This window comes from Catenovulum agarivorans YM01 (assembly GCF_000281085.1).
GTDB classification, from domain to species: Bacteria; Pseudomonadota; Gammaproteobacteria; order Enterobacterales; family Alteromonadaceae; genus Catenovulum; species Catenovulum agarivorans.
This window is the reverse complement of the sequence record NZ_JH767534.1, coordinates 1-57,671: the sequence shown is the minus strand read 5'-3', so window position 1 is coordinate 57,671 and position 57,671 is coordinate 1. Positions and strand designations below refer to the sequence as shown.

Annotated in this window: 51 protein-coding genes (1 of these 51 running past the window's edge); 16 read left to right on the top strand and 35 right to left on the bottom strand. The window is 38.3% G+C overall.

Features of this window, described 5'->3' with window-relative positions:
• The 4 genes in view from WSC_RS0116615 to tatA are tightly spaced (at most 2 nt apart) and all read right to left on the bottom strand, a layout consistent with a single transcriptional unit that may run on beyond the window.
• Nucleotides 1–801, bottom strand: the 5' portion of a protein-coding gene (locus WSC_RS0116615; RefSeq protein ID WP_016957078.1) for a TatD family hydrolase. It extends 15 nt beyond the left edge of the window; the window shows 801 of its 816 coding nt (coding positions 1–801); the start codon lies at nt 799–801; its stop codon lies beyond the left edge, outside the window.
• Nucleotides 802–803: 2 nt separating this feature from the next.
• A complete protein-coding gene (gene tatC, locus WSC_RS0116610; protein WP_016957077.1) occupies nt 804–1,559 on the bottom strand; it encodes a twin-arginine translocase subunit TatC in 756 nt (251 codons plus the stop codon).
• A 2-nt stretch (nt 1,560–1,561) separates the two neighbouring features.
• Nucleotides 1,562–1,927: a Sec-independent protein translocase protein TatB gene (tatB, locus tag WSC_RS0116605; RefSeq protein WP_016957076.1), complete on the bottom strand. Its 366-nt coding sequence runs from the start codon at nt 1,925–1,927 to the stop codon at nt 1,562–1,564.
• A 1-nt stretch (nt 1,928) separates the two neighbouring features.
• Nucleotides 1,929–2,192, bottom strand: a complete 264-nt coding sequence (gene tatA, locus WSC_RS0116600) for a Sec-independent protein translocase subunit TatA (RefSeq protein ID WP_016957075.1) — start codon at nt 2,190–2,192, stop codon at nt 1,929–1,931.
• Nucleotides 2,193–2,337: 145 nt separating this feature from the next.
• Between tatA and WSC_RS0116595 the strand changes: the two genes are divergently transcribed.
• Genes WSC_RS0116595 through WSC_RS0116585 form a run of 3 tightly spaced genes read left to right on the top strand, consistent with a single transcriptional unit; the run spans nt 2,338 to nt 4,139 of the window.
• Nucleotides 2,338–3,237, top strand: coding sequence for a hypothetical protein (locus tag WSC_RS0116595; RefSeq protein WP_157447324.1), 900 nt, complete (start codon nt 2,338–2,340; stop codon nt 3,235–3,237).
• A gap of 45 nt (nt 3,238–3,282) precedes the next feature.
• Nucleotides 3,283–3,480 (top strand): YqaE/Pmp3 family membrane protein, encoded by a 198-nt coding sequence (locus tag WSC_RS0116590; protein ID WP_026016907.1) that lies wholly within the window; start codon nt 3,283–3,285, stop codon nt 3,478–3,480.
• A gap of 11 nt (nt 3,481–3,491) precedes the next feature.
• The gene (locus WSC_RS0116585; RefSeq protein ID WP_016957072.1) at nt 3,492–4,139 is read left to right on the top strand and encodes a DUF2959 domain-containing protein; all 648 of its coding nucleotides are present in this window, start codon (nt 3,492–3,494) and stop codon (nt 4,137–4,139) included.
• Between the two features lie 57 nt (nt 4,140–4,196).
• On the opposite strand, the gene WSC_RS0116580 is transcribed toward WSC_RS0116585, so the two are convergent.
• From WSC_RS0116580 to WSC_RS0116565, 4 genes are read right to left on the bottom strand one after another with little or no spacing between them, the layout of a single operon-like run.
• A complete protein-coding gene (locus tag WSC_RS0116580; protein WP_016957071.1) occupies nt 4,197–5,858 on the bottom strand; it encodes a porin family protein in 1,662 nt (553 codons plus the stop codon).
• Nucleotides 5,836–6,768 carry an XrtA-associated tyrosine autokinase gene (locus WSC_RS0116575; RefSeq protein ID WP_016957070.1) on the bottom strand — a complete coding sequence of 311 codons (933 nt, stop codon included), beginning with the start codon at nt 6,766–6,768 and terminating at the stop codon, nt 5,836–5,838. The genes WSC_RS0116580 and WSC_RS0116575 overlap by 23 nt, the downstream gene beginning before the upstream one ends.
• The gene (locus tag WSC_RS0116570) at nt 6,768–8,390 is read right to left on the bottom strand and encodes an XrtA system polysaccharide chain length determinant (RefSeq protein WP_016957069.1); all 1,623 of its coding nucleotides are present in this window, start codon (nt 8,388–8,390) and stop codon (nt 6,768–6,770) included. The genes WSC_RS0116575 and WSC_RS0116570 overlap by 1 nt, the downstream gene beginning before the upstream one ends.
• A 60-nt stretch (nt 8,391–8,450) precedes the next feature.
• Nucleotides 8,451–9,086: an XrtA/PEP-CTERM system exopolysaccharide export protein gene (locus WSC_RS0116565; protein ID WP_016957068.1), complete on the bottom strand. Its 636-nt coding sequence runs from the start codon at nt 9,084–9,086 to the stop codon at nt 8,451–8,453.
• Between the two features lie 284 nt (nt 9,087–9,370).
• Here WSC_RS0116565 and WSC_RS0116560 point away from each other — a divergent pair, with 284 nt between their 5' ends.
• The 4 genes from WSC_RS0116560 to WSC_RS0116545 are packed head-to-tail and all read left to right on the top strand — an operon-like array spanning nt 9,371 to nt 13,994.
• Nucleotides 9,371–10,786 carry a TIGR03013 family XrtA/PEP-CTERM system glycosyltransferase gene (locus tag WSC_RS0116560; RefSeq protein WP_016957067.1) on the top strand — a complete coding sequence of 472 codons (1,416 nt, stop codon included), beginning with the start codon at nt 9,371–9,373 and terminating at the stop codon, nt 10,784–10,786.
• A gap of 56 nt (nt 10,787–10,842) precedes the next feature.
• Nucleotides 10,843–11,652, top strand: coding sequence for an XrtA system polysaccharide deacetylase (locus tag WSC_RS0116555; protein ID WP_040394939.1), 810 nt, complete (start codon nt 10,843–10,845; stop codon nt 11,650–11,652).
• Nucleotides 11,653–11,665: 13 nt separating this feature from the next.
• The gene (xrtA, locus tag WSC_RS23165) at nt 11,666–13,159 is read left to right on the top strand and encodes an exosortase A (RefSeq protein WP_016957065.1); all 1,494 of its coding nucleotides are present in this window, start codon (nt 11,666–11,668) and stop codon (nt 13,157–13,159) included.
• Nucleotides 13,152–13,994, top strand: a complete 843-nt coding sequence (locus WSC_RS0116545; protein ID WP_016957064.1) for an FkbM family methyltransferase — start codon at nt 13,152–13,154, stop codon at nt 13,992–13,994. Before xrtA ends, WSC_RS0116545 begins: the two co-directional genes overlap by 8 nt.
• Here WSC_RS0116545 and WSC_RS23160 read toward each other — a convergent pair.
• The 3 genes from WSC_RS23160 to WSC_RS0116530 form a co-directional block, all read right to left on the bottom strand.
• Nucleotides 13,991–14,911, bottom strand: coding sequence for a right-handed parallel beta-helix repeat-containing protein (locus WSC_RS23160; protein WP_169315484.1), 921 nt, complete (start codon nt 14,909–14,911; stop codon nt 13,991–13,993). The two genes, WSC_RS0116545 and WSC_RS23160, sit on opposite strands and share 4 nt — an antisense overlap.
• Nucleotides 14,912–15,078: 167 nt before the next feature.
• Nucleotides 15,079–15,663, bottom strand: coding sequence for an acyltransferase (locus tag WSC_RS0116535; RefSeq protein WP_016957062.1), 585 nt, complete (start codon nt 15,661–15,663; stop codon nt 15,079–15,081).
• Nucleotides 15,660–16,874 carry a TIGR03087 family PEP-CTERM/XrtA system glycosyltransferase gene (locus WSC_RS0116530; RefSeq protein ID WP_016957061.1) on the bottom strand — a complete coding sequence of 405 codons (1,215 nt, stop codon included), beginning with the start codon at nt 16,872–16,874 and terminating at the stop codon, nt 15,660–15,662. Before WSC_RS0116530 ends, WSC_RS0116535 begins: the two co-directional genes overlap by 4 nt.
• A 253-nt stretch (nt 16,875–17,127) precedes the next feature.
• On the opposite strand from WSC_RS0116530, the gene WSC_RS0116520 reads away from it, so the two are divergent.
• From WSC_RS0116520 to WSC_RS0116510, 3 genes are read left to right on the top strand one after another with little or no spacing between them, the layout of a single operon-like run.
• Nucleotides 17,128–18,426, top strand: a complete 1,299-nt coding sequence (locus tag WSC_RS0116520) for a DUF5935 domain-containing protein (protein WP_016957059.1) — start codon at nt 17,128–17,130, stop codon at nt 18,424–18,426.
• Nucleotides 18,398–19,585: a glycosyltransferase family 4 protein gene (locus tag WSC_RS0116515; RefSeq protein ID WP_082196203.1), complete on the top strand. Its 1,188-nt coding sequence runs from the start codon at nt 18,398–18,400 to the stop codon at nt 19,583–19,585. Before WSC_RS0116520 ends, WSC_RS0116515 begins: the two co-directional genes overlap by 29 nt.
• A gap of 2 nt (nt 19,586–19,587) precedes the next feature.
• The gene (locus WSC_RS0116510; RefSeq protein ID WP_016957057.1) at nt 19,588–20,631 is read left to right on the top strand and encodes a polysaccharide pyruvyl transferase family protein; all 1,044 of its coding nucleotides are present in this window, start codon (nt 19,588–19,590) and stop codon (nt 20,629–20,631) included.
• Nucleotides 20,632–20,712: 81 nt separating this feature from the next.
• Here the strand turns inward: WSC_RS0116510 and WSC_RS0116505 are convergent, their stop codons facing one another.
• From WSC_RS0116505 to WSC_RS0116440, 14 genes are all read right to left on the bottom strand, one after another.
• Nucleotides 20,713–22,164, bottom strand: coding sequence for an oligosaccharide flippase family protein (locus WSC_RS0116505; protein ID WP_026016904.1), 1,452 nt, complete (start codon nt 22,162–22,164; stop codon nt 20,713–20,715).
• 90 nt (nt 22,165–22,254) lie between these two features.
• On the bottom strand, nt 22,255–23,358 hold the full coding sequence (locus WSC_RS0116500; RefSeq protein ID WP_016957055.1) for a polysaccharide pyruvyl transferase family protein: 1,104 nt from the start codon (nt 23,356–23,358) through the stop codon (nt 22,255–22,257).
• A gap of 98 nt (nt 23,359–23,456) precedes the next feature.
• The gene (locus WSC_RS0116495; RefSeq protein WP_082196202.1) at nt 23,457–24,383 is read right to left on the bottom strand and encodes a polysaccharide pyruvyl transferase family protein; all 927 of its coding nucleotides are present in this window, start codon (nt 24,381–24,383) and stop codon (nt 23,457–23,459) included.
• Nucleotides 24,384–24,389: 6 nt separating this feature from the next.
• Nucleotides 24,390–25,712, bottom strand: a complete 1,323-nt coding sequence (locus tag WSC_RS0116490) for a glycosyltransferase (RefSeq protein ID WP_016957053.1) — start codon at nt 25,710–25,712, stop codon at nt 24,390–24,392.
• A 43-nt stretch (nt 25,713–25,755) separates the two neighbouring features.
• Nucleotides 25,756–26,631, bottom strand: coding sequence for a glycosyltransferase family 2 protein (locus WSC_RS0116485; protein WP_016957052.1), 876 nt, complete (start codon nt 26,629–26,631; stop codon nt 25,756–25,758).
• Between the two features lie 9 nt (nt 26,632–26,640).
• On the bottom strand, nt 26,641–28,014 hold the full coding sequence (locus WSC_RS0116480; protein WP_016957051.1) for a hypothetical protein: 1,374 nt from the start codon (nt 28,012–28,014) through the stop codon (nt 26,641–26,643).
• Entirely contained in the window at nt 28,004–29,116 is a 1,113-nt protein-coding gene (locus WSC_RS0116475; RefSeq protein ID WP_016957050.1) for a glycosyltransferase, read from the bottom strand. Before WSC_RS0116475 ends, WSC_RS0116480 begins: the two co-directional genes overlap by 11 nt.
• Nucleotides 29,100–31,016, bottom strand: a complete 1,917-nt coding sequence (gene asnB / locus WSC_RS0116470) for an asparagine synthase (glutamine-hydrolyzing) (RefSeq protein ID WP_016957049.1) — start codon at nt 31,014–31,016, stop codon at nt 29,100–29,102. The genes WSC_RS0116475 and asnB overlap by 17 nt, the downstream gene beginning before the upstream one ends.
• Before the next feature lie 20 nt (nt 31,017–31,036).
• Complete coding sequence (locus WSC_RS0116465; protein WP_016957048.1) at nt 31,037–32,125, bottom strand: FemAB family XrtA/PEP-CTERM system-associated protein; 1,089 nt, start codon at nt 32,123–32,125, stop codon at nt 31,037–31,039.
• Nucleotides 32,122–33,117: a polysaccharide deacetylase family protein gene (locus WSC_RS0116460; RefSeq protein ID WP_016957047.1), complete on the bottom strand. Its 996-nt coding sequence runs from the start codon at nt 33,115–33,117 to the stop codon at nt 32,122–32,124. Before WSC_RS0116460 ends, WSC_RS0116465 begins: the two co-directional genes overlap by 4 nt.
• Nucleotides 33,117–34,250 (bottom strand): glycosyltransferase family 4 protein, encoded by a 1,134-nt coding sequence (locus WSC_RS0116455; RefSeq protein ID WP_016957046.1) that lies wholly within the window; start codon nt 34,248–34,250, stop codon nt 33,117–33,119. Before WSC_RS0116455 ends, WSC_RS0116460 begins: the two co-directional genes overlap by 1 nt.
• The gene (locus WSC_RS0116450; RefSeq protein ID WP_016957045.1) at nt 34,247–35,203 is read right to left on the bottom strand and encodes a glycosyltransferase family 2 protein; all 957 of its coding nucleotides are present in this window, start codon (nt 35,201–35,203) and stop codon (nt 34,247–34,249) included. Before WSC_RS0116450 ends, WSC_RS0116455 begins: the two co-directional genes overlap by 4 nt.
• Nucleotides 35,204–37,711: an RIFT barrel domain-containing protein gene (locus tag WSC_RS23155; protein ID WP_016957044.1), complete on the bottom strand. Its 2,508-nt coding sequence runs from the start codon at nt 37,709–37,711 to the stop codon at nt 35,204–35,206.
• Nucleotides 37,712–37,727: 16 nt separating this feature from the next.
• On the bottom strand, nt 37,728–38,795 hold the full coding sequence (locus WSC_RS0116440) for a GNAT family N-acetyltransferase (RefSeq protein ID WP_016957043.1): 1,068 nt from the start codon (nt 38,793–38,795) through the stop codon (nt 37,728–37,730).
• Nucleotides 38,796–38,903: 108 nt separating this feature from the next.
• On the opposite strand from WSC_RS0116440, the gene prsT reads away from it, so the two are divergent.
• The 3 genes from prsT to WSC_RS0116420 all read left to right on the top strand — a co-directional run bounded on the left by prsT (nt 38,904) and on the right by WSC_RS0116420 (nt 43,362).
• On the top strand, nt 38,904–41,681 hold the full coding sequence (gene prsT / locus WSC_RS0116435) for an XrtA/PEP-CTERM system TPR-repeat protein PrsT (protein ID WP_016957042.1): 2,778 nt from the start codon (nt 38,904–38,906) through the stop codon (nt 41,679–41,681).
• A gap of 298 nt (nt 41,682–41,979) precedes the next feature.
• Nucleotides 41,980–42,705 carry a PEP-CTERM sorting domain-containing protein gene (locus WSC_RS0116425; protein ID WP_016957040.1) on the top strand — a complete coding sequence of 242 codons (726 nt, stop codon included), beginning with the start codon at nt 41,980–41,982 and terminating at the stop codon, nt 42,703–42,705.
• A gap of 75 nt (nt 42,706–42,780) precedes the next feature.
• Nucleotides 42,781–43,362: a hypothetical protein gene (locus WSC_RS0116420; protein ID WP_016957039.1), complete on the top strand. Its 582-nt coding sequence runs from the start codon at nt 42,781–42,783 to the stop codon at nt 43,360–43,362.
• A 34-nt stretch (nt 43,363–43,396) separates the two neighbouring features.
• Here WSC_RS0116420 and WSC_RS0116415 read toward each other — a convergent pair whose 3' ends face one another.
• From WSC_RS0116415 to WSC_RS0116390, 6 genes are all read right to left on the bottom strand, one after another.
• Complete coding sequence (locus WSC_RS0116415; RefSeq protein WP_016957038.1) at nt 43,397–44,485, bottom strand: hypothetical protein; 1,089 nt, start codon at nt 44,483–44,485, stop codon at nt 43,397–43,399.
• A gap of 23 nt (nt 44,486–44,508) precedes the next feature.
• Nucleotides 44,509–45,366, bottom strand: coding sequence for a ThiF family adenylyltransferase (locus tag WSC_RS0116410; protein WP_016957037.1), 858 nt, complete (start codon nt 45,364–45,366; stop codon nt 44,509–44,511).
• A 109-nt stretch (nt 45,367–45,475) separates the two neighbouring features.
• A complete protein-coding gene (locus tag WSC_RS0116405; protein ID WP_016957036.1) occupies nt 45,476–46,384 on the bottom strand; it encodes a PEP-CTERM/exosortase system-associated acyltransferase in 909 nt (302 codons plus the stop codon).
• A 76-nt stretch (nt 46,385–46,460) separates the two neighbouring features.
• A complete protein-coding gene (locus WSC_RS0116400) occupies nt 46,461–47,174 on the bottom strand; it encodes a PEP-CTERM sorting domain-containing protein (protein ID WP_016957035.1) in 714 nt (237 codons plus the stop codon).
• 186 nt (nt 47,175–47,360) lie between these two features.
• On the bottom strand, nt 47,361–48,203 hold the full coding sequence (locus WSC_RS0116395) for a patatin-like phospholipase family protein (protein WP_016957034.1): 843 nt from the start codon (nt 48,201–48,203) through the stop codon (nt 47,361–47,363).
• Nucleotides 48,204–48,214: 11 nt separating this feature from the next.
• Nucleotides 48,215–49,003 carry a YdcF family protein gene (locus tag WSC_RS0116390; RefSeq protein WP_016957033.1) on the bottom strand — a complete coding sequence of 263 codons (789 nt, stop codon included), beginning with the start codon at nt 49,001–49,003 and terminating at the stop codon, nt 48,215–48,217.
• Nucleotides 49,004–49,041: 38 nt separating this feature from the next.
• On the opposite strand from WSC_RS0116390, the gene WSC_RS0116385 reads away from it, so the two are divergent.
• Nucleotides 49,042–49,806, top strand: coding sequence for a S1 family peptidase (locus tag WSC_RS0116385; RefSeq protein WP_016957032.1), 765 nt, complete (start codon nt 49,042–49,044; stop codon nt 49,804–49,806).
• On the opposite strand, the gene WSC_RS23150 is transcribed toward WSC_RS0116385, so the two are convergent.
• The 3 genes from WSC_RS23150 to WSC_RS0116365 form a co-directional block, all read right to left on the bottom strand.
• Nucleotides 49,803–50,900 (bottom strand): nucleotidyltransferase family protein, encoded by a 1,098-nt coding sequence (locus WSC_RS23150; protein ID WP_157447322.1) that lies wholly within the window; start codon nt 50,898–50,900, stop codon nt 49,803–49,805. The two genes, WSC_RS0116385 and WSC_RS23150, sit on opposite strands and share 4 nt — an antisense overlap.
• An 8-nt stretch (nt 50,901–50,908) precedes the next feature.
• Nucleotides 50,909–51,754, bottom strand: a complete 846-nt coding sequence (locus WSC_RS0116375) for an HprK-related kinase A (RefSeq protein ID WP_016957030.1) — start codon at nt 51,752–51,754, stop codon at nt 50,909–50,911.
• 237 nt (nt 51,755–51,991) lie between these two features.
• The gene (locus WSC_RS0116365; RefSeq protein WP_016957028.1) at nt 51,992–52,615 is read right to left on the bottom strand and encodes a hypothetical protein; all 624 of its coding nucleotides are present in this window, start codon (nt 52,613–52,615) and stop codon (nt 51,992–51,994) included.
• A 248-nt stretch (nt 52,616–52,863) separates the two neighbouring features.
• Between WSC_RS0116365 and prsK the strand changes: the two genes are divergently transcribed.
• Nucleotides 52,864–54,891, top strand: a complete 2,028-nt coding sequence (gene prsK, locus WSC_RS0116360; RefSeq protein ID WP_016957027.1) for an XrtA/PEP-CTERM system histidine kinase PrsK — start codon at nt 52,864–52,866, stop codon at nt 54,889–54,891.
• Nucleotides 54,892–54,911: 20 nt separating this feature from the next.
• On the top strand, nt 54,912–56,276 hold the full coding sequence (prsR, locus tag WSC_RS0116355) for a PEP-CTERM-box response regulator transcription factor (RefSeq protein WP_016957026.1): 1,365 nt from the start codon (nt 54,912–54,914) through the stop codon (nt 56,274–56,276).
• 75 nt (nt 56,277–56,351) lie between these two features.
• Here prsR and WSC_RS0116350 read toward each other — a convergent pair whose 3' ends face one another.
• A complete protein-coding gene (locus WSC_RS0116350) occupies nt 56,352–57,539 on the bottom strand; it encodes an XrtA/PEP-CTERM system-associated ATPase (protein ID WP_016957025.1) in 1,188 nt (395 codons plus the stop codon).
• Between the last annotated feature and the right edge of the window lie 132 nt (nt 57,540–57,671).

Sequence of the window (57,671 nt, the reverse complement as noted above, 5' to 3'; positions counted from 1 at the left end):
ATTAATTTGGAAGAAGCGTAAGCTATTTTGACGCGTTTGAGAAGCGAGTTGGGCAAAACTTATCCCAAGCTGCTGCGCGATAAACTCACAGATATCGACTAAATAACTTGGCTGATTGCGTCGGCTTTTGTTTTTTTTCTGAATATGCCGTGGGATCAAGTACGGTGCATCCGTTTCTATTAATAGGCGATCAGCTGGTATGTTGGCTAACAAAGGTAACAAATGTTGCCCTCTACGTTCATCACACACCCAACCTGTTATGCCTATATAACAGCCCATTTCGATATAGGTCTGCAGTTCTTGCGCTTCACCTGTAAAACAATGCACAACAGTTTTAGAAAAGTCGCTAATATGCTGCTGTAGTAATTGGACAAAATCTGCATGGGCATCACGCTGATGCAGAAAAAGCGGCGCGTGCAACTGCTCAGCAAGCTGCAACTGCTGCACAAACACTAGACGTTGAATGTCTCTAGGTGAAAAGTCGCGATTGTAATCTAACCCACATTCACCAATTGCAACCACTCGACTGTTTTGCTGGTAAACTCTCTGTAGAAAGTCGATATGCTCAGGCAAAAATTCTTTTGCATCATGTGGGTGGCAACCAGCAGTGGCGTACAAGTTAGGAAACTCTGCTAACAACTCAATGGCGTTTTGCGTTTCTTTGACATTGGTAGATGTAATAACAATATTTTCCACGCCGACACGAGCTGCACTTTCAACTAATGCGGCTCTATCTTTGTCGAACTGACTACTGGTTAAATTGACACCAATATCAAATAATTTGACTGCAGATGAATGCAAAGTTAGCTACCTTCCTCTTTGGCATCATCTGTATCCTTGGTTGCTTCAGGTTTGTAATAAAGCTTGGAACATATCAAGCCAAACTCAAATAAGAACCACATTGGAATAGCTAACAAAGTTTGTGAGACAACATCAGGGGGTGTTAATAACATACCAACAACAAACACGCCGACTACAACAAAGCGACGTTTTTCAGCAATTGCTGCAGGAGTTGAAATCCCCGCCCAAACCATCAGGATTATGGCAATAGGAATTTCAAACGCGACACCAAATGCAAAAAACAGTTTGAGTACAAAATCTAGATAACTATTTATGTCGGTCGATACAGTGACACCGTCTGGCGCTGAGCCGACAAAAAACGGAAATGCCAGTGGAAAAACAACAAAATACGCGAATGCCATGCCACCATAAAACAACAAAGATGAGCTAAATAATAACGGCGCTATAAGTTTTTTTTCATGCTGATATAGTGCTGGCGCAATAAATGCCCAAATGTGGTAGAGCGCAAACGGCATGGCCGCAAAAATTGACAAAACCATAGTCAATTTAAACGGCGTTAAAAATGGAGTCGCAACGCCCGTTGCAATCATGTTGGTATTTTCTGGCAAAGCATTTAACAAAGGCTGGGCAATCCAAGAATAGATATCATTTGCAAAACCAACCATAGCAACAAATACAATCAACACTGCTAGAACAATTTTTAGCAGCCGATTTCTCAATTCGATTAAATGGGCAATTAGAGGTTGTGATTCACTCATGATTAGTCGTTTTTCTTGTTGTTTTCAACTGAAGGTTCAGCAGTTGGCGAAGTTGAGTTGTTTGGCTGAGTTGCCTCTTTATGAATTGAGTTCACTTCGCGCGCAGCGGCTTCAAGTTCAGCAATTGCGTTACGCTCCCCTTCATTCAAATTACTCATGCCCTTTTGTTCAGCTTGTTTGAGCTGTTGATGTAATTCGCTAACCCTCAACTCATGGTTAAGCTCAGCTTTTAAATTATTGGCTGTTTGGCGAACGTTTCGCATGACAGAAGCCACACTGCGCACAGCGCCTGGCAATTTGTCTGGGCCAAGCACGACCAAAGCAACTATGCCAATGAGGATTAATTCCCAAAAACCAATATCCAACATATTAATCTACTTTTTGTTTGTCTGTAGTTGTATTGGCTGAAGGTGTTGCAGTCGATTGTTTTTCTTCTATTTTTGTTTGCTCTTTTTTCTCTGTAATATCAGTTTCTTCTTTCGTGTTTTGCTCTTCCCCTTTATATTCGTCTTTAAAACCTTTGATAGCTGCACCTAAATCGCTGCCTAAGTTTTTTAATTTTTTTGTACCAAACAATAAAACGACTATGATTAATACTATGAGTAATTGCCAAATACTGATACCACCTAACATTATAGACTCCTGGGGTTTGTTTTTTGTAAGCGAGGAAAAACACTAGATGTTATCCGTAGGTCGCTTGACGGTTAAAATTTTTGCTTATCTTAATGTAACTCGGCTGTCTTTACCACTAAGAATCATTTTGATATCTGTGCTTTTTTTGACGCGACAGCAAGCTTGGGCAAATCCCGCAGCCATTGAACAACAACCTAGTTGGTACGATGAAGTACAAGAAGATGTATCCGACACAATTACCACAACCGCTAATTGGTTTGACGGTTTTTTTGGTCAAGACAAATTAGACAAAGATAGAGCAAGTGCCTCTGCAAAACTTAGATTAGGTTATGTGCCAATTGAACGCGACTTTGCGCGCTTTGAACACCAGTTTCGTCTGCGCGCCCGCCTGCCCAATTTAGAAGATAAATGGGACGTTATTGTTTCAGACTACAACGACTCGAATGAATCGCAAGAATCCGAGCGAGTGATAAATGAAACTCAAGGCCAGCAGAAAAAAGAAGATTTAAGTGTTGCGGTTCGTTATATTCACTCACAAGACAATAGAAATTTTATTTCGACACGTGTTGGTTTTGCCAAAGGCGCAGATATATATATACGAACCCGCTATCGCCGGCAATTTTCGCTGGCAGATAAACTCAGCCTAGAAACCGAACCGGCTATTTACTACTACATTTCGCATGGCTATGGCGCACGTTTCGACTTTAAGATTGATTACCAATCTTCCGAAGTTAGCTTATGGCGACAAGATAATAGTTGGGAATATATTCAAGATGAAGAGCATCCTGAATGGCGACACAATTTACTTTTTTATCACCAACTCAACAATCAATCCGCTTTGATCAGTGGCATTTTTGCCCACGGTCAAATCATAGATGGTTATAAATTAGAAAATAAAGGTATCTTTGCCCGCTATCGTGCACAAGCGCTCCGCGACTGGTTTTACTTTGAAATAGAACCATTTATTCATTACCCAGATTTTCGCGATCATGCCCACACACCTGGCATTGCGTTACGTGTGGAAATTAATTTTCAACAGCAATAACAATCAGCTAAACTAACAGCAAATATATTTTGAGGTCCAAAAACTATGATGTATTTACTCGCAATTTTATTGCCGCCCGTCGCAGTGTTACTCCTTGGACGACCTATGCTCGCTGTATTGAATTTGGTTTTATGTTGCTTCTTTTATGTACCTGGCATAGTTCACGCTTTGTTTATGGTACACAGCTCTAAAAATGACAAGCGCCACAAAGAGTTAATGAACGCAGTTAGTAACAAAGATTAGGAGCACTATACATGGCTGTAAAACAAAAATTCGTTGTAGCATTGCTAATCATTGGGTTGTGTGCATGCCAAAGCGCTTATTATTCAGCGATGGAAAAAGTTGGCTACCATAAGCGTGATATTCTGGTTGATCGTGTTGAAGGTGTACAACAGGCACAACAAGACGCTCAAGAAGAATTTAAGTCGGCACTTGAGCAGTTTCAAAGTGTTGTGCAATTTGATGGCGGTGAACTGCAAGCCCGCTACGAACAACTAAATGATGAATATCAAGCCAGTAAAGAAGCAGCGGAAGCGGTATCAGAGCATATAGATAAAGTTGAACAAGTTGCAGAAGACTTATTTGATGAATGGCAAAATGAACTAGAGCAATATTCAAGTGCTCGGCTCCGCTCACAAAGTGCCACTAAGTTAGCCAAAACTAAAGCTAGATATAAAACCTTGTTAAGGACAATGCGCCAATCTGAAAAAAAGATGCAGCCATTTTTATCGGCCTTACAAGACAATGTTTTGTTCTTAAAACATAACTTAAATGCTCAAGCGATAGGTTCACTTAAAGGTGAGTTGGCTGGCATTGAAAAAGATGTTGCAGCTATTATTCGCGAAATCGATAGATCAATTAAAGAGTCAGAGAAATTTATCAATAGCTTAAATGCAGGTTAAATGTACAAGAGGCAAGAAAAGAAATAGATAATACCTCTATTTCTTTTCGTGTTGTTTTTAATTAAAAGTATAAATTAAACCAAGCTGTACACGTTTATCTGTGTAAGCCTGTCGAGATCTATTGCTATCGCGCTCACTGATACTGGCAGTTAGATTTAGCGAAGATGATCGTGCCGAAGTCAATTTGACCTCCCACATTTTATTGTCTTCAACTCTATCTGTTTCTGCACCGTTTGAGTCTAAATAAGTATTGCGACTTAACGAGTTGTTTAGAATTAAACTGGTTTTCGGCGATATGGCGTAAGCAGCCGAAGCACTATACCCCGTGGTTTTCCTATTTAAATTGCCACCAATGCCTTGAGAATCTTCCAATGATACCCGCTCAGAGAAATTAACACCAAAAGACAGCTTGAGTTTACGCTGATTGTCATAAGCTATACTTAGTTGGCCAGTTTCAAAACGGCTAACTACATCAACTAGCTCAATATCACGACCAAATACACTAACTTGCTGCTCACCCGGTGCTGGTTGATAATTTAAGTCTTCAGAAAGATAACAGTCTTCAATATTCAATGCATCACTTGGACAGATAAACGAACCAACTTGATTACTGACAAAATTGTTGCGTGATTGAATGTCTACACCTTCATTATAGGATACTTGGGTACGGACAAATCGGCTAGCTTGAGTTAAGTTAAAACCATATTGCTCACCAAACTGATTTCTATCAGCACTAAACAACATTTGTGTACGAGAAGATAATATCCAATTAAACTCACCACCAATGAAATTGCGACTTTCTTGCTCTCCAGCTTGCGATCTATAAGCTAAAACGCTCAAGTAGCTCTGTTTCGCAAAACTCCAGCGTAAACCAGCACCATACTGCTCATAGGTTAAACCATCAGACAAAGCTTGATCATCTGCTATCTTATTTTTGTTAATAGATGCATTGGTAGTGATAGCTATATCCGAAAAAATAGGTACAGTTAATACGCCACTGAAAGTTGAGTTACGGTAATTACTTGTTTGCGCACGATCAGATTCAGCAGCCTGCATATATATATTCCAATTCACTTGGCTATTTGCAGGGCTACTCGCAGCGAACCCAGCTGAAGCACTTTTGGTATCGTAACGAGCAACACCTTGTGAACCAAACTCTGCTAAGTCGATATCATCATCAGCTTTACTGCGTTGCAGTTGTACATTACCACGTACTTGCAACATGTTACTGTTGCCGGTTGATAAGTTTAAACCTAAATTTGAGTTAGTAACCCCAACGAGTTGTTCGCTACCAAAAACGCTATCATTAAAAACACCAGATTGAGAACTGGCAGAGCGGAAACTTTTATTAACAGAGCTATTTAGGGTTAAAAAATTATCAATCAAAAATGCCTGCGCTTGCAATCCATAAGTAACAAATGAACTATCATGCGTTTCTTGCTTACTATGCGTGGTTTTTTCCGCTACAAAATTAGTCGCGAGCTGTAATTTTTTACTATCGTATGCACCTGAAAAACTTGGTGATACTTTGTAAACCGACTCAGATACATCCGGCTGAATTGTCTCATCAACAAAATCAACTGATAAGTTGTAATAATCTGCAGTTACAGTGGGTGTAAAGGTTAAATCACCCGCCACGACAAGGCTAGGGCTCAATAGAGCAGGTAAAACCAAATGCAAACTTTGGTGTAATTTTTTACTCATGGTTTGCATAAGCATAGGCGTATCCATATCCTGTAATGCCAGTATTTTTCTTAGTTTTATTTACGACAAAACCAATAGCTTTATCTTTATCAAGTTGCTCTATTGCTTGTTTTAACCCTTGAATTTTCGTCGACTCCTCTTCAACAACAACCAATACTTGTCCGGCCAAATTAGCCAGTACAACGGTTTCGTTAATGCCTAATAAAGGCGGAGCATCCATTACCACAACTCGGTCAGGGTAACGACTGACAAACTCGTGCGCAAGCTGAGCCATACGCTCACTCGCTAACAACTCGGTTGATAAATGACTTGATTTCCCCGCTGGGATAAAGCGCAAATTTTCTATGTTAGTTCGATAAATAATGTCACGAACATCATCGACCTCTCCCAACAAATAATCCATCAAACCTTGTTCAACTTTGTCTTGCACTCCAAGCTTTTTACTAACCGAAGGTTTTAAAACATCTGCGTCAACTAAAAGTACGGTTTTATCTTGTTCAAGCGCTATGCTCAAGGCTAAATTTATAGAGGTAAAAGACTTGCCTTCTTGTGGCGAAGTACTGGTAATCGCAACTAAATTTGCAGCATCTAAAGTATTAGATAAAGGGCCAAAAGCGTTGGCAAGTACTTTGCGTTTAATTGCTCTAAGCTCTTCATTTATTAATTTCCTTTTACTGCTTAAAGATACATAACCATCTTGGTCTAGAGACTCTAAAGGTAAAACTAACTCCTCGCCAAAATGTTTACCATCCATATCATCTTTAGTTGTTTCAGATGCTTGAATTTGCGGTGGTGGCTCAACGGCAGTTGCAGACATAGCAACAGAAGTATTGTCTTGCACTCGCTCAGTTGGACTCTTTCCTTGTAAATTTTGGGCTTGTTGCTTTTCTTTTTGTTTAGCTAACGCTTTTTCAATAGTACTCATTAAATTAGCCCTCCTAACTTCTCGCTGACAAATGAGAACAGCTTGCTAACAAACTCAATATTTAACTGATGGCCTGTAATAGCGAGCAGCATAAAACCAGCAAAGCCCACTAGAATAAACGCATTTGAAACCCAAAAAACCATCAGTTTTTTATTCTCGATACGTCGCAATTGTTGATAATTAACATGCGAGATTGTACCGAACACTGGCAAACCGGTAATTTTTGTAAGTTGTTGGGCTCGAATAATCACAGGATTTATCTGACTGGTTAAAAACGCAAGTGCAATGCCAGCTCCAAAACCAACTAACAACACAAGAACATTAAAAATAACTCTTGGTGGGCCACTTGGCGATAAAGGTACACGAGGTGGCTCAATTACTCGAAACTGCACATCGTCAGACTGTAAATCCGCTTGTTTCGACATCAGTACAGATTCTCGACGTACCAACAACTCATCGTATTTTTTCTTAGTTATGCCATAATCACGGTTTAACCCCGCCATTTCTGCTTCAATTTGTGGAATTAAATCCATCTTATCTTGTAGCGCTAGAATTTTCTCTTCGGTGTTTTGCTTTCTAACATTAAGTGATGCTAGTTCATTTTTTAATGTCTGCATGGTAATAACCATTTCTTGGCCAACTCGCCCTTGTACATTAGCGACATCACCATCCGAACCTAATAGTGCTTTTTGATATTCTTCAATTTCTTTATCTCTTTGAGCTTGCAAACGTTGCAACATAGAGCGCGCTTCAATTACATCAGGGTGGCGAGCAGTATAACGAATTAATAAATCATCTAATTTAGTTTGCAAACTTTCAATTCGAGCATCATATTGAGTTTCTAACACACTAGTAGAAGAAGATGCTGCCGATGCAGCACTTTTTTGCGATGCTGATAATGCAGCTTGCACTTGGTCTAAACGAGACTGCGCTTCTTGAATTTGTAAATTAGTTGCTTCTAGTTGAGATTTTAATGATGATAATTGTCCATAAACCCCACCGGTAGACTGCACAACCACATCAGCATGGCGCCTTTTGAAATCAGACAAACGCGTTTCAGCTGCAGCAAGGCGTTTTTCGTATTCAGATATTTGTGAATCTAAAAATTTAGTTGCTGTATCTGAGTCTTGTCGATTTGACCCTAGAGTCGATTCAACAAACAAAGTTAATGTCTCTTCAACTACCCGTTTAGCAACCTGTGGGTTAGAGTGTTCAAAATCTATGGTATAGATATTTTCTCGGCCTGCTGCCCTAAACTTTATCCCTCGCTTAAGCATGCCAATTAAACTTTCATATTGCGCTTCAGTTTTAGCATTGATATCTAAGTCAGTATTACGTGCGATTTTTTCCAAGTTGGGGCGGGATAACAAGGTTTTAGTCATCAATTGCAATTCTTGGTCGATATTTGTTTGTAAAGCCAAACCACGTAACAAAGGCTGTAGAATTGAACGGGTGTCCGCAAAAACCTTAGCGTTAGATTGATATACATCCTGTAAGTTTGCTACATATAACCACGCAATCGGGCAAATTAACCAAGTGGTTAAAATAATAAAACGTTTTTTTATCCAAATCCCTTTTAGATAGCCTAATATTTCATCAATAGTCTGTTGAAGATTGTCCATTAGTTACAATAACTCTTATCTAATTATCTGTTGTTATTTTTACGCTCGTATAAACTTGGGTTAGAACCAAGCTTCAGGAATAATCACGATATCACCAGGCAACAAATCGACGTTGGCACTAATATCACCATCGTTGATCAAACTTTCAATTTGAATGTTGTAGGTCTGTTGCTGACCAGATACAACCCGAATCAACTTTGCCCCATCGCCATCAGCAAACTGAGTTAAACCGCCCACTTGCACCATCAAATCGAGCAAAGTCATGTTTTCTCTATAGTTAATTGCTTGTGGCGCAGAAGCCTCGCCAATAACACGAACCTGTTCACTGTATGGGCCGACAAAACCGCCAACACTCACAGTTACGATAGGGTCTTTAATATAAGTCCCCAATATTTGCTCTATGTTTCGTGCCAATTCAGTTGGAGTTTTACCCGATACATCAATATCTTCAACTAAAGACGTAGTAATTTTACCGTCAGGTCTAACAACAAAAGAGCCTGAAATTTCAGGGTTACGCCAAACAAAAATATTTAGCGAGTCGCCAGGGCCGATTAAATATTTATAGTCTGTGATATCTGTCGTTTTTGAAGCGTGAATTGTTGCCTGCGGTAGCTGATTGGTAGCACATCCAGCTAAGCTGAATACTGTCGCCAACACGGCAATTTTTAACATCTGATTAGTTTTGATAAGCTGCATTGTTGTTTATTCCTTTGGCTTTTTTTGTTGCTCAACCTATCGAGGTCAATTGATTACTCCGACATCATAGAGCAAAGACAAATTAAATCAATCAAGCTTAGATTAAATTTCACTCAAGCAACTTGGAGATAATCCAACGCTTTCATATTGTTGTTACTTTATCATCATAGTATACTCGCCCAGAGTTAATTAAAGCATCTAATAATAATTACGCCTGAATGTGCCAAACGTTTTGTTGTCGACCGGCCGGGCAGTAGAATACTTAACGGAATACTATTATCACTATGGCTTATACTTACGCAGGGCACACTCACCAGAAAATCAAGCCGCTGATTGTGATCGAAACCACTATTTTGTGTATCGCTGGTTATCTTGGTTTATACGTAGCGTCATTTGCTGACTCGTTTGATGACTTTGCAACTTTGCAAGTTCACCTATCTAATGTATTAATTTTTGTCGCTTTTTCACAACTTTCGTTGCTCTCGGTCGGCCTATACGAACTACGTTTACGCGAATCTATCCGTGGTGTTATTCGCCGAATATTAGTTAGTGTAGGTATCGCCTACTTTTTGCACGACGGTGTTTTACTCAATTTAGCCCCTTCCTTAGAAGTAAACAGTTATTTTATTCCTGCAGCGGCTCTTATTGGCATTGTGTCTTTATCCATATTTCGCTATGTAATAATGGAAAACGAATGGTTTGGCTTTTCACGTAAAGATGTATTAATTATTGGCGCAGGTGAAAGAGCCTCTATTATTGAAAAAAGAATGCGTCGCCGAGCTGATAGACGAGGCATTAATTTAGTTGGTTTTGTGCCACTTGTTGGTGACAAATTTCATGGAATACAAAACGAAACTACAATTGAATTAGAACTGCAAGAAGAGTTGGAAAAGTTTGTTTTGGAAAACGACATCCAAGAAATCGTTATAGCATGTGATGAAAGACGCGATGCATTGCCGTTACAAGCTTTGTTTAATTTTAAAATTCGTGGTGTAGAAATCACCGATATATTGGACTTTATCGAACGTGAAACCGGCCAAGTTGCAGTTAACCTAATTTATCCGAGCTGGGTAATATATTCAAATGGCTTTAGAACGACCAATCACTTACGCGAATCACTAGACTATCTATTTAACGCCTTTATTGCTGTTATTGTATTTTTCTTTGCATGGCCGTTTATGCTCATTACAGCATTGCTTATATATCTAGAAGATGGACGCAAAACTGGCGCTTCAGTATTTTATAAACAAGAGCGTGTCGGTTTAGATGGCCGTGTTTTCAAAATCATAAAATTCCGCAGTATGCGCCCTGATGCAGAAAAAGGCGGTGCTCAATTTGCTCAGAAGAATGACGATAGAACAACTAAAATTGGTGGTTTTTTAAGAAAATACCGTGTGGATGAGTTACCCCAGTTGTTTAATGTATTTAAAGGCGAAATGGGTTTTGTTGGCCCAAGACCTGAGCGACCACAATTTGTCACCGACTTTATTAAACAAATTCCGTATTACAATCAACGCCACAACGTTAAACCTGGTTTAACAGGTTGGGCGCAACTAAAATACCCATATGGGTCGTCTAGTGAAGATACGATAGAAAAACTCAAGTTTGATTTGTACTACATCAAACACAGATCTATCTTATTCGACTTACTCATATTATTGCGTACAGTTGAAGTTATCTTATTTGGTAAAGGCCGTTAAACGTGTACAGTGTTGATAAAAAACAGCTTGAAAAGAAGTCGCCTATCATAAATGCGATGACTGTAGATGTAGAAGATTATTATCATGTTTCTGCATTTGAGAAACAGTTTACCCGTAACGATTGGGACAAGCTGCCACAACGTGTCGAGCACAACACCTACAGGCTATTAGATTTATTTGATTCACATAATTGTAAAGGCACCTTCTTTATTTTGGGTGCAGTTGGTGAACGCTACCCACAACTATTGCAAGACATTCATAACCGTGGTCATGAAGTAGCAAGTCACGGCTATGCACACAAGCGCGCAACAACACAAACACGAGAAGAATTTAAAGCTGATGTTGAACGCTCGAAAAAACATTTGGAAGATACCATAGGTCAGCAAGTGATTGGTTATCGTGCGCCAAGCTTTTCAATTGACGAAAGTAACGAGTGGGCATTTGAGGTATTAACTGAGTTAGGCTTTGAATATAGTTCAAGCACTTACCCTGTAAAACACGATTTATACGGAACGCCACACTGGCCAAGGTTCAAATATACAAGGCCTGAGGGCATTATTGAAATTCCAGTACCCACTTTAAAACTTGCAGGCAAACAAATACCTATAGGTGGTGGTGGCTATTTTCGTTTATACCCGACTATGGTTGCACACAAGTTAGTTGATAAGTATTTGGCTAAAGAACAACAGCCTTATTCATTTTATTTCCATCCTTGGGAAATAGACACTGAGCAACCGCGTGTAACCGACGCTCCCTTCAAGTCAAAATTTAGACATTATTTAAACATAAGTAAAATGGAAGGTCGATTGGCCACTTTGTTGGATAGATACCACTGGTCGACGATGCAACAAGTATACTTAAAATAGAACTGGATTTCGTATGCAGCTGACGCTAATAAATCGCAGGATAGATATAATTCTTTTGTTATCTGTCGTTACTTGGCTAATAGCGTTTAATCATGGATTCATCACTGCGTATAAAGTCTGGATTGTTTCTGATATTTTTAACCACTGTTTGTTTGTTCTGCCTATTAGTTTTTATTTAATTTGGCAAAAACGTACAGAACTGCAACAACAAAGTGTAACGCCGCAGTTCTATTGGTTAATTCTGCTCGTTCCTTGCATGTTAGTTTACATCTTTGGTTATGCTGGCGATATAGCACTACTGATGCACATGGCAACTTTCTCAGCCCTCCCGATAATACTTGTTTCTACCTTAGGCTTTAAAGCTAGCAAAGTTATCTTATTTCCGCTTGCGTTTATGCTGTTTGCTATACCAATTGGTGAGGAACTCATTCCGACTTTGCAACAAATCGCCGCAACTATAGCAATCTTTCTATTGAAGATAGTCGATATCCCCACCTACATAAATGGATTATACATAGAAATTCCACGTGGACGCTTTTTGGTTGCTGAAGCCTGCTCTGGCATTAGCTTTTTTATCGTCTCAATTGTGTTTGGCTGTTTGTTTGCGTATACCAGCTTCTATAGCTTTAAAAGAAAATTAGCTTTCGTAGTGATCTCTTTTATTGTGCCAATATTCGCTAACGGCATACGTGTATTCGGCATTATCTATGTTGCACATTTATCTGATATGCAATATGCAGCCGGCGCAGACCATTTGATCTACGGCTGGTTCTTCTATTGTTTAGTATTATTGCTGCTCATATTATTGGGCAATGCTATGCGCGATTCATTACCAACAGAAAACAAGCAAGTGGAAGCTCATACAACGGGTGCTGTATCTGAGCTGTCAGTTAAATCACAGAAAACAAACTATCACTTTGCTTTTGTTTGTGCACTACTATTAACACAATGGTTATGGCTAAGCTTAATTGATTCACCCAAACCAACTGCATTAAAAGTGCTAGATCTGTCTACTACGAAGGATCCTGAAACATTTTCAGCTAAACCCAAAATTGCTAATGCAGATAAAATCCAATTAACACACACAGATAACCATGGTGCAGCCGTTGAAGTATTTGTTGCTTATTACGCAGCCAATAGCCATGGCGAATTAGTCTCAGGTGTGCATAGACGCTATGACCCAACAGGCTGGAGTTTAAAGGCGTCTCAGTTAGTCCTACTCGACAAAGAGCAGCCATATACAGCTCGCTTGAGCGATATTACCAGCCCATATGGTAAGAATCGTTTATTGCTTGATATCTATGTAACACATCAGTACATAGGTAACTCAGCAGTTAAAAGCAAACTACTACAAACCTTGGATAAATTTATCGGTGCAGACGAACAAAGTCATCAATTGTTAGTTTCCGCTGAGTATGCTGACTTACAAGAAAAGCAGCGAGTTCAACAAGCTATTATCGCTAGTGCAGTTGACTTCGTCGTTCAACTACAAGACGTTTATGAATAGCCTTATTCAGTGGTTACAACTCAATGAAGTCAGAGGTAAATATGCAATTTACCGTTTAGGCTTAAAGCTAGGTATTGGCAGAAAGCTCATCCGACACAAAATCAAAGACAAGGATTTCTATGTGCCTTGGGATCAATGGTGTTTTTGGCTAGAATATGGGCCTGCAAATTATTATCCCGAAGATATCAAGCCATTGGCCGATGTCATCCTGCAGTTTAAAGGTTCAAGCTGTTTGTTAGATTTAGGCGCAGATATTGGAACCGTAAGTGCACAACTCGATAGCCAGAGCCCACTGGATAAAATAATTGCATTAGAGCCTAACCCTAATTCATTTAAGATTTTACAAAAAAATGCCGAATCTATTGGTTTTCTGCCGCTAAATTTAGCAATTTCCGATTTTAATGGTTTGGTTAACTTAAACTTTAACACCGGTTTGGGTTCAGATCACGAAGGCTATATCGACAAAAATGTCCCAGGCTCAACTCAAGTTGTGACAATTGATCATTTGTATTCAGCTTATGCTCTATACGAGTACAAAAACATTGTGATTAAAATTGATGTTGAAGGACAAGAAGTTGCAGCCTTAGCTGGAGCTAAAAGCCTATTAAAACAATGTGAAAATGTGGTGATTATGGTTGAAATACACCCAGATGTACTTAAACGCGAAAACATCACTGCTGAAGATATTTTCATAGAAGCCGAAAAACATCGTGAATTTACTTGGTTTGTTCCAAGTCAATCGAACCAAGTAATTGACCGTAACACGCCATTTTTTAAGCAGTTTACGACACATCAATATGATGTTATTGGAATTGCAGCCCCTATTACCACCTAATGCAACCTAGACGCTAACCTAGCTTTTAGTGGATGTTGTTGAACAAATTGCCAAAGCTGTTGTTGGAAATAATCTTCATCATCTAACTGCTTATTATCAATTAATTGAGCCGAACCAAAATCTCTTTGTTTAATTCTTTTATTCGTTACATTATTGCTGATTAAATTTTTATCTAAGCTCCTGTATCTATATTCGATTGCATTTGCATAACCAGAGTTGAGGTAAACAAAATTCTCTATAACTTTTGTATTCGTTGAACTCTCAAGGACAATACCAACATCAGCAAAGGGTCTTTGAGTCCTTGAGTAATGACCATGGTAAATAAAATTATTACGAATTTCTCCACCATAATGTTTGCTTTTAGCCATACCAAATCCAATTCCACGATCTGAATCGACAATCAAATTGCCAATGACTCGTGTACCAATGGAATTACTCCAAAAATGGATTGCATGCTCAGCAATGTGCTTGGCTGGACTGGCAATATCAAAAAAAGCATTGTCTTTTATCAGCCAGTTTTTCGCTGTATGAACATCAATACCACCAATATACCAATTTGGACCTATACCTTGAGTATACTCAAAGATAGTACGCTCAATGATGCCGAAATCACTGGTAATTTTGCCACTGCGATCTTTGGATACTTTAAATAACTGCTCATAAGCATCTTGCAGGATACAATCTGCCATATAGAAATAGTCAGCATTTTGTTCACCTGCAACTTGAACCAGATGATTGCCAGTGCCTCGTAATGTTATTCCAACAATACTTACGAAACTAGCAGATACCCAAACTAAGTTATCTACAATCTTAGTTTCCTTCATACCTTTTCCACGCAGTATCACCTTAGTGGGATCATTGGATAGAGAGCTAATCCGAGTGTTATCACTAGAAATGACAAGCGTTTTGTCCAACAAATACTCACCATCCTCCAAACAAATATGATTAGTTTTATTTGACGCTAAATTCGTAAGCTCACTATAGAGTTGTTGGCTAGTACTAACAACTTTACACTCAGCACTTATTACCTCTGAGCAAAAAAACATAGTTAACCAGGTAAAGCTAAATATGTGGGGAAAAAAATTCATTGTCGTTGCCGAATCACTTTAGCCGGATTACCGACAGCAATTGAGTAATCTGGAATATCTTTTGTCACCACAGAGCCTGCGCCGATAATACACTTTTTACCTATATTTGCTGTGATGATTGAACCATTGCCTATCCAACTATCCTCACCAATTGTTACTTGTGAAAAAGTACCTCCTTGCTCACGAATTGGCGTGTCTAAATCATCAAAATTGTGCTGACCTTTACCGCTTAGTACATGCACGCCACTACCTAACAAACAATCTTTTTCAATAATACAAGCACCTATATTGCACTGTGGTCCAATATATACACCTGAACCTATACTGGTTTTTTGCTGAGAAAATAATGTCGCAAAGGATACTACAACTCTAGGGTGGCAATTTTGCATCACAAAACGATAAAAATTCGCCCGCGCATAATTGCCAAGTTGGCCGGGCAGCATGCTATAAAACTGCGCAAAGGCACTAAATACACCATTACTTTTGCCAAACACCAAGCAGATTACAAAATATAAAATTAGTAATGGTGCATTAATAAGTATGAATATTAGGTCAACACAGTTTTTTATTAGTGATTTCATGCCACAGACTCCTTATTCAGCACAATATTTAACGCTGATAGCTTACTCTCCCACGCATACTCAGCTTGCATCAAATCCACTGCGTTAGTGCCTAAACCTTGCGCGAGGGCCCCCTCATTTATCAAACGAAGAACTGCATTCGCAAAATCATCGGCTTCATCCGCGACTAATAAATGTTGCCCATCTTGACAGTTTATCCCTTCTGCCCCCATAGAGGTTGCAACCGTAGGCAAACCGCAAGCAAAAGCTTGTAAAACTTTATTTTGCACACCTCTAGCAATACGAAAAGGTGCAACAAAAACATGCGCTTGGTTGTAATACGGCATAATATCATCAACAAAACCAGTGACTTCAATGCCTTGGAATTTTGTTAGTTCTTTAACCTTAGCTGTCGGGCGCATACCCGCAATGATAAATTTTGCATTAGAGCACTCTGCAATAATTTTTGGCCATACCTGCTCAACAAACCAGACAACAGCATCTACATTCGGTGCATAGTCCATCACCCCGGTAAATAACAAATTACAGCCTTGCGGTTTATCTGCCAGCAGTACAGGTTTAAACTCTGAGAAATCAATGCCATTGCCAATCGCAATACTGGTATTTTGACTATTTAACTGTTTGCCAAACAAGGTCACTTCTTGATTTGAGACAAAAAAACACTGGTCAAAATATTCATGGATACGATTCTCGTATTTGGAAAGTAGCTTTGCTTCACGCTGATATACCCAGCTCATAGGAAATTTAGATTTAGCCGCATACTGGCGCCACTTATCTGAATCTAAATCCATAAAATCCATCAACAGCATAAACTTGTCGCGCTTTTTTTGCACCATAGGACTTTTGAAGACATATTCAGCGACACTTGATGCTGTACATAATATGCAATCGAATTGCGCTGTTGCTAACAAACTGTCCACTTGTACCTGCAAAGCTTTGCCATAAAAATTTGCAACACTTAAACACTGATTAGCTAACAGACCAGTTAGCAGTTTTAGTTTTCGGTTGCCAATATCCACCAGCTCAACCTTAACATTCAGTTTCTGCTGCAATTTTTGTCCATCTTGCAGATCACTAGTACTTTCGGTAGGGGCAACCACAGTCACACTATGACCTTGGTTCACCAAATATTCTATTTGATAGTAGCTACGAAGTTTTTCACCTTTGTTGGGTGGGTAAGGCAAACGTTGGGCTATTATTATAATTTTCAAAGTCTTTTCTTTATTTTTAAAACCGATTGAGGTACTTTACATCAAAAGAAATTAAATAAAAAATATTGCCCCCTTATTAAACAAATCTTTTAACGTTGGAAAACTCCAAAAAATAAACGTAAATTGTTATATGGGACAACTATTTAAGAGCTAGCATAATGGATATTGGTGTCGATTCAGGGGCTTTATTAATTCATGTGTTTGTAATCGTTTATGTCATTCGCAGTTTCCTCTTAGACGAGGATCAAGATAAATGATTACAGACTTGTTTTACACTGTTATAATATGCCTTATGATTTGGTTTGGCTGGTCCAGGCCTTGCGTTGCGCTAGCTGCGGTATTGTGGGTCGATACAGTAAAGCCACAGAACACTTCTTTTTCATTCCTCAGTGGAAAACCGTTGTCTCTAATCTTAACGGCGTTTTTTTTCTTTACACTAATTGTAAACGCTAAAAAACTCAAGAGAGTTGACAACAAGCTATTTTATATTTTATTTCTGGCATTCATGGTTTGGGTGACCCTATCCCACCTAAACGCACAACATCCCACTATGTCAGCTATCAAGTACGATGTTGTAATCAAGACTTTGTTCTTAATGTTTTTCATACCCTTTACTATTTCAAGTAGAAAGGATTTTGAATATGTATTATCAATCTTATTCATGGCTTCCACTCTATTTATAACAATAGCAGGGGTTAAATCCGCTATGGGTGGGGGCGGCTATGGTGTTTCTTTAATTGGGCTTCAGGGATCCGGTTTCATGTACTCCGAGGGCAGTATGCTTGCTACGTTAGCTGTTTGCGTAATCCCGCTCGCATTATACCTAGCAAATTATAGCTACCTGTCGGACAAGAAAATATTCAAATATTATTGTTATTTTGTGATTTTTTGCTCCTTGACGACCCAAATTGGCACACAAGCGAGAACAGGGCTAGTGGTTTTGGGAATCTACCTGCTCCTTCACTTGTACTACACACATCAAAAACTAAAAGGAATAGCTTTTTTGTTAATACTGGGCTTGGTTGGCTCACAATTTGTGACCCAAGACTGGTTAGACAGAATGCAAACTATCGATGAAGGAACCACAACAGAAAAATCTGCCGTGGGCCGAATTGTTGTTTGGCGATGGACATTTGACTATGTAGCAAATAAGCCAATTCTAGGAGGCGGGTTTTATGCGTATTTAGACAATGCGGGAAAGCTCGATCAATACGGCACGGAAGGTGAGGTTATAATTTCACAAAGAGGAGCTAAAGCCTACCATAATATTTATATAGAGGTTTTAGCTGAAACAGGCTACGGTGGCCTATTAATATTTCTTTTGATAATAGCCCACACTTTAATTTTAAATACTAAGAAATACCCACATCAAGAAGCTTGGGAAACTCATTCTTCAAGTGCTTTGAAAACGTTCACTTTACTCTATTGTGCTGGTGGGATGTTCATAAATGTTGCCTTTTATCCATGGCTTTACATTCTTTATACTATTTCAATCGCTAAAGACAATTTGATAAAATTAAAAAATGATGAAAACCAAAAGAATAGCCATTGATGCAAGGTTTGTCCTACGTAAACAAAGGGGCATGCCTCTTTATACCTTTATGCTTTGTAAGTTATTACCAAAAATCTTATCTGAACATCAATTTATTATTCTGATAAATAAAGGGTTTGAACACAATGATAGCCCACAAAACTATCAGATTAGGCTTGACGAAATATGTCAATCAAATAATGTCACTTTAATCAATGCTGATGCTGAAGATGAAATAAGTTGGGAACAAACCATATTACCTAAATTGTTGACTCAACATGCCATTGATTTAATACATATGCCAGGCAACCGTGTTTGTTTAAACACAGATGTCAAACAACTAGTTACATTCCATGATGCGATGGAGTGGACAAGTTTAAATATGTTCTCGCCTGCTATTTTTAAAAAAGGCCTTCGAGATGCCATCTACAGCATCAGGATGAAGTTATATAAGCACGCTATTTATGCTAAGGGTTCTAAAAAAGCAGACCATATACTGACTATCTCACAATACGCGGCCAATTCTTTAACCAAGTGTTTTAATCACATTAAAGACAAAATTGATTTTGTTTACCACGGTATTCCCGAGGGCTTTGAAAATAATGAGCAAGCAGTAACGCCACAAGATAAGCGCAAAGGCATACTAATGCTAGGTGGCGATAGTTATCAGAAAAACCCAGAGAATATGATCCGGGCCTGGGCAATGTTATCTGCGCCATTACGTGAGCAATACCCATTAACTATATCTGGGTTCACCGGTGGTGATGATTCGATCTTAATGAAAACCCTAGTTGCCTGTGGGGTAAAAGATGAAGTAAAAATTCACGGCTGGGTAACTCATGAGCAATTGATCGATTTTTTTGCAAACAGCACCCTGTTACTTTTTGCATCACGTGAAGAAGGTTTCGGTTTTCCTCTATTGCAAGCAATGAGCTTAGGCACTCCTGTTATTTGCTCCAACGCTGGTGTATTAAAAGAGATAGGTCAAAATGCAGTTTTATCAGCTGATGCAGAAGACTATAAAGCGCTTAGTAACAATATTGAACTAGCCCTCACGGCCCCTGCAATATGGCAAAACTTGCAGGATAATGCTGTTAGGCGAGCCAAAGATTTTAGCTGGCAGATTACCGGTGATAAGATCGCAAAGGTTTATAACAAATTATTAATGGAAGATGTGTAAAAATGAAGTTACCTTCTTTTCTCCAGTGGCGATATGACTTATACCTGTCAGAGCATATTGATTTGTATGGCTCGTTACCATTTTACATCAGACAAAAGCTCAATAATGCCAAGCAAATTGAGAATGCCAAGGTTGCTTACATTTATGCAAATAAACGAAATGTTGGCGATTATATTTCGTTTTTAGGGATAAAAAGTTTAGTTAAACAACCTGGTGCTGAATTATTTTGCTCACCCGTATGGAAAAAACACTTTGATAAAAGCATTGCCGAGATTAAACAAAATAACCCTAGTTGCATACTCGTTATAGGCGGTGGTGGTTTATTACAGCCAGTATTTAAGCCTTTTTGGGATACAGTGTTAGCTTCCGGTTTAAGATATGTCCTGTTTGGCATAGGTATCAATAAAATGGCTGGTCGACCTGAATTCGATGATGACTACCTTGCTCAAATAATCAATCAAGCTCAGTTAATTGGTGTTAGAGACACTTATACCGAACAACAAATTCAAAAGGTTGCGCCAAGGGATATTCATATGGGTATCTGCCCTTCAGTGGGCTATGTAAATGAGCTTTATAAAGGAAATTCAGGTCAAACCAACACCCTACTCCATATGTATCATCCATCAGACCTTCGCCTAAAAGGTGTGGAACTCGATGACTTAAGGGTGTCTATGAAACAACTAGCGGATAAAATGGGCCTAGAATATCAAGAACACTCAAATATGACTTCCGATCATCAAGGTATGCTATTGAAGCTATCTAAAGCTAAGGTTGTGGTCAGTTCTCGTTTACATGGATGTATCATGTCCTATTCGACAGGTGTGCCTTTTGTGCCACTTTATTGCGATGAAAAGATTAAGTCTTTTGTCCAAACTCATACCCAGGTATCAGGTGTTGAACCACAACAAATGAAAGATATCGAGTTAGCAGTTTCTGTCACTGAAAAAGCCATTTCAACTCACAGTGAACAACAACCAAAGATTGAGCAACAAGTGGCACACAACCAATCATTTGCTGCTCAAATAAATAATCTAATCAAAAATTAACATTGACACTGTTCTGGATAAAAAACGCTAAATTTCATTTAGCGTTTTTTAGCTTTCTAGCTAGATCAACTTTGATTTTGGTCAACTTTTTTTTAATTTAGCGTTTATTACTCGGCCAGCTAAGGCTATCACTTCTTTTAAGATCCTGTGCTTTTGGAAGATAAAGAGTAAAAATAAACATATAGCTAGATAACTAGCAAAGTAAATAATACTGCCGATAATTAAATGGCTAATGCCTTCCCCTTGTTTTAATTCAGATAAGTAAACCGAGATATAACATGCAAAAGCTAACTGACTACAGATAAATAGCAAACTAAAAATAGGCAAGTTAAATCGGTAGAAACAAAAGATGATTAAAATACCAAGTGTAAGAAATGCAAAGGCAATCCGATAAGCAACAAACTCGTCGATACTACCCGTGAAAAAGAACGCGAATAAACTCAGTAAAGCACTTAGCGTAACCATTTCATAGATAGATAATAACTTAACATCCCCATTAGCAATAAGCCCTTGCTGGACAAAAGTAGAAATGGCAAACGTTATAGTAAAAACAGATAGCAAAGGTAAAAGGTGTGAGAAAGCCAACCATTGCTCACCTAAAAATATTGAGACTAAGTCCTGATTAAACACATGTAGATAACCAATTACAGGTGTAATAGTGAATAACAAAATGGTTAAAACCATAACGATGTGCTCACCAATTTGATCACCTCTTCGTTTTATTTCAGAAAAGCTTGCTAAAAAAACATTGGAAACAGGGGAGATAATTTCTCGGCTCGGTAAATAAGATAGATTCCTCATTAAGCTAAATCCACCAAGCTGATCTGCACCATACAGCTTACTGACAAAAATGATATCAAACTCTGCTCTGATGTAACCCAAAATAGAACGAAGCAACATCCACAGCGAAAAGCTCATTTGATCTTTTAAACGGCTTAACGAAAACTTTATTGGATAAGGCGCGTAATAATGCGACAGCAAAGTCTTACAGGTATACGCGGCCAGAACGCCATAAATCATCGCCCAATACGTCAGCAAATGGAATGCCAAGGCAATGGTAACAGTAAAGCTAACAACTCGCTCAATCAATAAAATTTTAGAAATAATGCCATATTCAAGGTCCCGTCTATGCAAGAATAATTTAGGACTTCCAAAAGCGGATATCGGCAGAACCAATGCCATCACTCTGATCGCGGCTTCTGCTTCAGGAGCATTTAAAAAATCGGCCAGAACAGGTGCGGAGAAAAGTAAAGCAACAAATAAAACGAGTTTAGATAAGATTGATATAGTCCAAGCAGTTATAACATCTAATTCATCTAAAGATTTTTTTTGAATGATGTACTGCTGAGTTCCCCCTTCAGAGAGCGTGTCAAATAGGAATACCAGCATAGTTGCTATTGCCACAACACCAAAATCTTGTGGTGTGAGTAAGCGCGCTAAAATCAGCAGACTGATAATACCAATACCACGTTGAAATAAACGAACGACAAGAATCAATGTGGTACTACTGGCCACTCTTTTGGCTAAGCTCAACTGAAAATTCCCCTTTTAAATCTAGCTAAATTTCTAATTAACACAGGGTAAGTTATATTAATTATGTCTGTGAATTATTATAAATTGCGTTTAATCAAAAACAGCTTCAGTGAAATTCTTTTCAGCTTTTAAGATACACCTTTCAACATCCTGGGTAAAATCATGAGGTTGTAGCATCAATTCAATTCGATCAACTAACTCGTCTGTAGATACTTCAAAATCACCTACTCTAAGTTGATCCGACCAATTAATATCATCAAGAAAGTTAGTCGCTTTTTCATGGACTTCAGCCAGTAAAAAAGGCACTTGTGCCATAAATGAATAAATAGCACCGTGTAACCTAAAGCTCAGTACCGCATCACAAGATCCAATTTGGTGCCACATATCCATAGGATCTCTGTGATAATGACAGATTTCATACTTAACAGATGGGTCTAATAAATTCGCCAACATCTTATTTGTCGCTAAATCCCCTTGCGCCTCGTGCCCGTGAAATACAAACAATTTAGTTTTTAATTGATTATTTCTAAGAATATTTAAGCGATTAATGGCAGAAGCGAGTAATTCAAGACGGCTTTGATTGTCATGATGGGCTTGAGCAGACTTGGCGTTAAAAGAACAGAGTGCCAAACCGATAGTCACCTCAGATGAGTTACCATCAGAAGTCGTGCAAGGTTCAACTCTAGGTAATAAAGCGGCTAAATCAAAACTATTAATACACGGTAAGTCGAGGTTGTAACTCTTGACGATGTCATATGATTTTTGATCACGAACACTGATAAATGACATATTTTTCATAAATTCGATCACTTTCTTTTCATGATTGACCGAATCAAATGGACCAACAGACACCCCTATAGCGCCAACTTTGAGTTTAAATCTATCTAAATTTTGCTTGGCATAATCCATTTCCCACCATTCTTTACCATGGAAAATAGAGCCACCAGCAAATACTAGGTGGTTATTCTTTTTAAAATGATTATCGGCAAGAAACTTATTGATAAAACCCAGTCGATGGTGAGGTAGTTGCTTTAAAATAGGCTTACTACTCGGTGATAATTGTGGGATCTTTTTAGAAAAAAAGTAACTAGTATCAGCGTTCCAGTAATGCTTTGCCCCCCACTCGGCGATTTTACAGAAACAATCATCTCCTGTATTGCTCATACCGTAGAAACCACTAAATGTAACCTTCATACCTTTCCTATTTCCTTTTGCTAAGTGTCAGTTAATCAGTATTAACACACTCAAATAATGCTTTGCTCTCACACCTACTGTAGTGGTACTACTGTATTCTACTCTGTACACCATTCGACATTATCGAATTTTCCTAGAATTGAATATTCATAAATGGCGCGTATTTTAAAGTAATTATTAGCATATAGCTTTACTTTTTTGCCTAAACAAGCAGCTCCAATTGCAATGTGTAACCGATTGGTGTGTACCTCTTCATAAGCGTTAATTTCGTTTAAAAAGTGATAACAAGATAAGGCTGCTAAATCTTTTTGACATGAGCTTAATTCAAGAACAGCGGATAAATCAACATTGCCTTCAGGAACAACATCAGATGTTCTCTCAACATCAACACGAAATGCCTTGAGTACCTTGTCATTTTTCTTTCTTCTTTCAGGTATCGTCTTTAAAAACGCTTTGTAGCTTAAATAACCTTTCAGACTCAGACCAAAGTCATAATCAGATTGCCCTAATAGACGTGTAGTAAACTCTTTAAATAGGTATGGTAAAAAATTTACTTTTGGCTCTTTAGCAATAAATTTGCTGTGATCAGATTGAAAAACAATATCATCGTGAAGATATACATGTGCGTTAGGACTTGTCTTATTAACATGATCGTAAGACACTCTTTCACGACAAATAATATGGGCATTTGACTTTAAAGAGGCTAATAACTGCTCCGCTCCAAAAATGGTATGAGGTAAAAACACTAGGTTTTTCGCTGTATCTTTGTACTTTTTGACAAACTGACCGGCACGGCTTTCTTCACCGCCAAAATTACCACCACCGCCATACATGACGGTTTTACCAGTAGCATCAAAAGATGCATCCTTAACTAATTCATAATTCAAACCAATTTTGTCAAAAAATTGAAAAGTGGCGCATGCAATAAGAGAGTCACCTGCATTGCCAGGGTTTGGATAAAAATATACACGCTCTTCAAAAGACTTTAATAACTGCTCTAGTGAGTCTAAATTTAATTCCATCATTTATCCCTAAGATTTTAAATTGCTTAATAATGTTTCGTAATCGCGCTTAAACTGCACTCGATCACTTATATCCAAATAGTCCATTTGGTGTAATTCATTCACTTTTACAACCATATCTTTTGACCAATTTCTGCCAATGGCACGTTCATTATTGGAGATCTCTTTATTCATGATCGCGGTAGCTTCAATACAACTACGGTTGTTAATGACATAATCACGTGGAGAGAAAGATTCTTGGCGAGTCAGCAAGTCTTTTACTTTAGTGGCTAGTGTATCTTCACCAGCAAAATCGCCTGTCTGCGGATTGATAAAGTCATAATGTTCACCATAATTGTGATTTTCTCTCATCACAACAATAGTGTTACAGAACATACCTTCGATAATGGCGCGGTTGTTCCCCTCGAACTTAGACCAAAGTACGTTAACTTTACTGCGGTTTAATAAGGCAGAAACCTCTTGATGAGTGATTGATTCATAGATAGTTAACCAGTCTTTTACCCCATAAAACTCAGCCAGCTCGACAATCTCATCTTGTGTCATATCAACAGGATAACCAACGAGAGTGATCTTAGGTGTCACCCCTAAGCCCTTTAATTTTGAGATAGCTTTGAAAAAAGCCCCATGACGTTTAAATTTCGCCCAAGCGGCTACCATGATAATGTCAATATCACGCTCAACATTATGAGGTTGGAAGTTCGTATGGTTGACAAACCAACTCGGACCGATTTTTAACGGTTTAATTTTACAATCCAGCGCTTGTATAAAATCTAGATCACGCTTCTCATAACACATTAGATAAACACTATCAGAGGTGTTTGCGTATGAGAGAATACTCACTTCACAAAAACCAGCCCAGCTTGGCTCTAGGATAATGATGTAATCCTGACTGATTTTCTCAATATCGTAAAACTTTCTGAAAAGTAAAAAGTAGTAGCTGTAGTTAAGTACAATCACCCCTTTTTCATTATTACTTGGACTTTTAAGTACAGTCACAATGCCATCTAACATGCGGTCAGGATGTTCAATAAATTGCGCTGTATTGGATAGAGGCTGAATATCATCAATGGCTAATTGCACTAATTGTTTTGCATTTTCGTTGTCCTTGAATGCCTTTTTAGCCCAATAAACACCAAAACTAAAACTGCCCTTCCAACCAGTGCGATAAACACTTGAGACAATATTAAAAGCTTTAAGGCGTTTCCCCATAAGTAAGTGTGCAAATACGGCTAAATGGGCAACTAAAACAAACAGAAATTTCCATTGATTATGATCATATTTGATCAATTCAATTAACTTCTCTTTCAGAATTTTTATTTTTAATTTATTCATTTCAAGTGTCTAATAACTGGATTTTTAAAAGGTTATATTAGGTTTATTTTTTTACTGAATTAAGTAGTGTTCTTACAAGGCGCTTAACTAAAGGCAATTTAAATCGACCAATATTCATAGCATGCCATGCACAATTTAATGCAAAACTACTATCGCCAGCATCTTCAGCTAAGTAAGAACAAATAGTGTATGATTTTTCTTGGGCTAGTTTTTTTAACGATTGATTGTTCGACACATTCTTAGTAAATGCATGTTCAATTACTGCTAAATGAAGTGGCAACATTTTTCTTGCTTTGCGAGAAGTTGACCCCTGGTAAACACGATATTTAGCAACTGGCTGATCTACATATGAAATCGGGTGTTTAAAAGCAATATCGAGCCAGAGTTTCCAATCTTCAAGCGCGGCTAACTTCTCGTCAAAGCCTCCTGCATCAATAAAGGTTTGTTTATCAATTAGGATTGTTGAAGTGGTGATAAAATTTTCGAGCACTAATTTATCAAAAACAGAACCAGCAGGTTGCTCAGAAAGTTCAGCCCGAGTCACTTTACCCGATTGCTCTTCACCAATGTAATACGAATTACAATGAGACCATAAATTTCCGTTCAACTGTGCGTACTGCTTGGATAGTTTATCAGTGTCCCAAAGATCATCAGCATCAATGAATGCTAACCAATCACCTTTAGCATGTTCGACTGCAAAGTTTCGAGCATAAGAAACACCCGAGTTAGCAATATCGAAAATCGTAATTTTATTTTGGTATTTGTTTAAGATTTCTAACGTATTATCTGTCGAACCGTCATTAACGACCAGTATCTCTAGGTTGCTATAATCTTGTTTAAAAACACTTTGCAGTGTTTCTTCTATATATGCTTCCGCGTTGTATGCTGGAATAATTACGGAAATAAGTGGCAGGCTCATTATATTACTCTATATGTTCAGCTTGTAAGTGAGTATAAGCGGAGGTCTAGCAAATCGCCCCAACGTATCCCCGCTTCGAAAAGATAAAAATAATCTATTATTTTCAGTATCATAAGCTCCACTTGACGCTAATAGGTCATTACCAACTGGTACTTCGAAGTATCCATAATCGTAAGGCCTAACTTCAAAAGGTTCCATTAGCCCCAACCTCACTTTAAACAAGTCATAAGCATCCCACATCCAATAATAGGAGCCATTGTCGTTAAAGTCTCTTGCGCAAGACCCACCACAAGTGTTTTTAGAACCTGAATTGAGTTGCTGAATTTTGTAGCCGACTCCCGATTTATGCCCCCCTGACTTCCCAATAGTTACATAAGTCCTTGTATTTGGGACAATAAACCCAATTGCTGCACCGCTCAAAACAGTCCATAAGTCATTATTTAACATTTCATTATTTAAAATAGCGCGCGTGCTAACATCATCACCATAAAGTTGGTCTAACTTTAAAAAATTCTTTAGTGGGAAATCTAAAAGACGAACAGATGGAACGTGCCTAGCTTCACTGTAAACCATATCTGGTCTTGGATAAAATGCAAACGCACTTGGGCCTACGGATAACCGCGAAATTATAGAAGCATAAGGTTGATTACCCAATATGTGGCTGCCTCCAAGCAAGTCCTGCCAAAATTCAGGTATTGGCGTAATCCAACCGGAAGCCCTAGCTGCCCCTTCAATTTGATATGGGCCTTTAATTTCACTTGCAGCCATGTTGTGAGCATCCGTGATCACAATAGACGTATCTGCTTCATTAGCATTAGCGTCATACCAATTTATATAATTTACTATTAGCGATCGACCTAATTTACCAATGCCTGTAATCCTGAAAAAACCGTCTATACCAGTTATTTTTTTTGATGCTACATCGTTAGGATTATAAAACCGAAAATAAGGTTGTCTTGAGGTTTCTACAATTACGAAGTCTTGAATATTTTTTGACTTTACAATCTCAGGCATTGCAAACTCGATAATGGATCCATATTTAGGATTTCCACTAATAAATATGGAGTTGCGTATTGAATCATAGGTCATAACGCCATAAGAAAAGTCAACGTTACTAAAATTATCACTTTGAATGAGATTTTTCGGAGAAAGTCTAAATCCCCCTTCATATTCAAACATTTTAATATCAATTAAAGGCAGCTTCTTAGCTGTTGCAACTTTTTTAAATGTGTCACAAACATCACGCCCATAGATAGTCTTGATTTTTTCATAAACTTCAAGTTCAATTGCATTGTTTTCAATAATACACGCGAATGCTTGAGTTGATAGTATACCCAGAAATAAGAACACGGTGAATACAAAATTATTTAGGCTAATCATCATATTTTTGCTTGTAATTAGAACACATCTTTGCTGAAAAAAATCTATTATCGAAGTCTACATATGCGTTTCGTGAAAATATTAAGTATCTTTCAAATGAAAGCAAGTATTGAATTCTATTCCGAAATTCCGTATGCACATTGCTTGGAGATACCTCTCCATTAAAACCCTGCTTGATAACTTCAGGGTTGCCGCCTACATCAGTAACAACACATGGCTTCCCTAAACTCATAGCTTCTAACAAAGTCATTGAAGTTCCTTCAGACAAAGAAGACAGTAAAAATATATCCATCAATGCAAGATATTTCGCTGGTTTAGGATCATAGCCTGGCATTATTACTTTATCTTGAATACCCAATTGGGCGATTTGATTTTCAATATTTTGTCGCTCTTCGCCATCACCGACAATAATCAAAACTGTGTCGGGATGTTCTTTTAACACCATTGCAAATGCATCCAACATCATTTTATGGTTTTTTATCGGGTCTAGCCTAGCTATTGTCCCTAATACTTTAGTATCTGGTGAAATAGCCAACTTTTTACGTAAAACTGTAACTTCTTCTTCGTTTACTTCTACTGGCTTAATACCATTGTAAATAACTTCAATTCTGTCCCTTGGTATATTTTCATGCTCTATCAAAGCTTCTTTAGTAGCTTTAGAAATGGCGGTTATATGTTTGGTAAATTTACATAAAATAGGGTTTACAAGCTTACGCTTCCATGTACCAAAATCTGGGTAAAAGCGCCCATGTTCAGTAAATATCACTTTGGTTTTAGTAAACATGGCGGCAATACAGCCGTAAACCCATGGTGTGTATTGATGGCAATGCAATACATCTATTTCATGTTGTTTAATATGTTTTCTTATTGCACCAATCAAATTGGTATCAAAACCAGGCTGACGATTACAACTAGTAATTTGAACGCCATTCTGTTGTAGCTCTTGCCCCCAAGGACCTAAAGGCTCTTCAATGCAATAAATGCTGTGGATTAAGGATTCGCTAGCACTACCTTCAATTATATTTTTAATCACCATTTCAGTACCACCTATGCGCATATCATAGGTTAGGTGCATTGCTCGTGTCGGTTTATTCTGCTGTGACATACTCATCCCACCACATTTGGAACATCAGTAAACTCCATAACACAGCACCATGATCATGTTTAGCTGCTTGATGTTCATCCCATAACTTTTTAATCGCGTCGGCTTTAAAATATTTAACTAAACCTGCGTTGTTAGTTAATAATTTATCTTCTGCTATATGTTTAATTTCACCACGGAACCAATCAGCCAAGGGCACACTAAAGCCCATTTTTTTCCGATATAAAATTTCATCAGGCAGTAATGGCTTAAAAATATTCTTTAAAATATGTTTTTTATCGCCTTGATTAAACTTGTATTCGGACGGTATCTTGGCAGCTTGTTCAACCACAGTATAATCAAGCAAAGGCGCGCGCACTTCTAACGAATTCGCCATGCTCATGCGATCTGCTTTAACTAAAATGCCACCTGGTAAAAAGGTTTTTAAATCTGTGTACAACACTTTAGCTAAATGATCTGGGCCATCCGCTTGGCTATATTTGTCTAAAGTAATTTTGCTCGGGTGATAACCAGCTAGCTCTGCTGAAGTTTGTTCATTAACCAGACTTAACCAAGTTTTATCGGTAATAAAAGCGTTCGAATAATAAAAGCCCATAGCTGGGTCGACTGCTAGAGTATTTAACAATGAACAAGCTTTTCGACCTACTGTGCTTGTATTAAGCAGTGGGGTAACACTGATAACTTTAGCTAAACTTGGCGCTATTTTTTTGTTAAACCAGCTAGGAAAGGCATCACGAATTTTATTCTCTTGGGCGTCTACAGCGTATTTTTCATAACCGGCAAAAATTTCATCGCCACCATCTCCAGCTACGGCAACTGTCACTTGTTGGCGTGCCAACTCAGATACAAAATAAGTAGGTACTAGAGAAGGATCAGCAAATGGTTCATCAAAATAGCGCACAATTTTAGCTAAATTGTCTTTAACGTTTTGATGAACAATAAATTCATGGTGGTCAGTTTGATATTTATCAGCAACAACTTGCGCGAATTCAGTTTCATTAAATGCTTTAACATCAAAACCAATTGAACAAGTGGTCACAGGCTTCGCCTTGTCACCATCTTGTTCTTTGGCAACACTAGACATCAATGCAACAATACCACTTGAGTCGACACCACCACTCAAAAATGCGCCTAAAGGCACATCTGCCACCATACGTGTTTTAGTGCAATCTGTTACGGTTTTAATTAGTGCCTGTTCATGTTGTTTGATATCGGCATTATCTGTATTAGCAAAACTAACATCCCAATATTGGCGTTTATCTAATTTGCCTTGTTGAAAACTAATGCAATGACCTGGCTCTAATTTGTAGATATTTTTATATATGGTTTTAGGATCTGGGATATACTGGTAAGCAAAAAAGTCATAAACCGCATCGGTTCTTATTTCTGTTGGTATTTGTGAGATTTGTTTCAGCGCTTTAAGCTCTGAAGCAAAAAAGATATCTGTACCATCAAAATAATAATATAAAGGTTTTTTGCCAAGCCTATCACGTGCAATAAACAGCTTTTGTTGAGCTTCGTCCCATATTGCAAAAGCGAACATACCATTTAAATGGGCTAAACAGTCTTCACCATATTCTTTGTAAGCAGCTATGATAACCGCAGTATCGGTTTGATTAGCAAACTCGTGGCCTTTGTTGATAAGCTCAGCTCGCACAGCTTGGTAGTTATAAATTTCGCCATTAAAAACGATAGATATTTGCCCATCGGCCGAATGCATTGGTTGTTTACCAGCTTCAGATAAGTCGATGATAGATAAACGTCTATGACACAAACCGACTGTGTCGGTGACGTATTCACCATGTGCATCAGGGCCGCGGTGTGCGATTGTATTGCCCATTTGCACTAATAGCTCTGTATCACCAGAGAAATTAAATCGACTAAATCCTGCTATTCCACACATGCTAATTCCTACAAAAAAGGCTACAAACTAATATATTTTCTAACTTTTGGGCCGACAGTTTCTGTAACTGCAAGCGGTAACTTGCGCCAAATTTCTTCCACCCTCGCACGCATTTTTCCTTTGCCCGTTGCGTGTGTTTCAGTATTAATGCGTTGACCTTGCGCATTCAACTGGCACCAGTCTAACAATTCGGCTTGCGCGCCCCATTGAGCTTTAAATCTATAAGTGCCTTCATTAAAAGTGGAGCGGCCAAAATCAAAATTGGCAATATTGTTGTCGGCAACATGTTGCAACAAAGTCCAGTACAACAGCATATTTGGCGCTAAGCGATTGTATTCAGCCACAGTAGAAGCCCAAGGAATACAGGCTTTATTCCCACAGGTTAGCACTATACCTGCACCAACCACTATGTCATCTTTATACACAAGGGCGATAACTGAATTTTCACCATAAAAATTCAATATGCTGTCAAACCAAGCTTTGCTATGCACAGGTGAGCCTAAATCACGCATGTTTCGGCTAATCACTTGATAAAAACCATCTACAAACTTTTGTTCTTTATTGCTGGCTAATGAAATTTCAGCAGTTAAACCATTTTTTTCCGCTTTGCGAATTTGGCTGCGTAATTTACTTTTAAATCCGTCCCATAAAGCCTGTGAGTTTTCAGGTAGTTGCAGCAACATTCTGACTTTTTTGTTATCCAAATCAATTTGTTCTGAAGCTGCACTGTCGTAATTCACTTCTGTTGCACGGTAATCAATAAACGGCTGATTATTTTGCATTAACCATTTACCGGCTTCAGCCAACAAAGCTTGTTCAATCACTTTGCTATCGGCTAACACGCCGCCTAAATCACAAAATGGTAAGCTGCATAATTGTTGTTTTGCGAAAGGCTTTTTAAACTGAACCAGAGGTAACACACCAACAATAGTATTTTGTTGAGTTGCGATTAGATAATAAGCTTTATGCTGGTATGCCTGTTCAACCGCTAATCCCCAAGCAAACATATGGTAAGGCGTGGCATTTTTATGCTGCTTAACATACTCGTCCCAAGCAACTTGTTGCTGATTGGTCGCTAGGTTAATTTCTATTTGTCCAAGGCTGCTCATGCCTGCTCCTGTTTAAACCAATCTGCGACCTGTGAAATTGTCATGCACTCCACATCAGCATTTTGTTGCAAATACTCAAACACAGGTTGAATGCGCTCTAATATAGTGTGTGCGCCTTCTCCATCTTTCATAAAACCTGTTGCGCTGGTTAACAAGCTAGAACTGTGTAAATACATATGGAACACAGTTTCACCACGTTTTAACATGTTTTTGGCTAAACAAATCATGTCACTTGCGCTGGCTAATTCAGGACAAAGATAATGTTTACGCAATAACCCCGTGTGCCAAGCTAAACCAACTGAGCGTAAATTATTCAACCAACTTTCTTCCAATAAACGATGAAACTTGCTGCTTAATGCAAAGTTAGTATTGTTAAAACCAACCGATACCGGAATTTGCAATAATGACCTTTGCTCACCAACTTTTACTACATTGGCATAGTCCGGCCAGTATGGATGAATTGGCGCACCTTGACAGGTAAAAAACTTATGGCTGTAGTAAGGATAAACGCTGGAGTCGATGTCATAACCGAATTTCACCAGCAACTTTAATACATCGCCAGATATCCCCCAACGACCAGTACGAAATGCTCGAGGATGGGTATTAAATACAGTTTTCAGTTTGTCGGTTAACTGTTCAAGCTTGGCTTCAACTTGCTCTATTGGTAGGTTAATTACATGTGACTCAAATTCAGTGGTTTGACCATAATATGGTGGATTACACCAAGGATGTAGATGCGCGGCAATCTCACCTTTTCCACCAGCAACAGCACTATTCAGAATAGCGACACTCGCTGGATCGTTTGCAACGGCATAGTCGACAAAATAGCTAGGTTTAACGCCTAACTTTTGACAAAAGTTTTGGAAAGCTGGAATTTGTTGTACATTGTCGACCGAAAAATCTTTTTGTGGAAAAGGCCCAGACCAATCCCATTCTTCTTCCGTATCAACAGAGATAACAAATTTAACTTTTTGTTTATTCAACTGCGCCATTAATCAAACTGTCCATTTTCCATTTTTACAAATAGGTCGTAGTACTCTTGCGCCATACGTTTACCTGAGTAATTTTCATATACAAAGGTGCGCGCAGCGTCTGCATATTGGGTTGCTAAGTCTTGGTCGAACAACAAAGTTTCCCAATATTCGGTTAAGGTTTGTTTGTCACCCAATTTGGCTAATAAACCAGATTGCTGGTGCTGAATAAGCTGGTCTATACCTGCGATATTATAAGCAGCAACCGGTACGCCCATAGCTGTCGCTTCCATTAAACAACGCGGAATACCTTCCAAAGTTGAAGTCATGACAAACAAATCAAAACTTTGTAATAACTCTAACCTGTCATCTCGAAAACCTAAAAATTCGATTCTGTCTTTATATTGTAGGTTCTGTGTATAAGCTTCAAGTTCAGCACGCTGATCGCCGTCACCTAATAGCGATAAAGTGATTTTTGGATATCTTGCTGCTAAATCATTAAAAATATCTAAAATATCAAAGATATTCTTGCGGCTGATCATCTGGCCAATAAAACCGATACGCTTGGCATTACCGCTAGACTTTAACGGATTGTCTTGTTGTCGTTGTGCTTCAACTTCAGACAGGTCAACGCCGTTTTGGATATACGCTAACTTGTTAGGCTTAACCCCCATGCGCAACACATCATCACATAAAGCTTTCGACAATGGCGCAACCACTTGGGCAAACTTCATTGCTTGGCAGCCTAACCAGATAAAGGCTCTTAGTTTAAAATCTTTAGCGTTTTCAAATCCATGTGGGGTAACAACACAACGAATGCCTGCTTTTTTTGCAACCCGCACACCTATGATATCGGATTTGTAGCCATGGGTATGAATAACCGTATAACCTTCACATTTTACCAGCTCAACCATACGATCAATTACCGCAAGGTCAAACTTATTTTTCATTGGCACTTCAAAGGTTTTTAAACCGAGCTTTTTGTACTGTTTAACTAGCTCTAAATCCTGGGTATTAGATTCTAGCGTAACTGCTAAATCACATTGAACTTTTTCCGGATCTAAATATCGAGCTAGGGCTAATATCCAACGTTCAGCGCCATAAAACCCTGTCGGGCAGATAAACTGTAATACTTTGATGGGTTGGGTTGTCATTGTTGTTTTAACTCCACCACTTTAATCACCCCACCAAAAGTGCCAACTATCCTTGCGGGGAAATAAACTAGATAAAATTTTAATATTTGCCAATAGGATACCGTATTTGTCGGTAACTTGTATAACCTAAATGCGTAGATAACAATAGGCAGTATGGTCGCGAACAAACTCGCCAAAGCCATATCAGTTGATGTAAATAACAAACTAATCAAAGTGGCTATGGCAAAAAATGCTATCCACACAGGTACTAAAAAGCTCGGTATTTCACTTAGAGGGATATTGCGACCTTTAATAGATTGAATATTTGACTGGCCACGCCAGATTTCTTTTTTGTACATTTCGCCAAGGACTTTGTCTTCTCCTAAGTGGATGTAAGTCGCCGCCGATGAATAATACAATTTACCGTGTTTATGAACTTGGTCGGTAAAGTAATAGTCTTCGCAAGTAATCAAGTGCTCTGGAAATTGCCCCGCGGCGAAAAAAGTTTCTCGCGCCAAAAATAAGTTACGACCAGGCAAAAATCTTAAATAACAATCTATTTCAGCATTGCTTAAAGCTGTACGAATTTTTTCCAGCGGCGGCGCATTGTTATGACATTTTTGCATTGCACTGACCAAAACACGTTCTGGCTCTTTATTCAGTTCAGCCAACATGGCATTAATCCAATTGTTGGAAAGCTCAACATCCGCATCTAAAAATGCTAGATATTCGCCTTGTGCGTGATTCACCCCAATATTGCGTGAAGCTGATATTGTTTTGTCAGCCGTTTGAAAAACCAACTTAACCTGTCGGCCATCGGTTGCTGATAACACGCTCGGGTCTAAATCATGATTATGGGTCACAACTATTATTTCAAACAGCTCCGCTGGATAATCTTGTTGCCAAATAGAAGCGACTGTTTGCGCCAGCATTTCAATGCGGCCTTTATGCGGAATAATAAATGACACTAGCATTTATTTGCTCTCCTGTTTAGCTTCTTTACCCAGAATTTTTGCGACTTTGGCCGAACGTTTGGCTAGCCAATTCACCTCACGGCTGACTGATATTTTGACTAGTCGAGTTGCAAATAATTTAACAACTCGAATTAGTTTTGCTGATGTATTATGCCAATTCGGCTGCGCATAAGACTGAATAGCCGCAAATTTATCTTCAGGCTTGTTATGCGTAAAATATTCAACCACACCATGGTTTTGCGCCAACAAAACTAAAATTCGCGTGTAATGGGTCGTTGGGTCATTAACCAAGGTGTCGGCAACATATTGATAAAAATACAATGCTTTGTGCCAAAACTTATTTGCCATATCTGAGTCAGGAGCATAATACGCAGCACAAGCTAATACATTCGCTTTGCGCATATCTTGCGCTGTCCATGTTTGATTTGGATATTCTAGAATTTCTGGCTTATGTAAATACGGATATTCGTTTTGCTCCATCCACTGCGCATAGTGCAACAATGCGTCACGCACATAATAAAACTCGTCATCCAGTTCACTCGCTTGTTCTTTTATCGCTAAATAACGGCAAGCAGCTTGCAGCAATACTGTATAAAACCATGCATATTCAACATTACTTAAATCGCGCAAGGTAAGATCTTCAGTTGGATGAATAGTTTTATGCAAAACTGAGCTTGCTTTGTTTAGATAACTTTTATCATTAGTTAATTGATAAGCATCCAACAAGGCAATGACAAAATTTCCAACACCGCGGTCAAGTGGATACTGACCCGTAACTAAGTTAGTGAAGCCTGCTTGACCGGCATTTTTGACCGCTAATACAGCTTCAAGCAGTCCACCTTCACCATCGTAAACATGACCAACCCACTTAGCTAAATTGAGAACAGTCTGTTTTGAAGTTTCATCACCAGTTAAGAAATAGTGGTACATCAAACCTGTGGTGTAACAATGTTGTCCACCTGGGCCACCGCCACCAGCATGATCCATATACGCACCTTGTTCATGGTGCTTTGAATAAGTTCTATGTGTGGCTGTTTTAGCTGGTAGATAATGATCTGTGTGCCAAAAAAGTCCGTGGTTGTATTCAGCTTTGTCTAAATCCGTATGATAGATATCAATATCTTTAACATGTTTAGCTAAATCTTGCGCAAGCTCCAACCAACGCGAATCTTGGGTTAATGTCCACTGGCGCAAAAAACCATAAATAGGATCGTATTGGTTATTGTAGTGAGAAACAAAGATATCATCGCCTTGGTAACCATCGGTTTCGTGATCGGCATATAAATCACCAAAATTGCGCCAGCCATATTCGTCGACAACTTCACGTTTGGCAAAAAAGTTACTCTCACCATTCACACCACGCTGGATGATATTTTCTATTGGTGACAATTCTTGTGCTTGGCAAAAATACGGCCATACTTGGCTATTTTGCACATGCGTTAAATCAACTTGAATAGTCAGCGCTTGACTAACAAAATCAGTTTTATTCTGTTGGTTGTAACAGCTAACTTGTAATGTTGTTTGTTCGCCTGCTTGCAGCTCATGCAAATAATCACACTTCGGCAGTAATTCAACCACAATTTTGTTTTCTGTTAGCGCCACCCCTTTTGGGAAATTCTGCCAAAATTGTTGCGGTTGAATAATGAAGGTGTCAGCACATTTTACGCTTGGGTTTAATCTGGCGGTAGCAAGGTTTTCCCACTGACCATCGGCGTCATACACTAACGCACCATTTTGTTTTAATGGCACTTGCAAATCTTTATCTAGGTGGACTGGGCTTTGCCAATTTTCGCCACCACTGGCGACTTGGACAACTCGGGCTATATTTTGCCCATAGTTCAATACTTTTTCGTCTGCTAGTTCAATTACAGATAATTGTTTTTCATCTTTAAGAAAAACCAATTCGCAGTATTCAATTTCAATCGAAGCGCTATCGCCTAAATCCCACAGCCCACCAGCATGAGTCGCTGCACGGGCATTTAATAGTGTTGCGGAATAGAGTGTATCACCGGTTTGTTGGTAACTTTTTTTGCTTAAATTTAGTTTAATCCGCTGATCTGTCGGTAGCACTAATGACGCATCGAATAAAGCGCTGATTTGTGTTGTTGTGCTGTTATGCCACTCTATCGGCATTTCAACAAGAGGGTAATCTTTTAGTTTTAAACGAACACTATGTAAAACAGGTGCAGTATTTTCTAGTTCAGGTTGTAGCACAGCATCTTGCTCAGCAAAAGAATCTGTTACAACCACAGTCCATTGTTCGCTTTGTGCTGCGGCGATTGTTGCAAAAAACTCCAAACTAAGCCATTTGATGCTATTGTCAGGCCAAGAAGCCAACACTTGTTTACTACAAGTAACGAATTGACCCGCTTGGTTTTGTATACCTATATATTCTATCGAGTTAACTTGACCTTGTGCAAAGGGCACAGAAAAACGGCAGACTTGATTATTTCTGGCTATCCCGAGGTGTTCTGTCAAAGAAAATGAAATATTTAAACTCGGGTTCATGCAAACTGTTCCATATTTAGTTTCTAGTTATTATCTGTTTTATTGACTTTAATGCCTTGATGAATTTCAACTTAACAGCTGGTTTGTCAATTACATACATACATTGTTCGGTTTCAATATCTGACAATGAGGCTTTATACCTAGCTTCACCTGCCAAAAAGTCATATAGCTCAAACCCTAACTTTGCAAAATGACTGATAGCGTAACAGTGTGACAACAAACCAATTTTGTATTTATCGTCAAAATCATCGTAATTTACTGATCCAAGGTAAAAATATACACGTTTATCTTGTAAAAAGTAATAATAAACCGCCGCCACTTGCTCACCGATAGTTGCCTGCAACAATATAACTTGTTTGTTGTCGACTCCCGACCGTATAAGACTTTTATGAAACTCTACAAAGTGGCTATTTAAAAATCCGCTGTCGTGCCAGCGCTTTTTATGATGCGTCGACGCCCAATCAAACATTTGCAAAGCTTGCACCACAGTGTTGGCCTGCTCTATCTTTACCGGTGCAACAACTTTATTGATTGCACGCTTTAGTTGTGAACGTGAATTACGCGACAAGCAATTTAGTAAACTGTTAATGTCTGCAAAATTGCTATGCAACTGGCGTGCATAACTAGTTGAAGTCATGTCTTTGTACCAAGACAAACTTTGACTGTTTTCTATATAGTCAATCGGCTCAGATAACCCAACCAACAACTCTAATGCGTTACTCTGCTGAAAATATTCGAGCACGGCCTGCCACACCTGATTTTTATATTCTGGCAAGGCGACAACATCATTGCACTCAGGCCATATTTGATCAAATTCATCTAACCCCGTTCTGTGCAAATACGCTTGCTGCCAATTTAGTCCATAACGAAGCTGAGTTTTAAAACACAAACCAGCAACGCCAACAACTTTTCCATCGAAGAAACAGATAATAAACTGGAAATTAACAGGCAACCGAACCCAACTTTTCATCCACAAAAGAGAGGTAAAAGGCGAATTTGATGCTTGGTTCGATAACTGGGATAACGCATTAATAAAAGACTCGGCTTCGTTTGTTATCTCGATTTTTAGTTGTGTTTGTAACATCCAAAGGTTGTTTTTATACTAAGTTATAGAAACTCTACTATACCGTAACTAAACTCTATATACTCTTTTTCTATAAGTGAAAATAATTTTAAAATTATAAGGATTATTATGAATACGCCATTCAAGCTCTCAACAATTGCTTTGTGTATCGCATTAACTGGCTGCTTTGGAAAAACAGCAGACGAGCACTTCCAACAAGCAACAGATTACATAAATGACAATAAAACAGACGCTGCTATCGTAGAACTCAAAAACGCCATAGAACAAAACACAGAACAAGCAGTCTACCGATTCACTCTTGGTGAACTTTATTTTCAAACAGGTCAAACCAATGCATCAGAAAAGGAATTACTTCGTGCACTAGAATTAGGTTTAGCACCAGAACAACAAACTGCCGCCAATAATTTATTAGTGAAAAATTATTATTTGAATAATAGTTTTTCGGCCATTTTAGAACTTGCAAAAAAACATGACACCTCAGTTATTCAATATTACGCAGCGGCTGTTGATATAGAAGATAGAAAATATCAAGAAGCAGTTGATAAATTTGAAAATATTATTCAGCAAAACCAACAATCAGATATTAGTGCTCTAGCAAAAGCATATATAGCGATCAGCGAACAAAAAACAGATGAGGCAATTAATCTAGTTGAACAAGTATTAGCTGAAGACGCTAATAACTTTGATGCATTAATTTTAAAAGGCCGTATAGGTTTAATGCAGGGACAAAGCCAACATGCTGTTAGCGCATATGAAAGCTTAACTAAGCTGATGCCGAAATATCCGCAGTTTCAAATATTTTTGGCCACTGCATATATCGGCAATAACGATTTTGATAAAGCAGAGCCTGTGGTAGCCCGCTTATTAAAAGCTCTACCGAATGGTAGCTATATTCAACAGTTAAAGAGCCAAGTTGAGTTTAATAACAAAAATTTTGAACAAGCTAAATTATTCTCTGAAAAGGCAATTCAAGGAAATATAGACACCAGCATGAATCGTTTAATTGCCGGCTACAGTAACTATCAATTGGCGAAATATGAACAAGCATTCGAACATTTATCCGCTATTGCCGATCAAATTCCAAACGACCACATAGCCAAAAGGTTATTAATCGACTTGCAGTTGAAGCTAGGTTACGACGAGTTGGCATTAAAAAATCTCAAGAATATGACCAATGTAACTGAGTCTGACGCTTCACTATTGACCAGTGCAAGTCAATACTTATTACAATCAGGCGATTCTGCCGCAGCACAAGAATTGCTCGAAACTTCAATTAGTTTAACCAGCGATAATCCCAATGAAATAGCTAAACAAGGTTTGATGCAATTAAAGCTCAATCAAGGTGAACAAGGGATTGAAAGTTTAGAAAAAGCGCTACAACTAAACCCCGAACTTGCTTTAGCAAAACAAGGGCTGGCTATGGGTTACCTTAGCCAAGGAAAATTGGAAGAAGCACTAAAAATAGCCAAACAATGGCAAGGGGAAAGTGATGTTACTCAGCAAACTCAAGGACATTTGCTAGAAGCAACTATTTTTGAACAACAGCAGCAGCCAGAGCAAGCGCAAGAAAAGCTTGAGACAGTACTAAAACTAGACGGTAACAACCCTGCTGCACTGTTTAAATTAGCTTTGTACCAACACAAAGCAGAGCAATACCAACAGGCTTTAGATAAATACACAAAGCTAATCAGCAACAACAGTTCCCACGCACCTGCAATGCGTAATTTATTGACAATTGCCAATCAAGACGCGAAATTTGCCGAGCAAGCAGAAGCTTTTTATAAAAAGGCGATTATTGACAAACCACAAGATAACTTACTCAAACTTGGCCAAGCTTATTTATTCAGTTTACAAAACAAAAATAAGCAGGCTTTAGAAACCTTAACGTCAATAAAAAATAGCCAAAACCCGATAAACGGTATTGAGTTATTAATTGGTGATGTTCACCTGAAACAAAAAGAGTGGAAACAGGCGATTGATAATTTCAAATCAGTTAATGTAAAAAATCCTGACAGCTTACGAGCCGCACAAAAATTGTTTACTACTTATGAAATTACCGGGGATTTAGATAATGCTTTATTAACGGTTGAAAAAACTTTAGTTCGCCACCCCAATAATATCGGGTTAAAGTTGCTAAAATTAGATTACCAAAGCAGGCAGGGCAAACCTTTAGACCAAACAGCGTTAAAAGACGTAAAAACAACCCCTACAACTGCTTCACATTGGATGTTGTCTTCAATATTGGGTAACCAAGCCATTACAGACAAAAACTTTCACCAAGCAAACGAACATTACAAAACGGCTTATGAAAAACAACCTAATGCCAAAAATGTCATTGCATGGTCGCGCACAGCCGCGAGAGTGGATAGCCCACAAAAAGCAATTGAAATATTACAGGGTCATTTAGATAAGGAAACCAGTGAGCTTGAAAAGAAAAAATCAGCCAATGTACAAGCAATGCTGGCAAATGCATATTTAAATATTAAAGATTATAAAAGCGCTGAAGTAGAGTATTTAGAATTAAACAAAAACCAACCAAATAACCCTTTGGTATTAAATAACTTGGCCTATATTAATTTACAGTTTAAACAAAATGAACAAGCTTTAACTTACGCGGAACAAGCTGTAGAAGCTCTGCCACAAAGCCCCGCAATAATAGACACTTATGGCATGGCTCTATTGGCAAACGGCAAAGCAAAACAGGCATTAGCTCAGTTTGACTTAGCGTTAAGCAAAACATCAGGTAACATTGAAATGTCTGTAAATAAAGCTAAAGCTCTGACTGAACTTGGGCAAAAAGATCAAGCAAGCAGTTTGCTTAATTCGCTTAATCCAACCACTGATAATGAAAAACAACTCGTGGCCGAAGCTAAATCACAGTTATAACTATGATGTTGAAACATTATATTTCAACCTGATAAATCGTCCTTTGGCAGCTAAAGCCCAATTTTCAATTGAAATTGGGCTTTGTTTTTATGTATTAACCACTTCAATGCTTCAGGATAATCTCTCAAAGAAATATGTCAGAATTATTTACACCCTACTTTTCGAGCAAACTCAAAAAAAAACACAAGACATTGATTTCAAACAAAAAAACAAAACTGGCACACGTACTGCATTATCTTGGATACATTGATTCACAAAATGTTAGTTCAATAACCAGCTTTAACAAAAGGATACGATTATGATTAACTTTAAACACACTTTAGCAGCAGTGGCTTTAACAGTAACAGCTGTTGGTACAGCGCAAGCAGACGTAGTTTTAGATGACTTTACCTACGACCCAGTTATTAATTTATTGGTAGACAACAATTCAGCTACTGCTGTATCTGATTACGATACAACTACTAGAACTGATATTAACGCTTATAACGGTGATGTAATTTATGAGTTGCAGGCGTTGCCAGCTTCAGCTGACGCTGCAGTTGACACATCAGCGACATCATTTACATTATTCAGTGATGGCGTACTAGCACTAAACAATGACAACTTCATGTTTACCGAAATTAGCATGACATACGCAGATACTAACGCTAATGCAGGTCCACTTGATTTACTTAGCTTTGGTGAACACTTTTACTTTGATGTTGTAGCCTCTGATATCGGCTTCGCTTATTCAGTAGCTGTTGGTGATATTTTTGGTGGTGTAAGTATTTTCTCTGATATTTCAAGCCAAATCACTTCATTGACGCGCGAATTGGTTAGTTTTTCATCTTTTGTGGCTGCACCATCGTTTACTGCGGCTGATTTCTCTTCAGTTGCTTTTGTAAATGTTACAATCACAACTCAAAATGCAGGGGCTGACTTAACATTAACAGAGTTTGGTGTTGTACCAGAGCCAGCTAGCTTAGCAGTATTCGGCATGGGCTTATTAGGTTTAGTTGGTTTACGTCGTCGTAAACAAGCTTAATTAAGCTTTAAACACCCTTAAAATAAAAAGCCAACATATGTTGGCTTTTTTTATACCCAAAAGAAAGGAACTAACATGAGAAAAACACTACTAGGATTAACTTGTTTAACGGTGATTAGTCCATCCGTTTATGCATTTAATTTGGCTAAAATATGCGAATCTGGTACTTACCACAGAATATCGGGCAATATTCAAACTAAAAACATTTCAGAAACTGAGCAGGAAGGCACAATTCTACTAAACCTTTACAAAGTTAAAGGATTCAAAAAGAAAAAAGTTGCCTCGACAAACGGCAGTATCTCAGGTCAAATAACCAACCAAAATGGTTTTTCGATAACATTAAACCACAATATAACTTTAGAGAATGGCTTGGGAGAAGTTTACACCCATAACGATCAGGCCTATGTTACAGGCGTAACTGAATTTGCAAAGGATGACTCAGGTAAGTTACTGCTAGATCCAAGTACAAATCTACCGACACCATGTGGCTTTACCGTGATAGAGCAAATAATGGATATTAGCGGTTCAACAGGTTTATTTAAAAACGCGACAGGCAAGTTAACAGCATTTGGTACAATTAATATGTGCCCTCAAAACATCCAAAATGCAGTAGACAATCAATTCTCTATAACAGGATATACCTGCCTAGAGAATTAAAGTATCGGTTTGAAGGTTGCCCCAACCTTCAAACTTAAATCAACAGTTCTGCCAACGATTTTCTAACAGACCGAGAGCTGGGCAAATCACTCCGCCCAAGCCTGCCCATATAAACAGCCTTATTAACTGCCTCATCACCAACAAATTGCCTAAACTGAGCTTCCATCTTAACTGCATTAGACAAAGCTCGTTGATCTTGGGTAAATTGCACTTGATTACGTAGCAATTCAGAAAAGATCACTGGCGTATGCTCAGGTTGAAAACCTAAACCGAGTTGAGATGCTTTTAGCCAAAAGCGGATTAAATTTTTACCAACTTCAATATAATCTTGATTGCATTTTACCGGCTCGTCTTTTAACAGTATAAAATGCGCACTCGACTGAATAGCTGTTTGATATTCCATTAGATATCGAGGCACTAAAGTCCCAGCCATATACTTTTCAACAAAATGGAATAATGGCCAACTAGATAACGTCAGTTGAGTCAACTTGACCCACAACAAACTAATCCCTAGTGACATTGCAGGTAGTTTTGTTTTACTTTTAACAAACCCTTCTTTGCTAAAGTCGATTATTTTAGAATGCACTTCGTATCCTTCTTTCATCGCATAGCGGGTATGTGCATTACCAAACATAAGTGATGCGACTTGTTTTTTGTCGCTATCCGACTCTAGCCATTTAATCGAAAAACTTTCTGCTAATTCGTTTTCTAGCAGATGTTTCTCTTCTCCTGTCAATGGATATGTGCCCATCGGCTTTCGCTGGACAGTACGTATTTTTAGCTGTTCATATAACGGATCTTGTCGAATACTTTGCTTAGTTAAGCTGATACTACATTTGCTGACTTGCTTCACTTTCAATGATTCGAAAGTTTCTTGGGTAGTAAATCCATATTTTGACGCGGCGATTTTTATGTACTCACACAGTATACCCAGTGCGATTAGCGTAGCATTACCTTCTTTGTCGTACACCATCCAATCAGAATCATCTACGATCTCTATCTCAAACTCACTATTAGATTTTACTCTAAACCGCCAATTCTGCCTATTGTCACCACTTGGTGCCCATATTGCGTCTTCTAGTATAGCGCGGACTAAAGGGGGCATAGCTTCAAGTCTATCCATAATCACTTTACTCAGTTGGTTACTTATTGTTTTAAAACTACTTTTTTAGCTATCGAAAACATAATGCGTTGGATTGGGTTTCTATTTCCCCATGGACGCCAAGTTTTAACCATTTTATTCTTGTAAGCGTCAAAATGCAGACCCCAAGGAGCTTTGACCAAATCACCTCTGTTCAATAATATTTTTAACACATAAGACGCTGCTGCACCGCCACACAATTTAACGCCCATTGGCAAAGAAGGCGCTTTTTTCGCAATAAAATCACTGGTTGATGGGTCGACTAAATAACTGCGCTGAATCAATGACGGACTTAAACCAATGAGGAACTTTACCAATTGTTCGTTTTCTGTTTTACAGTCTTCGAACCTAAAATACTCCTCGTAATTCATGCTATCTTCAGTGAAACACAATAACGCAGTGCCCATACCAATTGGTGCAGCCACAACAACAGGAATATTTTTTTCTAAGCATTTTTTATAAACCAGCTTTCTCGCCTGCAGCGCAAAATAGTCTAAGCTGTCGACATATACATCAACATCTTGCAAAAATTCATCGACGTTATGTTCAAAGATCCCATCAGGGAAAGATTTAATGTCTAACTCAGGATTGATATCTAACGCAATTTTTTCCATCACTTCCACTTTAGGTTGCCCTACAGTTGACATAAATGCGCCCGCCTGGCGGTTGAAGTTATGCACCTCATACTCATCAAAATCAGAGATATTGAACTTTCCAATACCTAAACGCGCCAGCGTTACTATATGTTCGCTGCCAACTCCACCGGCACCAGCGGTTGCTATTCTTTTATTTTTTAATTGAGCTTGTTCAGCAGTGGTTAACCAACCGATATTGCGCGAAAAAGCATTCATATAATCAAACATAGATAACCCTTGAATTAAGGATATATAAAGCTTACGGATAAGATGGAAGGGAAGTGTCGACTAACCCCAAGGTAATAATTCTAGTTAAACCCTGAGATCAGTTGATGCATTATAGTTTAAACAGGCTTTCACCAGAGGTAGAGACAAAGCTTTTTGCTTGATTCGCCTTGTTGTAAGGCGCATGCTTTAACCAACCATTTTGCCTAGCAGCCAAAAACTGACCTTCTAAATCATCCTCAATTTTATACATCAATTTTTTGAAACCAGGACTTAAGCTGTCCATTAAAATTTTATTACTAATATAATAAGGTGCACGCTGGCCGTGATAGTCGACCGTTGGGCCAATTTGTTTAAATGGAATACCAACAAAACGCAAACTGCGTGCAAGCCTTGGCTCCATCATGACAAAACAATGCTTGATTCCAGAATGATGTGCAAGTGACGCACACGACATATATAAACCAACGGCAATAAAAGGGAAACAACGCAATTCATTCTCTGAATACGAAGATTCATTAATTGCACCGGTTGCTGCGCCAGCAAATTTATCCGCGTTACGACGGCGGAACTGAGCAGGAATAGCTAAACGTGAAATTTCACAAATTTTATCCCGGCTAAAATCACTTGGGTGAATTTCATCGTTATCAATTGAGTTAAGGCAAAACTCTTCTATTGGCAATTTTTCTTTTTCATTCGAGGAGCAAACCAAACGAACTGTGCCAGCATAGGCGTCGGACTGTTTGTGCTTTATAGCACAGTGGAGAGAGTGTGAGTCAAAATGATCCGTTTCTATACCAACTTGGTTTTCTTCTAAAAAATGCAGCTCATCGCAATAAACGTTGTAACGAACTTTATAGGTATCTTGTTTAAGCTCGTCAGAATACGCCAACACTGGCTGTAAAAATTGTGAAAAATGAGTAGAGATTGAATCTACTTCTCGATCGGCAAAATAACGCATTGCTGCTTTTACAACAGGTCCGACAATCGGCTTTTCAGCTAGTTTGCGTAGTGCCCTCATAAATACTCTCTCCCCAAGCAGTACCCTTTAGTATAGCTCAGGTTTGTAAAAGGTAAATCTAATAAACTTTACTTAATTACTTATTACTAAGTCGAACTCGACTTAGTAATAATAAAACAACAGAAAATAGAGCAAGGGTGCTAGGCTCTGGAACCTCAGTTACATTGAATGATAATAAAGCATTACCGTCGTATTCAGCGCCATTTCCATCGTTAGATGCAGCTTGGAAAAGCTCAAAGGTTACTTTTTTACCCGAAAAATCAAACGGGTCGTAACTCATATTTATCTCGCTTACATCACCGACATACAAAATGTCGTCTCCATTAAATGAAAAATTAACACTGTTAATATCCAAGCTAAACAAGTTAATATCGAATAGAGGACTATTATCGTTTGGGTCATACCAAGAGCTAATTGCAGACAACTGAATGAAACCAGTACCAGCTACCAAATTTGCATTAGAAAAATCTAAATCCAAATACCAATCGGAAACACCATCTTGCCCAAAAAACAGGCCAATTATATCATTCGAGTCTTTGCCATAATCTCCAGGTTCGTTAACTCCGTCAAAGTCCTTGATGTAACTAGCACTAGACAAATCGCCATCTAGGCCAAACTCGCTGATGCCAAAAATATTATCATATTCCATTGTTTTGCTTCCAAACCCAGAAGCATTTACGTCATGAGTAAATTCACTCATATCAATATCTATCGGCGTCGCACAAACTGGGCCACTAAACAACGCACCGAGTATAGCTACAACTTTTACCGCTGAAAAAAGTGTTTTCATAATTTACCTAACTTGCAGACCTTGTTGTCTAAAAACAGCTTAACCTTTATCTGTTAACCAAAGCAAATACTGTTCCAAAAAACAAAATCGCTTATAAATCAGACCATTGATAAAACAATGCCGTATAAAAATACATTTATACATTGATCTTGTAAAAAAAATTGACTGAACACAAGTCAAACTTTATTAATTTGCGACTGGTTGCACTAATTTTTTGGGGATAATTGACAAAGCGGTTAAATATCCAGCTTTAAACAACTCCTCTTTTTGTTCATTCGAGATAGTAAAGTCAACAGGCGAAATATTCCCAGTATCGACAATTATCGTGCTATGCCAATGGTTTGCTTGAACGTATTCTCTCGACACAGCTGTCATAAAAGTACGCACTAACATTAATACATATCGTTTTAATGGAAAAATGCTCTGCGTGTGCAATTCTTTTTTAATCGGCTGGCTTTTTAATCTAAAACATATAGTTGGCGTACCATCTCCTGCCCAGTCATTAAATAGAGCGTCTTCCGACAATATTGCGCCATCTGTCAGTATATAGTTGTCAAATTTTTGAAAACTAAAAACCAACGGGATCGACATAGAAAAACGCACAGCTTTGGAAACTTTTAAATTAGGTGTGTTCTCTCGGTTGAACACCACAGGGCCACCGCCATTTACGTCCGTCGCCAAAATATTTAGATTATGCGGTAAATCAGAGAATATTTTGCCACCTAGCTGCTTGTCCATCCACTTTTCGAATTTATCACCTGAGCTAAGACCACCGTCTTTGAGCAAACGTATGAGGCTGAACCCGCGAAACTTTCTAAAATCAGTGTCTAACGCTAGCTGTTTTATATCTTTAATCGACATTCCAGAACAATAAAGCGACGCAATGATGCTGCCGCCAGAAACACCAACCAAACAATCAAACGAAATTTTTAGCTCTTTAAGCGCTTGCAGTATCCCAATATGCGCGGCTAAACGTGTGCCGCCACCTGAAAACACAGGGACAATTTTAATTTGTTTTTGGTTATCCATATTAATCTCGTTTAGCTACTGGCAAACATCTGTTTTAATGATTCCCATGCATTGCCCAAATACTCGTACCAAGCTCGTTGACTGGTGTGCAACGCGCTTGCTTGTGGTAATAATAAATGCCAGTGCCATTTAATTTCATCTTTAGTTAAATATTCGGTAGGAACAGGCGTAAAATCAAGTTTTTGTTGGCCAAATATCTTATTTATTCGCTTAAAGTGACTAGCAGAGCTCACCAATAAATTCTTTTTACCACGCATATATTTCGCTAATGCGATCGCTTCATCAACAGTATCTTTATTCCCAACAGACAACATAATTCTCTGAGGTTCCAAACCTAGTTTAATTAAGTAGTTGGCTAGATATTCCGGATGGCTGTAAATTCGCTCTTCTCCCTTACCCCAACCTGAGAGTATAACGGCGGCCTTTGGATAAACTTTACTTAAACGATAGGCTTCAACAATTCGATAAAGTGAACATTCATGAATGTTGGCTATATCTGGCAGTGCTTTATCTTCAGTGCTATAACAGCCTAATACAATAATGTTATCGACTGTCGGCATTTTAACCGCGTCAAATTTTTTTACACTAAACTCTATTGGTTTTATCAAGCTATGTGACACAATAGGTAATGAAGACACCAACAATAACAGCAAGCCGCAGCCGATAAACATTTTCGGCCATTTAGGTTTAACATTCGCACAGTAGAGCAAGACATAGCCAAATACAGCTAAACTAATAGATATGGGTAAGGGCGAAATTAGCCAACCAATTAATTTTTTTAGTGTAAAGAATAAATCCATTTTGTGCGACTGTGTATAGAAACAAGGACTATTGTATTATGGTTAGACAATGTACCCGTTACGCCTTATTTATACTAGGTTTTTTCTCACTTTATGCACATTGCCAGCAGTTGCCACAAACCATCAAGCAAATAAAACCCTCTATCGTCGGCATAGGCCTATTTAATCCAACAGGCTCGCCGCGGGCACAAGTTTTGGGAACAGGATTTGTTATTGGTGATGGCAGTATAGTCGCAACAAATCAGCATGTAATCCCTGAGATAATTGACGGTGAAAAAAAATCTGTAGTGGTGTTTATCGGTACGGGCAAAAACCCACAAATTGATTTTGCTACTCTATTAAAAACTGATGAAGAGCACGATTTAGCTATTTTAAAGCTAACCTCACACAAACTTAAACCACTCAACTTAAATAAGAGCACTGATTTTATTGATGATGGTACTGAAATTGCGTTTACGGGCTACCCAATTGGCAGTGTGTTAGGTTTATATCCTGTAACTCATAGAGGCATAATAAGTGCTGTTACACCTGTAGCTATACCTGCAGCTAATAGCACTCAACTCAATTTAGCTAGATTAAAACGTTTAAGAGACCCGTGGATGACCTATCAACTGGACGCGACTGCTTACCCTGGCAACAGCGGCAGCCCTGTTTATTTGCAAAATAGCGGCGAAGTAATTGCGGTAATTAATAAGGTGTTAGTAAAAGAGAGCAAAGAAAATGTTTTGTCAGATCCAAGTGCTATCACCTATGCCATTCCAGTTAGGTATTTAAAGGATTTGATGGAAGCAGCAAACAACTAAGGTAATTGCTCTCCATCAATTGGGTCTTTGGTAAATTTATCGCGTAACTGCATCCAAGATTTTCTAAGTAAATGCGGGACAAGCAAGCGCAAGGGCATACGAATTAAGTGCCCACGCCAATAGGTTAAAAATTTAGCAATAGGTGTACGCCATGTTCGACAAGCTTTTACATCAGGCTTAAATACGTTTAAGAATGCAAAATCCCAAACATTTAAAAACTTAGGTTTATAAGGCTCTAATTTACTTACAATCTCAGTCGGAACTTCAGTGCAAAAAACCAGCTGGGTGTACCTGACCGCGTAAAAAAGGTAGTTACCTAACCCCAATTCTATTGCTCTATCAGCTAATTCAGACAGAAAGGTTTCAGATTCACTCTGAAATTGCGTCATCATTGAATGTAGGTCATAAAGATCACGTAAACCATTATGAAACTCACTTTCGGTAAATAAATGCACTGCACAATGAATTAACATATCTTTTTTAGATAATGTTTTAACTTTACCAACATGCTCAACTTCAACTTCTACAAATTCAAATAGCGATGCATCAAAGTGTTGTTTGTTAGTCCGAGGTAGAATATTGTGGTGAACGTCTAGTGTTGTAAAACGCTTTGAGTGAGTTAAAGGGGGGATTTCATGCATCCATTCTCTATAATATTTATCATCGTAATCGTCTATTTCAGAGCGAAACCAACCAAATGCTTTTAACCTAAATTCAATATTTTTAACTTGGCATTGCGACACAATAATATCAATATCAGAGAAATTTCGCCCCTGACTACTACGAGTATCGTGCAATATATAAGCAACACCTTTAAGCGCCGCGAACCCTCCCAAAACTTGAGGTTCAAGTGCAACATTCAATTTAAACAGTTCAAATAAAGCTTGCTGTTTTTGCGCAGAAACCCTTAAAAACTCACCAGATAAATGCCACCTTACCTTATAGGGGACATCAATAGACGCATCAAGAAATAATGCATATAACGATCCAAGCATATTCGCCTTTTTACCTTGAACAACAAGAGCTCTCCATTGCTGTTCAGTAAAGAAATTTACTAAGCTAGGACTGGAAAGTACCTGGATTAATAATGTCACACAATTCCTTAAACCAATTCGGATAGAGCGAGGTTAGCTTCATCAAATTTACTATACGTTAACTGGTAACACGGAGTTTGTTGCAAGTACTTACATACGAGCCTAAAAGCAGAATCTCCCAGAATGTGATAGTTAAAACTTTGTTTTATTATCATCTCAAATGCAGCTATAGAATGGCATTCTTGTAAGACTGTTTCACTACCCGCAATATATTTAGGGAACACTATTGCACTAAGGGGGGAAGTTTCATGCATACGTTTTACGCTATCATCAGGCGCCTTCAACAAAGCTACAGTTCCTTTATGAGTATCAAAAGCAGTAGCACTGAAAATAGCTGAAGGTAAACATTCTTTTATAATATCAATCGATTGATTTTTAAGGTTAATTGGTCTAGCCAATGGTTGCATATACCCATCGTCAAGCGAACATAAACTAAGCTCATCAGAAAACAATCGCCAACCGTTATATACCAAAAAAGCTGTAAGTGTACTTTTACCTGAGCCGCTATCTGCAGGCATCATAATAACTTTTCCATTTTTTTCAATTGAAGCAGCATGAACAATTAAAAATTGATGGGCACTAGTCGCAATGCACCAGTTCATCCCCCATTCCAACATAGGGTAGGCATGATCTAAGGGCAAAGGTTTAAAAGGATTATGCTCGTCCACAGAGAAATTAACTTGGGGTTTTATTATTCGTCTAATTGATTTTGGTGATGTTAGTTCAATTGCAAAATCAACAAATTCACCAGATTCGCGAGCTTGTTCTGTATATAAACTCCCTATCGCTTTAACGACCGAATTAATCGAGGTTTCAATACTAAAACAAAATGGGCCACACACAATGTTATGCACGTCAGTCTACCGTTTATTTATAGGAGTCCAATACTAATAGCGTATTCCACCTGACTACCAAATAAAGTTTTATCACTATCACTTAACGATTCGGAGAAGACATCTAAAGTTATTTTATTTTTATCCACATAGTAATTAGAAAAAGGAGGCGGAAATAAGTGCGTCTCCCCACTAAAGGTAGAGAAAAACGCAACGCTGCCCACTAATCGCTCTTCAAGAAATGAAACTGCCATTATTTTAGAGTGAATGATAACCTGACAAGTAGCCTTGCGAATCAGCGCTAAGAACACCTGCTTTCGATAAAGGATAATAAAAATCTGCGCTAACTTGATCACAATTACCTGGGTACTTTAACAGAATAGCCCATAACGTAGCGTTCAAAACACCTGTAATAATTTGCTGCCATTCCGCATTAAACGTACCACCGTCCCACAAAGCATCCTGCACGAGCATCAAAGGGTCGGTGTCAGGAAAACCAGTATAAATATTTTCACTTAGGTAAGTGTTTTCAGCCGACAATAATTCTTTTACCGTCAACGAATCCAAACTCGTCATCCCTCCAATTTTCCACGCGCTAAAAACTACGGCTTTATTGCCTTGATTCCATGTGCTTGGTGGATTTTGTCCTTGCCTATGACCTCTCCAGGAACCTTGACTGTATCCCGTGTAATCTATACAGTTTTCGTCCCGCCACTCTTGAGCAGATGCATTGTTAGAAAGGTTACCAGAACAACTACATGATGCAGCCCAAGCAGATTTACTACTAATAGTTGTAATTAAAGCTGTACCCGCAGCACCTTTTTTAATAAAGCTACGGCGTCCATTATTTGATTTAGCGATTGTCTCTACTTTATTAGACATCTTCTGTCTCCATTTATTAGCTGCAGTTTGTCAATAAACTTTACAGCCAAAGTAAATTTTCGTTATCTTTAGCAAATTAAAGCAAAATCTATTCCAACACACAAACACTGTTATATTCTAAGCATTTGTCGACTAAAACTTGGTAGTGTTAGATACCTGATGTAAAAAATATCGACACATTGATTGAGCTTTGCTTGTATTTAATTAATATTGTGACCGAAGCAAATTAATAATCAAGCTCTTAATTTATGGAAATTATAAACTGGCTAGGCTATGCAACAGCTGCACTTGCATACCTAGCATTATTGCTACTCACGTTAGTAAGCAAGCAAAAAACTTTGACCCATCAAATTTTTATTGCTTTTTCAATTTGTGGCTTTGCTTGGTCTTTTGTCCACTTATTGGAAAGTTTAAATTATTTGCACTCTACAAGTACAACTTGGGTAGAGAGCTTTCGTCTTGGCAGCACAGGGCTCTTGCTACTGAGCTTACTCAATAATCAATGGAGCAAAACAACTCTATTAAAAGCCCGCTATAGCCAAATTATCCTTCTGGTAACCTTATTTACACCCGCTCTTGCGCAAATAGGTTTAATTGGCAGTGCTTGGTTTTACATTGGCTACCTTTCTCTTACGGTTATATCTCTAGTATTGTTAGAAATTCTTTACCGTAAAGCTCAAGACGAGCTATGGGGACTTAAACCACTTATTCTAGCGCTAGGCACAATATTAATATTCGACTTTATTGTTTTCGCTAACGCGAGCTTAGTCTTACAAATCAATGAAGATATGTGGTTAGCCCGTGGTTATTTACATACTGTGTTGGTTCCACTTCTTTTATGGTCGATTAAACGCTCAAAAAATTTGGGTATAAAAGTATACGTATCGCGGGAAATGGTTTTCCAAAGTAGTTTGTTATTTGCAGCCGGCATCTATCTGACTCTAATGGCACTGGCTGGTTATTACATAAAAAGCATTGAGTCGCAATGGACAGGTATGGTGCAAAGTATTTTTGTTGCTTTGGCTTTTACTTTGTTGTTTGCCTTGTTCATCTCAGAGTCATTAAAAAAGAACGTAAAGGTATTTTTAGAGAAGCATTTCTTCGCAAACCAATTCGATTACCGAGTTCAATGGCTGAACCTGACAAATTTGCTAAACGCTCCACTCAATAGCGAGGACGATTATTACAACAGGGCTTTGACAGTATTTTTATTTTCGATTGAGTATGATGAAGGTATTTTATTTAAAAACAAAAATAACAAGCTAGAACAAGTCGCGCAAAAGTCAATCAATAACAGCAAGCAAGATTCGGTAGATATGGCGATCTTAGAGCAAGTTTTGCCTTATATTAAACAAACAAACTGGATAGTTGATCTTCAAGATTACCAAAGTAACAGCCAAAATTATCCAGGATTATCAATCCCATACAACAACATAGATAAAAGTAGTTTTCATGTAGTAGTACCTATCTTCCATCAGGAGCAACTCTGGGGCGTGGTATGTTTAAACAATAGTAGCAACGAATCAATCAACTTTAATTGGGAAATTCGTGACTACATGTCTGTCGTAACAACCCAAGTAGGTCACTACCTGTTTCAACACGAAGCTAATAAACAAATTACCGAAAATGCCCAATTTGCCGCGTTTAGTCGTATGTCAGCTTTCGTGATCCATGATTTAAAAAATGTCCTTGCTCAAGTTGACATGATTTTGGCTAACGCAGAAAAACATAAACACAACCCTGAATTTATTGACGATACATTCGAAACTTTGGGTTACAGTAAAAAACGCATGGAAAAAATGCTCGCTCAACTGATGAATAAAACCCCCGAAGAAAATAATACTTTATCGACTATTAATTTGACTGACGAAGTCAGTAATTTGATTAAACAAAGGTGTCAAAATATACTGCCGAGTCCAAATCTGCTCACTGAAAATCCAATTCAAGCCAAAGTCGATATAGAAAAACTGACGAATGTTTTATACCATTTAATCGACAATGCTCAACAGGCTACAAAAGATGATGGCTCGGTAAATATTGAAATTAAAGAGTTAGCAAGCTCAATTCAAATTATAATTAGTGATACGGGTCATGGAATGTCTGAGGATTTCATCAAAAATAAACTGTTTAAACCCTTTGAAACAACAAAAGGCAATGCAGGCATGGGCATAGGTGCGTATGACGCCAAATTATTTGCCGAACAAGCAGGCGGCAGCTTAAAGGTTAATTCAACTGAACACCTAGGTACGGAATTCATTTTAGAATTACCAAAATAAAAATGATTAGGAAAATATAAATGTCTAGATTACTGGTTGTAGACGACGATAAAGGTATACAAAAACAATTAAAATGGGGTTTGTCTGACTACGAAATAGTCTTTGCCGACGATAGACCTAGTGCAATTGCGCAATTAAGAAGACACGAGCCTGAAGTCGTCACGCTAGATTTAGGTTTGCCACCAGATCCAGCAAATGCTTCAGAAGGGTTAGCAGCATTAACCGAAATATTATCTCTGTCACCGAATACAAAGGTGATTGTTCTTACCGGTAATACGGATAAAGAACATGCATTAAAGTCAATTCAGTTAGGCGCATATGACTTTTATCAAAAGCCTGTAGATGTAGATACACTCAATACCATTATCCATAGGGCATTTAATTTAGTTGATTTAGAAAACGAAAATCGACGCTTGAGTAAAGTTAATGCATCTATGGGTAGCATAATTGGTAACAGTCCTTCAATTCTGGCCGCAACTAAACGAGCAGAGAAAATTGCTAAAACAGAAATCACCACACTGCTGTTAGGGGAAAGTGGTACAGGTAAAGAAGTATTCGCGCGCTCAATCCACAATCATAGTGATAGAGCGAACAAAGCATTTATTGCGATAAACTGTGCGTCAATTCCTGAAAACTTGCTAGAAAGTGAATTATTCGGCTACGAAAAAGGCGCTTTTACCGGTGCGGCGAAAACCACGAAAGGCAAGATTGAAATGGCACAGGGCGGCACGTTATTTTTAGACGAAATTGGAGACATGCCGTTACCACTTCAAGCTAAAATGTTACGTTTTTTACAAGAACGAGTCATTGAGCGAGTGGGTGGTCGCGAAGAGATTTCAGTCGATATTAGAGTGATTTGCGCAACACATAGAAATTTACAACAAATGTCAGTTGAACAGACTTTTAGGGAAGATTTATTCTACCGAGTGAGTGAATTGATTATCAATATCCCGCCGTTGCGCGAACGCGAAAATGACGTATTGTTGCTGGCAAAATCTTTTATTGATAGTTACAACGACCAATACAATAAAAACATCAAAGGTTTCAGCGATGAAGCTAAACAAGCTATGTTACAACATAAATGGCCGGGTAATATCCGAGAGCTGCAAAACAAACTGAAATCGGCGGTCGTAATGGCGGATACACCTTTTATTACGGCAGACGATTTAGGATTATTTGTTAACTCAAGCGATCCATCTACCGAACTAAAATCACTCAATTTACGTGAAGTCCGTGAAATTGCCGAATCAAATGCAATTCGTCAAGCTTATAATTTAGCTGAACAAAATATCTCAAAAACGGCTGAAATGTTAGGTGTAACTCGTCCGACCCTATATTCATTAATTGATAAATACCAACTGACCGAATTAAAAACCAACACTTAATTGTTGGTAGTTGGAACTGTGACCAACAACACCACTACAGTTGTTGGTCTTATTGGGCTATTTCAATTCAGACAGCTATTGTTTTTCTTGTACATCATCCTCAGTAAGATCAGCTTCTGCTTTTTGATTGTTGTCTTCCATTTCTACACTTGCTAGCTGCTTCAATTGTTTCAACTTCCTGTTTATCGCGTTATCAATATAGCGGCTCACTTTTAATTTATACTCAATCGAAGTTTCTAAAGTCGCTCGTATCTCTTGGATCATATTACGTAAGTGGGTAATGTCTTGTGAGATATCTGGCGGCACTTGATAAGTTATTTTTCCATTCACGCTTTGTGGCGGCGCTAAGTCTTCGAGCAAGGTTTCTTTACTCACTTCGTAGGTACTATCACCTTTTGTAGAATCCTCGTTGATACTAGTCTTAGGTTTGTCCGCAGGTTGTGATTGTTCAACAGATTCTTCAACTATCTCATCGATAACTGTTTTAGCTTCTACCTCAGTTAGATAATTTTTCTCTTCTAGAAAGCCAAAAAGTAAAATGCGATCACACACTGTGTTGATACGACGAGGGATACCTGTGGTAAAGTGATAAATAGCCTCAATGGCTTCGTCAGAAAATAGCTTGATTTCTTTACCAGCTGCGGCATTTACTCTGAATTCAATGTATTCATGCGTCTCTATAGCATTAAGCGGCTTTAAATCACATGAAGCTACAATACGCTGTCTAAATTGCTCCATTGATGGCAGCTGCAATAAATCACGCAATTCAGGCTGACCTAATAAGAAGCTTTGTAATAACGGCTTTCCATTTACTTGGAAGTTAGACAACATACGCAGTTCTTCAACTGATTCAATTGGCAAGTTTTGCGCTTCATCAACAATCAACAGCGCTCTTCGATTCGCATTAACCAACTGAGTTAGCTCTTTTTCGATCCCTTGCAACAACTCACCTTTACTTCTATTTTCAGTCGCTATACCCAATTTAGCAGCGGTTACTGTTATTAAGTCGTCAGGGTTAAGTTTAGGCGTAACAATTTGAATAGCTTTGACATTTTGCTCGTCTAAATCGGACAACAAACTATTTGCTATGGTTGTTTTACCTGTACCAATATTCCCGGTAATGACGATAAAACCTTCTCCTTGACCGATACCATATTTAAGGTAAGAGAGCGCACGTGTATGCAATTTACTTGCAAAGAAAAATGTGGGATCTGGGGTTAAATGAAATGGTTTATCTTTTAAACCATAAAAAGATTCATACATACCTTACTTGTCCGTTTACACATCAAATAGCTTGAGCAAAAGTTTACATGCTTTTACTCGAACTTGCAGTAAAACGACTAAATAGTTTGCCTTTAGAAGTTATACGGATGTATCAGAGAGTTTTAGGAGCAG

Coding starts and splice junctions, on each gene's coding strand:
- tatC (WP_016957077.1), bottom strand. CDS start 1,559: ATGAGTGAATCACAACCTCTAATTGCCCATTTAATCGAATTGAGAAAT.
- tatB (WP_016957076.1), bottom strand. CDS start 1,927: ATGTTGGATATTGGTTTTTGGGAATTAATCCTCATTGGCATAGTTGCT.
- tatA (WP_016957075.1), bottom strand. CDS start 2,192: ATGTTAGGTGGTATCAGTATTTGGCAATTACTCATAGTATTAATCATA.
- WSC_RS0116590 (WP_026016907.1), top strand. CDS start 3,283: ATGATGTATTTACTCGCAATTTTATTGCCGCCCGTCGCAGTGTTACTC.
- WSC_RS0116585 (WP_016957072.1), top strand. CDS start 3,492: ATGGCTGTAAAACAAAAATTCGTTGTAGCATTGCTAATCATTGGGTTG.
- WSC_RS0116580 (WP_016957071.1), bottom strand. CDS start 5,858: ATGCTTATGCAAACCATGAGTAAAAAATTACACCAAAGTTTGCATTTG.
- WSC_RS0116575 (WP_016957070.1), bottom strand. CDS start 6,768: ATGAGTACTATTGAAAAAGCGTTAGCTAAACAAAAAGAAAAGCAACAA.
- WSC_RS0116570 (WP_016957069.1), bottom strand. CDS start 8,390: ATGGACAATCTTCAACAGACTATTGATGAAATATTAGGCTATCTAAAA.
- WSC_RS0116565 (WP_016957068.1), bottom strand. CDS start 9,086: ATGCAGCTTATCAAAACTAATCAGATGTTAAAAATTGCCGTGTTGGCG.
- WSC_RS0116560 (WP_016957067.1), top strand. CDS start 9,371: ATGGCTTATACTTACGCAGGGCACACTCACCAGAAAATCAAGCCGCTG.
- WSC_RS0116555 (WP_040394939.1), top strand. CDS start 10,843: ATGACTGTAGATGTAGAAGATTATTATCATGTTTCTGCATTTGAGAAA.
- xrtA (WP_016957065.1), top strand. CDS start 11,666: ATGCAGCTGACGCTAATAAATCGCAGGATAGATATAATTCTTTTGTTA.
- WSC_RS0116545 (WP_016957064.1), top strand. CDS start 13,152: ATGAATAGCCTTATTCAGTGGTTACAACTCAATGAAGTCAGAGGTAAA.
- WSC_RS0116535 (WP_016957062.1), bottom strand. CDS start 15,663: ATGAAATCACTAATAAAAAACTGTGTTGACCTAATATTCATACTTATT.
- WSC_RS0116520 (WP_016957059.1), top strand. CDS start 17,128: ATGATTACAGACTTGTTTTACACTGTTATAATATGCCTTATGATTTGG.
- WSC_RS0116515 (WP_082196203.1), top strand. CDS start 18,398: ATGATGAAAACCAAAAGAATAGCCATTGATGCAAGGTTTGTCCTACGT.
- WSC_RS0116510 (WP_016957057.1), top strand. CDS start 19,588: ATGAAGTTACCTTCTTTTCTCCAGTGGCGATATGACTTATACCTGTCA.
- WSC_RS0116500 (WP_016957055.1), bottom strand. CDS start 23,358: ATGAAGGTTACATTTAGTGGTTTCTACGGTATGAGCAATACAGGAGAT.
- WSC_RS0116495 (WP_082196202.1), bottom strand. CDS start 24,383: ATGATGGAATTAAATTTAGACTCACTAGAGCAGTTATTAAAGTCTTTT.
- WSC_RS0116490 (WP_016957053.1), bottom strand. CDS start 25,712: ATGAATAAATTAAAAATAAAAATTCTGAAAGAGAAGTTAATTGAATTG.
- WSC_RS0116485 (WP_016957052.1), bottom strand. CDS start 26,631: ATGAGCCTGCCACTTATTTCCGTAATTATTCCAGCATACAACGCGGAA.
- WSC_RS0116480 (WP_016957051.1), bottom strand. CDS start 28,014: ATGATGATTAGCCTAAATAATTTTGTATTCACCGTGTTCTTATTTCTG.
- WSC_RS0116475 (WP_016957050.1), bottom strand. CDS start 29,116: ATGTCACAGCAGAATAAACCGACACGAGCAATGCACCTAACCTATGAT.
- asnB (WP_016957049.1), bottom strand. CDS start 31,016: ATGTGTGGAATAGCAGGATTTAGTCGATTTAATTTCTCTGGTGATACA.
- WSC_RS0116465 (WP_016957048.1), bottom strand. CDS start 32,125: ATGAGCAGCCTTGGACAAATAGAAATTAACCTAGCGACCAATCAGCAA.
- WSC_RS0116460 (WP_016957047.1), bottom strand. CDS start 33,117: ATGGCGCAGTTGAATAAACAAAAAGTTAAATTTGTTATCTCTGTTGAT.
- WSC_RS0116455 (WP_016957046.1), bottom strand. CDS start 34,250: ATGACAACCCAACCCATCAAAGTATTACAGTTTATCTGCCCGACAGGG.
- WSC_RS0116450 (WP_016957045.1), bottom strand. CDS start 35,203: ATGCTAGTGTCATTTATTATTCCGCATAAAGGCCGCATTGAAATGCTG.
- WSC_RS23155 (WP_016957044.1), bottom strand. CDS start 37,711: ATGAACCCGAGTTTAAATATTTCATTTTCTTTGACAGAACACCTCGGG.
- WSC_RS0116440 (WP_016957043.1), bottom strand. CDS start 38,795: ATGTTACAAACACAACTAAAAATCGAGATAACAAACGAAGCCGAGTCT.
- prsT (WP_016957042.1), top strand. CDS start 38,904: ATGAATACGCCATTCAAGCTCTCAACAATTGCTTTGTGTATCGCATTA.
- WSC_RS0116425 (WP_016957040.1), top strand. CDS start 41,980: ATGATTAACTTTAAACACACTTTAGCAGCAGTGGCTTTAACAGTAACA.
- WSC_RS0116420 (WP_016957039.1), top strand. CDS start 42,781: ATGAGAAAAACACTACTAGGATTAACTTGTTTAACGGTGATTAGTCCA.
- WSC_RS0116415 (WP_016957038.1), bottom strand. CDS start 44,485: ATGGATAGACTTGAAGCTATGCCCCCTTTAGTCCGCGCTATACTAGAA.
- WSC_RS0116410 (WP_016957037.1), bottom strand. CDS start 45,366: ATGTTTGATTATATGAATGCTTTTTCGCGCAATATCGGTTGGTTAACC.
- WSC_RS0116405 (WP_016957036.1), bottom strand. CDS start 46,384: ATGAGGGCACTACGCAAACTAGCTGAAAAGCCGATTGTCGGACCTGTT.
- WSC_RS0116400 (WP_016957035.1), bottom strand. CDS start 47,174: ATGAAAACACTTTTTTCAGCGGTAAAAGTTGTAGCTATACTCGGTGCG.
- WSC_RS0116395 (WP_016957034.1), bottom strand. CDS start 48,203: ATGGATAACCAAAAACAAATTAAAATTGTCCCTGTGTTTTCAGGTGGC.
- WSC_RS0116390 (WP_016957033.1), bottom strand. CDS start 49,003: ATGGATTTATTCTTTACACTAAAAAAATTAATTGGTTGGCTAATTTCG.
- WSC_RS0116385 (WP_016957032.1), top strand. CDS start 49,042: ATGGTTAGACAATGTACCCGTTACGCCTTATTTATACTAGGTTTTTTC.
- WSC_RS0116365 (WP_016957028.1), bottom strand. CDS start 52,615: ATGTCTAATAAAGTAGAGACAATCGCTAAATCAAATAATGGACGCCGT.
- prsK (WP_016957027.1), top strand. CDS start 52,864: ATGGAAATTATAAACTGGCTAGGCTATGCAACAGCTGCACTTGCATAC.
- prsR (WP_016957026.1), top strand. CDS start 54,912: ATGTCTAGATTACTGGTTGTAGACGACGATAAAGGTATACAAAAACAA.
- WSC_RS0116350 (WP_016957025.1), bottom strand. CDS start 57,539: ATGTATGAATCTTTTTATGGTTTAAAAGATAAACCATTTCATTTAACC.